Source organism: Nocardia rosealba, from assembly GCF_020216065.1.
In the GTDB taxonomy this organism is placed as follows: domain Bacteria; phylum Actinomycetota; class Actinomycetes; order Mycobacteriales; family Mycobacteriaceae; genus Nocardia; species Nocardia rosealba.
The window spans coordinates 1256134-1313804 of the sequence record NZ_JAIWNA010000001.1; the positions used below are offsets into that span (position 1 = coordinate 1256134).

Annotated in this window: 42 protein-coding genes (2 of these 42 only partly in view); 24 read left to right on the forward strand and 18 right to left on the reverse strand. The window is 68.6% G+C overall.

Features of this window, described 5'->3' with window-relative positions; genetic code table 11:
• Together LDL21_RS05735 and LDL21_RS05740 are read right to left on the reverse strand one after the other, a co-directional pair.
• Positions 1 to 7499, reverse strand: the 5' portion of a protein-coding gene (locus LDL21_RS05735) for a non-ribosomal peptide synthetase (protein WP_225279062.1). It extends 5830 nt beyond the left edge of the window; only the first 7499 of its 13329 coding nucleotides appear in the window; the start codon lies at positions 7497 to 7499; its stop codon lies off the left edge, out of view.
• Positions 7500 to 7600: 101 nt separating this feature from the next.
• The gene (locus LDL21_RS05740; RefSeq protein WP_225279063.1) at positions 7601 to 8011 is read right to left on the reverse strand and encodes an AMP-binding protein; all 411 of its coding nucleotides are present in this window, start codon (positions 8009 to 8011) and stop codon (positions 7601 to 7603) included.
• A 382-nt stretch (positions 8012 to 8393) separates the two neighbouring features.
• On the opposite strand from LDL21_RS05740, the gene ctaD reads away from it, so the two are divergent.
• The 10 genes from ctaD to LDL21_RS05790 all read left to right on the forward strand — a co-directional run bounded on the left by ctaD (position 8394) and on the right by LDL21_RS05790 (position 18715).
• Positions 8394 to 10133, forward strand: a complete 1740-nt coding sequence (gene ctaD, locus LDL21_RS05745; protein WP_181700858.1) for an aa3-type cytochrome oxidase subunit I — start codon at positions 8394 to 8396, stop codon at positions 10131 to 10133.
• An 85-nt stretch (positions 10134 to 10218) separates the two neighbouring features.
• On the forward strand, positions 10219 to 11448 hold the full coding sequence (gene serB, locus LDL21_RS05750; RefSeq protein WP_133733910.1) for a phosphoserine phosphatase SerB: 1230 nt from the start codon (positions 10219 to 10221) through the stop codon (positions 11446 to 11448).
• A gap of 56 nt (positions 11449 to 11504) precedes the next feature.
• The gene (locus LDL21_RS05755; protein ID WP_225279064.1) at positions 11505 to 11930 is read left to right on the forward strand and encodes a protease inhibitor I42 family protein; all 426 of its coding nucleotides are present in this window, start codon (positions 11505 to 11507) and stop codon (positions 11928 to 11930) included.
• 72 nt (positions 11931 to 12002) lie between these two features.
• Entirely contained in the window at positions 12003 to 12761 is a 759-nt protein-coding gene (locus tag LDL21_RS05760) for a peptidyl-tRNA hydrolase (RefSeq protein WP_225279248.1), read from the forward strand.
• A gap of 143 nt (positions 12762 to 12904) precedes the next feature.
• Entirely contained in the window at positions 12905 to 13063 is a 159-nt protein-coding gene (locus LDL21_RS05765; protein ID WP_181700852.1) for a hypothetical protein, read from the forward strand.
• Positions 13064 to 13081: 18 nt separating this feature from the next.
• A complete protein-coding gene (locus LDL21_RS05770; RefSeq protein WP_181700850.1) occupies positions 13082 to 13918 on the forward strand; it encodes an ABC transporter ATP-binding protein in 837 nt (278 codons plus the stop codon).
• An 836-nt stretch (positions 13919 to 14754) separates the two neighbouring features.
• Complete coding sequence (locus tag LDL21_RS05775) at positions 14755 to 15561, forward strand: NUDIX hydrolase (RefSeq protein ID WP_225279065.1); 807 nt, start codon at positions 14755 to 14757, stop codon at positions 15559 to 15561.
• Positions 15562 to 15571: 10 nt separating this feature from the next.
• Entirely contained in the window at positions 15572 to 16348 is a 777-nt protein-coding gene (locus LDL21_RS05780; protein ID WP_181698475.1) for an enoyl-CoA hydratase-related protein, read from the forward strand.
• Positions 16349 to 16435: 87 nt separating this feature from the next.
• The gene (locus LDL21_RS05785) at positions 16436 to 17413 is read left to right on the forward strand and encodes a class I SAM-dependent methyltransferase (RefSeq protein WP_181698476.1); all 978 of its coding nucleotides are present in this window, start codon (positions 16436 to 16438) and stop codon (positions 17411 to 17413) included.
• Entirely contained in the window at positions 17414 to 18715 is a 1302-nt protein-coding gene (locus LDL21_RS05790) for a THUMP-like domain-containing protein (protein ID WP_225279066.1), read from the forward strand.
• A gap of 46 nt (positions 18716 to 18761) precedes the next feature.
• On the opposite strand, the gene LDL21_RS05795 is transcribed toward LDL21_RS05790, so the two are convergent.
• On the reverse strand, positions 18762 to 19301 hold the full coding sequence (locus tag LDL21_RS05795) for a DUF1697 domain-containing protein (RefSeq protein ID WP_225279067.1): 540 nt from the start codon (positions 19299 to 19301) through the stop codon (positions 18762 to 18764).
• A 55-nt stretch (positions 19302 to 19356) separates the two neighbouring features.
• A complete protein-coding gene (locus LDL21_RS05800; RefSeq protein ID WP_181698536.1) occupies positions 19357 to 20094 on the reverse strand; it encodes an acyltransferase in 738 nt (245 codons plus the stop codon).
• Positions 20095 to 20247: 153 nt separating this feature from the next.
• Between LDL21_RS05800 and LDL21_RS05805 the strand changes: the two genes are divergently transcribed.
• Complete coding sequence (locus tag LDL21_RS05805; protein WP_225279068.1) at positions 20248 to 21540, forward strand: outer membrane protein assembly factor BamB family protein; 1293 nt, start codon at positions 20248 to 20250, stop codon at positions 21538 to 21540.
• A 1-nt stretch (position 21541) separates the two neighbouring features.
• Here the strand turns inward: LDL21_RS05805 and LDL21_RS05810 are convergent, their stop codons facing one another.
• A complete protein-coding gene (locus LDL21_RS05810; RefSeq protein ID WP_225279069.1) occupies positions 21542 to 22549 on the reverse strand; it encodes a polysaccharide deacetylase family protein in 1008 nt (335 codons plus the stop codon).
• Positions 22550 to 22665: 116 nt separating this feature from the next.
• Between LDL21_RS05810 and LDL21_RS05815 the strand changes: the two genes are divergently transcribed.
• Positions 22666 to 24003 (forward strand): putative glycoside hydrolase, encoded by a 1338-nt coding sequence (locus LDL21_RS05815; RefSeq protein WP_225279070.1) that lies wholly within the window; start codon positions 22666 to 22668, stop codon positions 24001 to 24003.
• Between the two features lie 22 nt (positions 24004 to 24025).
• Here the strand turns inward: LDL21_RS05815 and LDL21_RS05820 are convergent, their stop codons facing one another.
• The 4 genes from LDL21_RS05820 to LDL21_RS05835 form a co-directional block, all read right to left on the reverse strand.
• Positions 24026 to 25972: a TerD family protein gene (locus LDL21_RS05820; protein ID WP_225279071.1), complete on the reverse strand. Its 1947-nt coding sequence runs from the start codon at positions 25970 to 25972 to the stop codon at positions 24026 to 24028.
• 202 nt (positions 25973 to 26174) lie between these two features.
• Positions 26175 to 27428: a glycosyltransferase family 4 protein gene (locus LDL21_RS05825; RefSeq protein WP_181698482.1), complete on the reverse strand. Its 1254-nt coding sequence runs from the start codon at positions 27426 to 27428 to the stop codon at positions 26175 to 26177.
• Positions 27425 to 28963: a 1,4-alpha-glucan branching protein domain-containing protein gene (locus LDL21_RS05830; protein WP_225279072.1), complete on the reverse strand. Its 1539-nt coding sequence runs from the start codon at positions 28961 to 28963 to the stop codon at positions 27425 to 27427. The genes LDL21_RS05825 and LDL21_RS05830 overlap by 4 nt, the downstream gene beginning before the upstream one ends.
• Entirely contained in the window at positions 28960 to 29748 is a 789-nt protein-coding gene (locus tag LDL21_RS05835) for a class I SAM-dependent methyltransferase (protein ID WP_225279073.1), read from the reverse strand. Before LDL21_RS05835 ends, LDL21_RS05830 begins: the two co-directional genes overlap by 4 nt.
• 181 nt (positions 29749 to 29929) lie before the next feature.
• On the opposite strand from LDL21_RS05835, the gene LDL21_RS05840 reads away from it, so the two are divergent.
• The 3 genes from LDL21_RS05840 to LDL21_RS05850 all read left to right on the forward strand — a co-directional run bounded on the left by LDL21_RS05840 (position 29930) and on the right by LDL21_RS05850 (position 32444).
• Complete coding sequence (locus LDL21_RS05840; RefSeq protein WP_181698485.1) at positions 29930 to 30715, forward strand: electron transfer flavoprotein subunit beta/FixA family protein; 786 nt, start codon at positions 29930 to 29932, stop codon at positions 30713 to 30715.
• Positions 30716 to 30752: 37 nt separating this feature from the next.
• The gene (locus tag LDL21_RS05845; RefSeq protein ID WP_225279074.1) at positions 30753 to 31709 is read left to right on the forward strand and encodes an electron transfer flavoprotein subunit alpha/FixB family protein; all 957 of its coding nucleotides are present in this window, start codon (positions 30753 to 30755) and stop codon (positions 31707 to 31709) included.
• A gap of 279 nt (positions 31710 to 31988) precedes the next feature.
• Complete coding sequence (locus LDL21_RS05850; RefSeq protein ID WP_308017115.1) at positions 31989 to 32444, forward strand: Uma2 family endonuclease; 456 nt, start codon at positions 31989 to 31991, stop codon at positions 32442 to 32444.
• A 2-nt stretch (positions 32445 to 32446) separates the two neighbouring features.
• Here the strand turns inward: LDL21_RS05850 and LDL21_RS05855 are convergent, their stop codons facing one another.
• Complete coding sequence (locus LDL21_RS05855) at positions 32447 to 32890, reverse strand: GNAT family N-acetyltransferase (RefSeq protein ID WP_225279075.1); 444 nt, start codon at positions 32888 to 32890, stop codon at positions 32447 to 32449.
• A gap of 43 nt (positions 32891 to 32933) precedes the next feature.
• Between LDL21_RS05855 and LDL21_RS05860 the strand changes: the two genes are divergently transcribed.
• Positions 32934 to 33971 carry an aminoglycoside phosphotransferase family protein gene (locus tag LDL21_RS05860; protein ID WP_225279076.1) on the forward strand — a complete coding sequence of 346 codons (1038 nt, stop codon included), beginning with the start codon at positions 32934 to 32936 and terminating at the stop codon, positions 33969 to 33971.
• Positions 33972 to 34180: 209 nt separating this feature from the next.
• Here the strand turns inward: LDL21_RS05860 and LDL21_RS05865 are convergent, their stop codons facing one another.
• Entirely contained in the window at positions 34181 to 35032 is an 852-nt protein-coding gene (locus LDL21_RS05865; protein ID WP_181698539.1) for a LysR family transcriptional regulator, read from the reverse strand.
• A gap of 136 nt (positions 35033 to 35168) precedes the next feature.
• Here LDL21_RS05865 and LDL21_RS05870 point away from each other — a divergent pair, with 136 nt between their 5' ends.
• The 4 genes from LDL21_RS05870 (at position 35169) to LDL21_RS05885 (ending at position 44954) form a co-directional block, all read left to right on the forward strand.
• A complete protein-coding gene (locus tag LDL21_RS05870; RefSeq protein WP_225279077.1) occupies positions 35169 to 36455 on the forward strand; it encodes an NAD(P)/FAD-dependent oxidoreductase in 1287 nt (428 codons plus the stop codon).
• Positions 36456 to 36702: 247 nt separating this feature from the next.
• Positions 36703 to 37521 carry a GNAT family N-acetyltransferase gene (locus LDL21_RS05875; protein ID WP_067636974.1) on the forward strand — a complete coding sequence of 273 codons (819 nt, stop codon included), beginning with the start codon at positions 36703 to 36705 and terminating at the stop codon, positions 37519 to 37521.
• A gap of 110 nt (positions 37522 to 37631) precedes the next feature.
• Positions 37632 to 38471 carry a lysophospholipid acyltransferase family protein gene (locus LDL21_RS05880; RefSeq protein ID WP_225279078.1) on the forward strand — a complete coding sequence of 280 codons (840 nt, stop codon included), beginning with the start codon at positions 37632 to 37634 and terminating at the stop codon, positions 38469 to 38471.
• 435 nt (positions 38472 to 38906) lie between these two features.
• Positions 38907 to 44954: a non-ribosomal peptide synthetase gene (locus LDL21_RS05885; RefSeq protein ID WP_225279079.1), complete on the forward strand. Its 6048-nt coding sequence runs from the start codon at positions 38907 to 38909 to the stop codon at positions 44952 to 44954.
• Between the two features lie 37 nt (positions 44955 to 44991).
• On the opposite strand, the gene LDL21_RS05890 is transcribed toward LDL21_RS05885, so the two are convergent.
• The 5 genes from LDL21_RS05890 to LDL21_RS05910 all read right to left on the reverse strand — a co-directional run bounded on the left by LDL21_RS05890 (position 44992) and on the right by LDL21_RS05910 (position 52773).
• Positions 44992 to 45843 carry a 3-hydroxybutyryl-CoA dehydrogenase gene (locus LDL21_RS05890; protein ID WP_225279080.1) on the reverse strand — a complete coding sequence of 284 codons (852 nt, stop codon included), beginning with the start codon at positions 45841 to 45843 and terminating at the stop codon, positions 44992 to 44994.
• 90 nt (positions 45844 to 45933) lie between these two features.
• A complete protein-coding gene (locus LDL21_RS05895; RefSeq protein ID WP_225279081.1) occupies positions 45934 to 47427 on the reverse strand; it encodes an amino acid permease in 1494 nt (497 codons plus the stop codon).
• 29 nt (positions 47428 to 47456) lie between these two features.
• Complete coding sequence (locus tag LDL21_RS05900) at positions 47457 to 48536, reverse strand: Glu/Leu/Phe/Val dehydrogenase dimerization domain-containing protein (RefSeq protein ID WP_225279082.1); 1080 nt, start codon at positions 48534 to 48536, stop codon at positions 47457 to 47459.
• A 117-nt stretch (positions 48537 to 48653) separates the two neighbouring features.
• Complete coding sequence (locus LDL21_RS05905; protein ID WP_225279083.1) at positions 48654 to 52121, reverse strand: indolepyruvate ferredoxin oxidoreductase family protein; 3468 nt, start codon at positions 52119 to 52121, stop codon at positions 48654 to 48656.
• 157 nt (positions 52122 to 52278) lie between these two features.
• A complete protein-coding gene (locus tag LDL21_RS05910) occupies positions 52279 to 52773 on the reverse strand; it encodes an Lrp/AsnC family transcriptional regulator (protein WP_067493199.1) in 495 nt (164 codons plus the stop codon).
• A gap of 37 nt (positions 52774 to 52810) precedes the next feature.
• Here LDL21_RS05910 and LDL21_RS05915 point away from each other — a divergent pair, with 37 nt between their 5' ends.
• A complete protein-coding gene (locus tag LDL21_RS05915; RefSeq protein ID WP_225279084.1) occupies positions 52811 to 53356 on the forward strand; it encodes a DinB family protein in 546 nt (181 codons plus the stop codon).
• Here the strand turns inward: LDL21_RS05915 and LDL21_RS05920 are convergent.
• On the reverse strand, positions 53302 to 53736 hold the full coding sequence (locus tag LDL21_RS05920) for a VOC family protein (protein WP_225279085.1): 435 nt from the start codon (positions 53734 to 53736) through the stop codon (positions 53302 to 53304). The two genes, LDL21_RS05915 and LDL21_RS05920, sit on opposite strands and share 55 nt — an antisense overlap.
• Before the next feature lie 585 nt (positions 53737 to 54321).
• Between LDL21_RS05920 and LDL21_RS05925 the strand changes: the two genes are divergently transcribed.
• Positions 54322 to 55095 carry a DUF5984 family protein gene (locus tag LDL21_RS05925; protein WP_181698496.1) on the forward strand — a complete coding sequence of 258 codons (774 nt, stop codon included), beginning with the start codon at positions 54322 to 54324 and terminating at the stop codon, positions 55093 to 55095.
• 554 nt (positions 55096 to 55649) lie between these two features.
• Positions 55650 to 55859, forward strand: coding sequence for an SDR family oxidoreductase (locus LDL21_RS05930; protein WP_372462140.1), 210 nt, complete (start codon positions 55650 to 55652; stop codon positions 55857 to 55859).
• A 3-nt stretch (positions 55860 to 55862) separates the two neighbouring features.
• Here LDL21_RS05930 and LDL21_RS05935 read toward each other — a convergent pair whose 3' ends face one another.
• Positions 55863 to 56696 carry an SDR family oxidoreductase gene (locus LDL21_RS05935; RefSeq protein WP_225279086.1) on the reverse strand — a complete coding sequence of 278 codons (834 nt, stop codon included), beginning with the start codon at positions 56694 to 56696 and terminating at the stop codon, positions 55863 to 55865.
• A gap of 138 nt (positions 56697 to 56834) precedes the next feature.
• Here LDL21_RS05935 and LDL21_RS05940 point away from each other — a divergent pair, with 138 nt between their 5' ends.
• Positions 56835 to 57671, forward strand: the 5' portion of a protein-coding gene (locus LDL21_RS05940) for a sensor histidine kinase (protein WP_225279249.1). The gene runs 411 nt beyond the window's last position; only the first 837 of its 1248 coding nucleotides appear in the window; it begins with the start codon at positions 56835 to 56837; the stop codon falls past the right edge of the window.

Below are 57671 nucleotides of genomic sequence, written 5' to 3' on the forward strand. Positions count from 1 at the left end.
CTGCCGAGCACCTCGCCGAAGACCTCGGCAACGGATTGTTCGACGGGCGTGCGCGGTGCCAGATACGCCTGCCGGGCCGCCGAGAAGTCCGGTACCGGAAGGGCTTTGCGGTCCAGCTTGCCCACCGGTGTGAGCGGGATGTCGTCGAGCACGACGACATACGCGGGAACCATGTAACCGGGCAGTTCGGCCGCGACCCGCGCCCGCAACCGCTCGGTGTCGAGTTCGACATGGGGGACCGGCAGCACATAGGACACGAGCACGGTCGCGCCCGCCGGTCCTTCGCGCCCGATGGTGACCGCGTAGTCGATCTCCTCGTCGCGCGAGAGCACCGCATCGATCTCACCGAGCTCGATGCGCAGACCGCGGATCTTCACCTGGAAGTCGCTGCGGCCCAGGTACTCCAAGCTGAGCTGGGCGTCCGCGTCGGTCACCCAGCGCACCATGTCGCCGGTCCGGTACATGCGCTCGCCGGGCGCGCCGAACGGATCGGCGACGAAGCGACCGGCGGTCATCTCGAAGCGGTTGAAGTAACCGCGGGCCAGCGCGGGACCCGACAGGTACAGCTCACCGGCGATACCGACCGGGACCGGTCGCAACCAGCTGTCGAGCACCACCACCGCCGCACCGCGAATCGGCCCACCGATGGTGACCGGCGCACCGGCCACGAGTTCGGCGGGACCGGTCGCCCAGATACTGAACTCGGTCGGCCCGTACAGGTTCACCATGCGCCTGCCCGCGGCCCACTTCTCGATGAGCTCGGGGGTGGCCGCCTCGCCCGCCACCGCGAGTACCCGCAGGTCGGTGAGGTCGGTGGGTTCCATCGTGGCCAGAGCCGACGGCGTGATGACCGCGTGGGTGACGCGTTCGGTGCGCAGCAACGTCTCCAGCTCGCTGCCGCCGTACACCTCCGGTGGGGACACCACGAGCCGTCCACCCGCCGCATGTGCGGTGAGCATTTCGAAGACCGACGCGTCGAAGCTGGGGGAGGCCACCTGCAACGCACTCGCCGACGGATCGAGAGCGAGCGTTTCGCGCTGGGCAGCAACGAGATTGGCGAGGCCGCGATGGCTGAGCAGGACCGCTTTCGGTTTGCCGGTCGATCCGGAGGTGTAGATCAGGTAGGCGGTGTGGTCGATGTCGAGGGGTCCGCCGCGTTCGGCATCGGTGATCGGCGCGTCCGACACCAGCATGACCCGGCGCAGAGTGTTCAGGTCGTCCAGCAGCAGCCAGTCGATGGATCCGGGCAGGGTCTCGCCGGTCTCGGTGACGGTGACACCGATCGGCGCCTTGGAATCGGCGAGCATGTGTTCGATCCGCTCCACCGGGTAGCTGGGGTCCAGCGGCACGAACGCCGCGCCCGTCTTGGCCAGCGCCCACACCGCCACCACCGACTCCAGGGATCGGGTCAGGGCGAGCACGACGAACACCTCGGGCCCGATGCCCCGGCCCAGCAGGACCCGCGCGAACCGGTTCGACCAGGCGTCGAGTTCGCCGTAGGTCATGCGCAGGTCGCCCGAACTGACCGCGATCGCGGTGGGGTCGATGCGGGCGCCCGCCGTCAGCACGTCGGGCAGGGTGCGCATCGGCAGCGCAGGGGCACCGTATACCGGTGCCAGCGAGGCCCTTTCGTCGTCGTCGCAATGTTGCAGACGGGCCACCGGAATGTCCGGATTCTCGGCGAGCTCACCGAGGAGCCGGACGAACCGGTCCAGAAGGGACTGTGCCGCAGTGTGTTCGAGCTGATCGGCCATGAATTTGACGGTGATGCGCAAGGTGTCGCCCGCGTCGTCCTCGCCGCGCAGCGGAATCACCATGAGGTTCAGTGGATAGGGCGTGGCGTCGGTGCCCTCCACGTCCAGTACGCGCATCCCGGCGATGTCGAGGGCCTGTGACAGCGCCGCCCGGTCGATCGGATAGGACTCGAAAACGGTGAGTGTGTCGAACAATTCGGCCAGCCCGACAGCGTGATGGATCGCCGCAAGCCCTACATGCTGGTGGTCCATCAGCCGCGCCTGCTCGGCCTGGACCCGGGCCAGCAGGTCGGTGACCCGCTCGCCGGGGTCGAGCGTCACCCGCACGGGCAGCGTGTTGATGAACAGCCCGACCATCTCCTCGACGCCGGGCAGCTCCGGCGGCCGACCCGACACGGTGCTGCCGAACACCACATCGGTGCGGCCGGTGAGCATGGTGAGTACCAGCGCCCAACCCGCCTGCACGAGGGTGTTCACCGTGGCACCGGCGGCGCGGGCGGCGGATTCGAGAGTGGCGACGGTGGTGCGTGGCAGGTCGCGCGAGATCATCGCGGTCTCGGTCGACTCGATCCCGGCCAGGGTGGGGACCGCACGGGTCGGGGTGTCGATCCCGGCCAGCGACCGCGTCCACGCGTCCAGCGATTCCTGGGCGTCCTGCTCCGCGAGCCAGGACAGGAATTCGCGGTAGGACCGAGGCGGCGGCAGCGGTGCGGTGTCGCCCGCGGTGACGTAGAGGGCGAGCAGTTCACGGACCAGCAGGGGCGTCGACCAGCCGTCGAGTACCAGGTGGTGATTGGTCATCACGAGGCGGTACGTGTCGGGCGCCGTCGTGATCAGGGTGAACCGCAGCAGCGGGGGACGGGTGAGGTCGAAGCGGGTGAGCGCGTCCAGTTCGACAACGCGGTCGAGCTCGCGCTCCCGCTGTTTCTCGGCGATATCGGTGAGATCGATCTCGTTCCACTGGATCTCGGCATCGGCGAGGACGAGTTGGCGTGGTCCGTCGGCGGTTTCGACGAACGCCGCCCGCAGGTTCTCGTGCCGGTCGACCACGGCCTGGGCCGCGCGGCGCAGGCGGGCGCTGTCGACGGTGCCCGCCAGGGTGAGCAGGGACTGGACGGTGTAGCCGTCGGCGGTGTCGGAGTCGTAGAGCGCGTGGAACAGCAACCCGTACTGCAGCGGCGAGAGCGGCCACACATCGGCGAGATTCGGATAGGTCGACTCCCAGTTGTCGATCTGGGACTGATCGACCGTGACGAGAGCGAAGTCCGAGGGTGTGCGCCCACCTGCCCTGTCGGTGCGCGCATGGTCGGCCAGTGCGTCGAGTGCCTGTGACCACAGCTCGCTCAGCTCTCGCACGTCGGCTTCGCCGAGCAGCCTGCCCGCGTACGCCCAGGTGACCTCCAGCCCCGCCTCGGTGAGCACGGCGTTGACGTCGACAACGGCGGCCAGGGGCGCGCGGTCGTCGTTGGTCGCGGCGAAGCGGCGCGGCAGCCAGGGGTCCTCGCCGGTGACCGCCCGGCCCAGATAGTTGAAGCTGAGCTGGGGCATCGGCGCGTCCGCCAGGGCCGGTGCCGTCTCGCTGTTCAGGTACCGCAACAGTCCGTAGCTGACGCCCCGATCGGGGACGGCGCGCAACTGCTCCTTGGTCGCCTTGACGACCGAGCCCGCCGAGTCGCCGCCTGCGAACGCGTCGTCCAAGTCGATGCCCGCCAGGTCGATCGCGACGGGGTAGACGGTGGTGAACCAGCCGACGGTGCGGCCGATATCGGCACCGGGCAGCAGGGATTCGCTGCGGCCGTGACCTTCCAGGGTCAGCAGGGTGCCCGTGCGCGCGCGCCAGCGGCACACCGCCATGGTGAGCGCGGCGAGCAGTACATCGTCCGCGCCGCAATGGAATCGCTCGGGAACGGCGGTGAGCACCGCATGCGCGACCGCGGTGGGGACGGTCGATCGCAGCTGCGCCATGGTGGCGACCACATCGCGGGTCGGATCGAAGGTGTCGCGGCCGAACGCCGGGTCGGGGGTGGCCGCGATCCGCTGCCAGACGGGCAGCTCGCCGGCACGCAGCGCCGCCTGTTCCGCCTGACCGTGCGCCCACCGCCGGAACGAAGTCTCGACCGGAGCGGGCGTGCCACCGAAGGCGGCGATCGCCAAGTCGGGCAGCAGGATCCGCCAGGACACACCGTCGGTGACGAGGTGGTGCAGCACGAGCCAGCACAGCGGAGCGGCATCCGTGCGTTCGATCAGCACGCAGCGCACCACGACGCCTGCGGTGGGATCGAGCAGGTCGGCCGCGTCCTGCAACGCGCGGTCGACATCGTCGTCGGAATCCGACCGCATCGCCTCGACGAGACTGTCGGCGTCGATCGAACCGGGCTCGGCGACAACCCATTCCCCGGTGTCGCGCAGCGAGCTGCGCAGCAGATCGTGATGATCGAGCAGCACTCCGAGCGCCGCGGCGAGGGTCTCGCGGCGGGTGCCGTCGGGCAGCCCGATCAGGACGGCCTGACCGTAGCGACCCCACGGCTCACCGTGCTCGATCATGGCGTGCACGATGGGCGTGAGTTCCACCGCGCCGACACCGCCGCCGGGCAACTCGTGCACCACGGTGGCCTCGGCGTCGCCCGCGATCGCGGCCAGCGCGGCCACGGTCTTGCGTTCGAACACGTCGCGCGCGCTGAACGCGATCCCCGCCGTCTTCGCCCGCGAGACCAGCTGAATGGACACGATGCTGTCACCGCCGAGGGCGAAGAAGCTGTCGTCCACCCCCACTGTGTCCACCCCGAGCACCTCGGCGAACAGGGCGGCGAGGGCTTCCTCGCGCGGGTTGGACGGCGCCCTGCTCGCCACGGTTCGGGCACCGAAATCCGGTGCGGGCAGGGCCTTGCGGTCCACCTTGCCGAGCGGAGTGAGTGGAACCCGGTCGAGCACGATCACCGAGGCGGGCACCATGTACGCGGGAAGAGTCTCGCCCACAGCGGCTTTCACCGCCTCGGGATGGATATCGGCAGCCGGCTCGACGGTGATGTAGGAGGCGAGAGCGGTCGCGCCGGACGGTGTCTCGACACCGAGAGTGATGGCGAAGTCGACGGCGGGCAGCCGTTGCAGCGCGGCATCGATCTCGCCGAGTTCGATCCGGTACCCGCGCACCTTCACCTGGAAGTCGCTGCGGCCCTGGTATTCCAGCGTGAACCGGCCGTCGTCGGCGGTCCAGCGCACCAGGTCGCCCGTGCGGTACATGCGCGCTCCCGGCGCGTACGGGTCGGCGACGAAGCGGCTCGCGGTCAGACCGCCGCGCCGGTGGTAACCACGCGCCACCCCGGGGCCCGACAGGTACAGCTCACCCACCGTGCCCGGTGCGACCGGCCGCAACCACGGATCGAGCACCAGCCCGCTCACCCCACGGGCGAGACCACCGATGGTGACCGGGCCGCCCGGAGTCAGCGGTTCGCTCAGCGTTGCGGTGACCGTGGTCTCGGTGGGGCCGTAGCCGTTGAGCAGCCTGCGCCCGGCCCACTTCGACACGAGCTCGGGCGGACAGGCGTCGCCACCGACCACGATGGTGGACAGGTCGGGCAGGGTCGCCGGATCGAGGGAGCCGACGACCGTCGGGGTCACGTTCAGATGGGTCACGCGGTGCGCGCGCAAGACCTGCGCCATGTCCTCGCCCGCGTAGGCCGACGGCGGCACGACAGCGAGGGTGGCCCCGGCCGCAAGCGTCACCAGGATCTCCTCCACGGAGATATCGAAGCTCGGGGAAACGGCGTGCGCCACAACAGAACCCGGCTCGACACCGAAACCCGCACCCGAACCGGCGGCGAGATTCGCCAGTCCGCGATGCGACACGAGCACGCCCTTGGGCAATCCGGTCGAGCCGGAGGTGTAGATGACGTAGGCGATCTGATCGGGGTGGATCGAGGCGGTCCGGTCGGCGTCGGTGATCGGCGTGGCCCGCTGCGCGGCGACGCGGCCGACGGTGGCTTCGTCGTCGAGGCAGAGCCAGTCGACTTTGTCGGACAACGATTTCCGTGCCTGGGTCACCGTCAGGCCGGTGACCACCGCGCTGTCGTCGATCATGTGCTCGATCCGGTCGTCCGGATAGGTCGGATCGATCGGGACGAAGGGCGCACTCGACTTGGCGACCGCGATCGTGGCGAGCACCGATTCGGCCGAGCGCGGAATCGACAGCGCCACAGCGTGTTCCGGGGCCGCACCGGCCGCGATGAGCACGCGAGCCAGCCGATTCGTGTATTCGTCGACCTCACGGTAGGTCATCGTGTCGTCCACGCCCCAGCGCAGGGCCACCGCGTCGGGATCGATCGCGGCGCCCGCGGCGAGGATCTCGGGCAGGGTGCGCTGCGCGACCCCGGCCGCGCCACGCGCGGGCACCGAGACGGCCTGCTCGGCATCGGCGAGCACGTGGACCGACGACAGCGGTGCCTCGGGGCCCGCGGCGAGGAAACGATGCAGGAACCGCAGGAAACGGTCGTGATGCGCGGCCAGCTCCGCCGGACTGTAGAGGTTGCCGTTGCCCTGGAGATCGATATGGGTGCTCTCGCCACCCATCCCCGGATACAGGTTGACGAACAGATCGTCGATCAGGCCGGAGGTGAGCACATGCAGGCGGCCGACGACCGGGCCGAGCGCGATCTTGGTGTCCACCATCATCAGGTTCACCGCCGGCCCGAACGACACCGCCTCGTCCATCGACCAGCCCAGATCGCGGATGATGTCCTCCTGGCGGTACCGCTGCCGTCGCAGCGCCCCCGTGAGCTCGCTCTGCACGGCGAGGATCGCCGCACCCACCGTGGTGGTCGGTTCGAGACGGACCCGCAGCGGGACGACATTGGCCAGCATGCCGCCCGAGCGGCGCAGCGTCGCGGAGGTCCGCGCGGACACCGGCAGGCTCAGCACGACTTCGGGCGCACCGGTCATCGCGGCGAGATAGGCGCCGAAGGCGGCCACCACGGTCGGTGCGACCCCCGAATTGATCTCGGCGGCAACCGAATCCAGCAGTGCGCTCGTCTCGGCGGGCAGCGCGCCTGCTACCCGGGTGGGATGACTGTCGACCTCGGCGGCACGACCGGCGAGGGTGACCGGGTCGGGCAGGTCGGCCAGATGGGTGCGCCAGTACTCACGGTCGGCCGCGAAACGGTCCGAGCTGCGGTAGGCCAGGTCGGCCTCGACGATGCGCTGCAACGGCTCGGCCTTGGCCGGTGGGGGCTCGCGGCCCTCGAAGGCGGCGTTGTACAGCTCGCCGGTGCGCTGGACCAGCGCCAGCGCGCCCATCCCGTCGAGCACGATGTGATGCATCCGCGAGTACCAGAACCAGCGATCCTCGGCGATCCGCAGCATCGCCAGGCGGACCAGACGGTCACGTGTCATGTCCAGTGGTGCGGAGTACTCGGCGCGCATCCAGGCGTGCGCGGTCGCTTCCGGATCGGGTTCGCCGCGCAGATCCAGCTCGGCGATGTCGGCGTCCAGGGTCGGGTCGACGAGTTGATGGGGTTGCCCGTCGATATCGACCAGGCGCACGAATCCGGTGCCGAACTCGCGACCGGTGCGCCGCACGGCCGCGGTCAGCAGTGCGTGGTCGATCGCGCCGCTGAGTTCGACGTACTGGGCGATGGACAGGGGAGTATCGCCCGCGATGTGCTGGGCGAACCAGATGCCCCGCTGGGCGGCGGACAGGGGGAAAGGATCTTCGGGCGCGGTGTCGGACGCTCGCGAAGAAGGCTGGATCATGAGCTGACCTGCGTTTTCATTTCTGGAGCCCGGTGTCCCCGACCGCTTGGTACTGCGCTCAGGCTCCATTCTGGACCTGTGGGGAGCAGACCGGAATGGGTTCAGGAGACCGCGCGCAGATCGATGCCGGACAGCGGGGCGTCCGAGCTCACCAGATAGCGCCGCAGGGTCGACCGATCGTCGAGGACCAGCCAGTCGACGGTGTCGGAGAGTTCGCCGCGCCGAGACCTCGTGGTGATCCCGAAACGGGTGCCGGACTGCTCCTCGGCACTCACCGGGACGGCGCCGATCTTGCGCACCGCGGCCTCGGCGACGACGGCCTCCACCCGGGGATCGATCGCGAGGGCGATCCGGTCGCCCGCGCCCGCGCCACGGCCGAGCAGCAGCCGGGCCAGGCGATTCGCCCAGCGGTCCAGGTCGGCGTCGGCGAGCCGGCCGTCGGCGATCGGTGCGCCCGAGCGGCGCGGCAGCTGGATGACGTTGTCGGCGGGTGCGGTGACCAGGGTGCTCATCGTGTTCCCCTCGAGGGCTTGTCAGCGGTGTTTTCGGTACACCTCTAATCTCGTCGCCCAGGGGCCTCGCCGACAGCGACCCCAGCGGTGGGGCACGCACTCCGAGGGGGACCGAATACCACCCCAAGGTGGGTGAACCGGATCGACCGCGGAGCAGACGCGCCGGAACCCGAAAGGTTGTCCCCGCCAACCGTTGCACCCGCGCGACCTGCGGAGGACGATGGCGATCGGCGTCTACGGCGCGCCGAATACGACACAGAGTAGGACCCGCGCGGAATGCTGCGGCCGCACGGTTTACGATTCACTTCAACGCATGTCTGCTGCCCTTGTACGAGGCGCGGTCGGCTCTGCGAGTGACGTACAGGCATCTTCAGGAGGATCAGTGACTGCGGTAGAGCCCAGGCCAGTCCCTCAGTTGGAAGCGACTCGACCGTATCCGGCTCGGACCGGGCCGAAGGGCTCGTTCCTCTACAAGGCGGTCACCACCACCGACCCCAAGGTGCTCGGCACCATGTACCTGGTGACGGCGATCAGCTTCTTCATGATCGGCGGCCTCATGGCGCTGCTCATGCGTGGCGAGCTCGCCCGTCCGGGTCTGCAGTTCCTGTCGCCGGAGCAGTTCAACCAGCTGTTCACCATGCACGGCACGATCATGCTGCTGTTCTACGCGACCGCGATCGTGTTCGGCTTCGCCAACATCATCCTGCCGCTGCAGATCGGCGCCCCCGACGTCGCCTTCCCGCGTCTGAACGCGTTCAGCTACTGGCTGTACCTGTTCGGCGCCTCGATGGCGACCGCGGGCTTCGTGACCCCCGGTGGCGCCGCGGACTTCGGCTGGACGGCGTACGTGCCGCTCACCGACATCCTGCACTCGCCCGGTGTCGGCACCGACCTGTGGATCCTTGGTCTTGCCGTGTCCGGTCTGGGCACCATCCTCGGTGGCGTCAACATGCTCACCACCGTGGTCTGCCTGCGCGCACCCGGTATGACCATGTTCCGCATGCCGATCTTCACCTGGAACATCGCGGTCACCTCGGTCCTCGTGCTGCTCGCGTTCCCGCTGCTCACCGCGGCCCTGTTCGGCCTGGCCTACGACCGCCACCTGGGCGGCCACATCTACGACCCGGCCACCGGCGGCATCCTGCTCTACCAGCACCTGTTCTGGTTCTTCGGCCACCCCGAGGTGTACATCATCGCGCTGCCGTTCTTCGGCATCGTCTCCGAGATCTTCCCGGTGTTCAGCCGTAAGCCGATCTTCGGTTACACCACGCTGGTCTACGCGACCCTCGGTATCGCCGCGCTGTCCATCGCCGTGTGGGCGCACCACATGTACGCCACCGGCGCCGTGCTGCTGCCGTACTTCTCGTTCATGACCTTCCTCATCGCGGTCCCGACCGGTGTGAAGTTCTTCAACTGGATCGGCACGATGTGGCGCGGTCAGTTGACGTTCGAATCACCGATGCTGTGGTCGATCGGCTTCCTGGTGACCTTCCTCTTCGGTGGTCTGTCGGGTGTCATCCTCGCCTCGCCGCCGCTGGACTTCCACGTCACCGACTCGTACTTCGTCGTCGCGCACTTCCACTACGTGCTCTTCGGCACCATCGTGTTCGCCACCTTCGCCGGTATCTACTTCTGGTTCCCGAAGATGACCGGCCGCATGATGGACGAGCGTCTGGCCAAGTGGCACTTCTGGGCCACCTTCATCGGCTTCCACACCACCTTCCTGGTGCAGCACTGGCTGGGCGCCGAGGGTATGCCGCGTCGCTACGCCGACTACCTGCCCAGCGACGGCTTCACCACGCTGAACACCATCTCCACCATCGGCGCGTTCATCCTCGGCGCCTCGATGCTGCCGTTCGTGTGGAACACCTTCAAGAGCTACCGCTACGGTGAGGTCGTCACCGTGGACGACCCGTGGGGTTACGGCAACTCGCTCGAGTGGGCCACCACCTGCCCGCCGCCGCGCCACAACTTCTACGAGCTGCCGCGCATCCGCTCGGAGCGTCCGGCGTTCGAGCTGCACTACCCGCACATGATCGAGCGCATGAAGCGCGAGGCGCACGTGGGTTGGGGCTCGGGCAAGCACAACGCCCACGCCGACGAACCCGTGCTGACGAAGTAACAAGGAACCACCGAACGACCAGGGTGTGCACCTGCTGGGTGACCAGCGGGTGCACACTCTTTTTGTGGGTAAACGAACGGAGCAGATCGACTTGGCCGACACCACAGTTCTCGTGACCGTCACCGGCCCCGACCGACCCGGCGTCACCTCGGTGCTGCTGGCGGCGTTGTCGCGGCATCAGGTGAGCCTGCTGGACGTGGAGCAGGTGGTCATCCGGGGCAGGCTCACCCTCGGTGTGCTGGTCTCGTGCCCGAACGACCCCGAGGCGCTGCAGGACGAGCTCGAAGAGGCGATGAACACCGTCGGCATGCAGGTCGACGTGTCGGTCGACGCGCAGATCGGCAAGCCGCCGATGTCGACCCACGCCGTGGTCGTGCTCGGCTCGCCGGTCACCGCCCATGCCTTCAGTGCGATCTCGCGGCTGCTCGCCGGGCTCGGCGCCAATATCGACACCATTCGTGGCATCGCCGACTACCCGGTGACCGGCATGGAGCTCATGGTGTCGGCGGCCGACTCCGGTGCCGACACCGACGCCCGACTGCGCACGGCGCTGGCCGATGTCGCCGTCGCCGAACAGGTCGACATCGCTGTGGAACGCGCCGGCCTGGCGCGGCGTGCCAAGCGGCTCATCGTGTTCGATGTGGACTCCACCCTCATCCAGGGTGAGGTCATCGAGATGCTCGCCGCGCACGCGGGCGTCGAGGAGCAGGTCCGCGAGGTCACCGAGGCCGCGATGCGCGGTGAACTCGACTTCGCCGAGTCGCTGCGCCAGCGCGTGGCCACGCTCGAGGGGCTCGACGAATCGGTGATCGAGGAGGTCGCCGACCGCATCGAACTCACCCCGGGCGCGCGCACCACGATCCGCACGCTGCGCAGGCTCGGGTTCCGCTGTGGCGTGGTCTCCGGCGGGTTCCGGCAAGTCATCGAGCCGCTCGCGCACGAGCTGGAACTCGACTTCGTGCAGGCCAACACCCTCGAGATCATCGACGGCAAACTCACCGGACGGGTCACCGGCGAGATCGTCGACCGCGCGTTCAAGGCGACCGCGCTGCGCAAGTTCGCCGCCGACGCGGGCGTGCCGATGGAGCAGACCGTTGCCGTGGGCGACGGCGCCAACGACATCGACATGCTCAACGCGGCCGGGCTCGGTGTGGCGTTCAACGCCAAGCCCGCGCTGCGTGAGGTGGCCGATACGGCGCTGTCGCACCCCTACCTGGACGCGGTGCTGTTCATCCTCGGTGTGACGCGTGACGAGGTGGAGGCGGCCGACGCCCGCGACGGCGGGGTCCGTCGAGTTCCGCTGCTCGGCCGTTAGTTCCGGGCACGGCGGGTAATCCCAGCGCAGAAAGACCTTCGGCGTTGGGAGAGTCCGTGCGCAAATTCCTGCTCGTTCCGCTCGTCGTGGCCGGTCTGCTCGCGGGCTGCGGTGACGACGAACCGATCCCCGACAGCATCGGATCGACGACGCTCACCCTGCCGAGCACCGCTCCGGCGGTCGCGAAACCTGCGGTCACCGTCGACCAGTCGGCCGCCGGTCGCACGGTCACCCTCGACGTGGGTCAGGAACTGCGGGTGCGGCTGCCTCAGTCGGCCGACTCGGACCAGGAATGGGAGCCGGTGAATATCGACGAGGGCATCCTGGTCGCGGAGGAACCCGTGGCCGAGGGCCAGACGACGGTGTGGCCGTTGCGGGCGGTCGCCAAGGGGACGACGACAGTCGAGTTCACCCACGGGCAGCTCGAGGAACCGCCGGTCCGGCCCGAGGGCACCTTCCTGGTGACGGTCGAGGTCTCCTAGCGCGCACGGCTCGCTACGCTGGTTCGCACGTGTGGTGTCGATCGAATCGGGTGTGGTGTGGGTAGCGCGGAACTGAGCGGTGGGGAAACCGAGGTGGAGGTCCGCGACGAAGCGGCCGAATTCGCTGTGCGGCACGCCGAATTGGCGCACGGCTACGGCGGCAACGGCGATCCCGACGACCCGGCCATGGTGCAGGCGATGCAGATGGTGCTGCACATCCCGAAGGCCGAACCACCCGCGCGCAGTGCGCTACTGGCCGCTGCGGCCGCCGCCGCGGTCGCGGTGTGCCTCGACCCGCGTTCCGGGCCCGGCGGCGAATGGGAAGCGCGGTATCTGGCGTGGAAGCGCTCACGGATCAGGAAGGTGGCCCGCCGGGCGCGCGGTGCGCAGTGGGTGGCGGCCAACGACGTCGAGGGGGTGACCGTCGACATCGACGGTGCGCAGGCGCGGGCCTTCGTCCCCGGCCCGGTCGGCGGAATCGACCCGCGCATCCGCAAACTCCAGATCGGCGGAACCGACCTCGAACACGACGAACCGGGCCCGCCCGACCCCGACCTACCGGTGCTGTGGGTGAACAGCGGACTGGAGATGTCGGTGGGCAAGGCGGCCGCGCAGGTGGGGCACGCGAGCATGCTGCTGGCCGGCGCCATGCCGGTCGAAGCGGCCGCCGCCTGGGCCGAACGCGAATTCCGTTGCGCGGTGCGCGATGCCGACGCGCGACAGTGGTCCGAACTCGTCGCGCAGGTATCGGCGGGACGTGCTGTCGCCGTGCGGGACGCAGGCTTCACCGAGGTGGCCCCGGGCTCGATGACGGTGATCGCCGTGCCGTGAGACGGCCGACACGCGCGAGCGAATCGGTCGGCTGTCGTTGCGGTTCCCGCGCGTCGTCGCGATGTCCGGGTGTACCGGCGGCATCGTGTGGGTAAGACCTATCGGATACCCGTCCGCAGCGAGAGACACACGGAGGTTCCGCCATGATGACGACAATCGCCGTGATCCTGATCGTATGGGTCGCACTCGCGGTGCCGGTGTCGTTCCTCGCCGCCCGGATGCTGCGCAGCGACCTCGGCGCGTCGCGCGAAGCGGTGCGGCACCGAACCGACGAATCCCACCCGGGCCGGTCGTTCCGCTGAGGGCTCCCGTGGGCCAAGATGGAGCGCGTGTCGCAACCCGATCCAGATCTGCTCATCGACTTCTCCGACGTCACCATCCGCCGCTCGGGCCGAACGCTCGTCGGCCCGGTCACCTGGCAGGTCGAACTCGACGAACGCTGGGTGGTCCTCGGCCCCAACGGTGCCGGTAAGACCTCACTGCTGAGAATGGCTGCCGCCGAGGTCCATCCGACCTCCGGGACAGCGAACCTGTTGGGCGAGACCCTCGGTCGCGTCGACGTCACCGAATTACGCCCACGCATCGGCCTGTCCTCGGCGGCGGTGGCCAGCCGCATCCCCGTCGACGAGAAGGTCAGCGACCTGGTGGTGTCGGCCGGGTACGCGGTGCTCGGCCGCTGGCGCGAACGCTACGACGACATCGACACCGAACGCGCCGTCGACATGCTGGAAACCCTTGGCGCCGAACACCTTTCCGACCGTACCTACGGCACCCTCTCCGAAGGCGAACGCAAGCGGGTGCTCATCGCGCGTGCCCTGATGACCGACCCGGAACTGCTCCTGCTCGACGAACCGGCCGCGGGTCTGGACCTCGGCGGACGCGAGGAACTCGTCGAACGCCTCGGCGATTTGGCTGCGGATCCCGACGCGCCGGCCATGGTTCTGGTGACCCATCACGTGGAGGAGATCCCGCCGGGGTTCACTCATGCGCTGCTGCTCAAGGAGGGTGAGGTGGTCGGGCAGGGGCTGCTCGAGGATGTGCTCACGGCCGACAATCTGAGCAAGGCGTTCAGCCAGGCCATCGCGCTCGACCGGGTTGACGGGCGGTGGTTCGCTCGGCGGGCGCGTCGGTCGGGTGGGCATCGGCGCCGGAACTGACCGGCTGTCGCGCCAGGATCTTTTGGTATTGCGCCCATAGAGGTACTGGCTGTGTTTGTTGGAGCGCTGGCGCGCTCGAGCGCGGCCCCTGAGGGGTCGCGCGAACAGCGCTCGAGACTCGCGCCTGCGGCGCATGCGCTTCGAGCGCTGTTCGCGCGGCCGGGCCGCTGCGCCGCTTCGCGGCGGACCCTCCTCGAGGTCGGGTCGTGCGGGGTTGGGAATGCAGTCATGGCGGACTTGAGTGGTGCCGTGTGGCTGGGTGTGCGGTAGGTGGCGGACTCGGGTGGTGCCACGTGGTCGGGAGCCCGGTAGGTGGCGGACTTGGGTGGTGCCACGTGGGCCGGGTGTGCGGTAGGTGCGGACTCGGGTCGTGCCGTGTGGTCGGGAGCCCGGTAGGTGGCGGACTTGGGTGGTGCCACGTGGGCCGGGTGTGCGGTAGGTGCGGACTCGAGTGGTGCCGCTTTGGCTGGGAGTGCGGCAGGTGGCGGACTCGGGTGGTGTCTTGTGGGCTGGGAGACCGGTGGGTGGCGGACTCGGGTGGTGCCTTGTGGGCTGGGAAACCGGTGGGTGGCGGACTCGATCGAGTGGTGCCGGGGGCTGCTGAGGAGCCTGGTAGGTGGCGCACCGGGGGGTTTGGGCTGTTGTTGGGGGCGGACCCGGTGGTGAGGGTGGCTTCGTGTCGGTTGCTCGGGGTTGGACCGGTGGGTGGACCGGTCGGTCGCATCACGGACCAAGCAACGGTTAGGGTGCGTAAGGATCGGGGACCGGCCGTGCGGTGTGGTCGGGGTCTGTCGCGTATCGATCGGCAATGGTGCTGGTCGTAGAGAGGAACGGCTATGAGCGAGTCCGTGGTGCGGGCGCGGGATGCGTCGACGGTGATGCTGGTGCGCGACGGCGCGAGCGGCATCGAGGTTTTCCTGCAGCAGCGGGTGACTGGGATGGCGTTCGCCGCGGGGGTCACCGTGTTCCCCGGCGGTGGAGTCGACCCGGCCGACGGGACCGCCGACATCGCCTGGACCGGACCCGAACCCGCCTGGTGGGCGCAGCGTTTCGGCACCGACGAGCAGTCCGCGCAGGCGCTGGTCGCCGCGGCGGTGCGCGAGACGTTCGAGGAGTGCGGTGTGCTGCTCGCCGGCCCGACCGCCGACACCGTGGTGTGCGATTCGACGGTCTACCGGGAGGCGCGCGGCAGGCTGGAGCGGCGCGAGATCTCCCTCGCGGGCTTCCTGGCCGCCGAGGGCCTGGTGCTGCGTGCCGACCTGCTGCGGCCGTGGTCGAACTGGATCACGCCCGAGGCCGAACCGCGCCGCTACGACACCCGGTTCTTCGTCGCGGTGCTGCCGGTGGGGCAGATCGCCGACGGTGCGACCTCCGAGGCTGCGCACGTGCGCTGGCAGACACCGCGTGACGCGCTCGAGAGCTGGCGTGCGGGCGAACACGTGCTGATGCCGCCCACCTGGTCGCAGCTCGACGCCCTGTGCGAATTCGCCGACACCACCGCCGTGCTGGCGGCCGACCGGGCTATCACCCCGATCATGCCCAGGTACGCCCCGGGCGCCGACGGTCGCCCGCTGTCGGACTTCCCCGACAACGAACGGTATTTCGACCAGCTCCCGGACGTGGACGCCCTGCGCGGCCGGTAGGTTTGGCGCCATGGCCGAATTCGTCACCCTCGAGCTGCCCGCCGAGCCCTCCGCTCGCGGCGTCGCGCTGCTGCGCATCGATCGTCCGCCGCTGAACCTCGTCGACGCCCAGCTGGCCCGCGAGGTCGCGGCGGCCGCGCGGACGGTCGCCGACCATCCGGGGGTGGCCGCCCTGATCGTCTACGGCGACGAGCGGGTGTTCAGCGCGGGCGACGAGATGCGTGAGCTCGCCGAGCTCGACTCCGGCCAGGCCGCCGCCATGGCCGCCGACCTGCAGGCCGCCCTCGGCTGCCTCACCCGCGTGCCACAGCCGACCGTGGCCGCCATCGCCGGATACTGCCTCGGTGCGGGACTCGAGCTGGCGCTCGGCGCCGACCACCGCATCGTCGGCGACAACGTGAAGCTGGGTTTCCCTCAGATCAAGGCGGGCCTGATCCCGCTGTCCGGCATCCGCAGGCTCTCGCTGCTGATCGGCCAGAGCCGCGCCAAGGACCTCGTCTACACCGGCCGTTTCGTCGACGCCGAGGAAGCCGCGACTCTGGGCCTGGTCGACGAAGTGGTCCCCCCGGACGACGTCCTCACCGCCGCCCGCCGCTGGGCCGACCAGTTCGTCACCGCCGCCCCCCGCGCCCTCGCCGCCGCCAAAGCCGTCTTCGAAGCGGGCCCGCACGCCCACTCCACGGCCGTCACCGAGTGGTCCGCCCTCTTCGATACCGACGACACCCGAACCGGCACCCGATCCTTCGCCGCCGACGGCCCGAACAGCGCCGTTTTCACCGGACGCTGACTTCAGACCGGTCAGTCGACCAGCAGGAATGGCGCGAAACAAGACCGGCGATTGCGTGCTGAGGGTCTCCTATTACTCTTGCGTGTTATGACGGTTCACCCCGATGATCCGGCGCCGAACCCGCACGCCACCGAGGCCGAGGTCGAAGCAGCGCTGAAGGACACCAAGCTCGCCCAGGTTCTGTACCACGACTGGGAAGCCGAGACCTACGACGACAAGTGGTCGATCTCCTACGACGAGCGCTGTATCGACTATGCCCGCGGCCGGTTCGACCTGGCGGTCGGCCCCGCCCCGCTGCCGTACGAGCGGGCGCTCGAACTCGGCTGTGGCACGGGGTTCTTCCTGCTCAACCTGATGCAGGGTGGGGTGGCCAAGACCGGTTCGGTCACCGACCTCTCGCCGGGCATGGTGAAGGTGGCGCTGCGCAACGCCGAGCACCTCGGCCTCGACGTGGACGGCCGCGTCGCCGACGCCGAGACCATCCCCTACGAGGACGACACCTTCGACCTGGTGTGCGGGCACGCAGTGCTGCACCACATCCCGGATGTGGAGCTGGCGCTGAAGGAATGCCTGCGCGTGCTCAAGCCGGGCGGGCGTTTCGTGTTCGCCGGTGAACCGACCACCGTCGGCAACTTCTACGCCCGCAAGCTCGGCCAGGTGACCTGGAAGGTGACCACCGAGATCACCAAGCTGCCGTTCCTGTCCGGGTGGCGTCGCCCGCAGACCGAGCTGGACGAGTCGTCGCGCGCCGCCGCGCTCGAGGCCGTCGTCGACCTGCACACCTTCGACCCCAGCGACCTGGAGAAGATGGCGAAGTCGGCCGGTGCCGTCGACGTGAAGGCCACCACCGAGGAATTCGCCGCCGCCCTCTGGGGCTGGCCCGTGCGTACCTTCGAGGCGGCCGTCCCCGACGAGAAGCTGACCGTCGGGTACCGCATGGCCCAGTACCGTGCCTGGCTCGGCCTGAGCTGGCTCGACGAGAACGTGCTGCGCAAGGTGGTTCCGCGCGAGTTCTTCTACAACGCGATGATCACCGGCGTGAAGCCGGGCGCGGCGCAGAAGTAGGTGGGATACCGCTTCGGCCGCGACGATGTCGCCTTCCTCGGCAGCGCGGCGGGACGTGCCGCGCTCGCCGAGGTCGACCGGCTGGAGCTGACGGCGGCGACGCACCTGCGCGATATCGAGCAGGTGCGTCGCTCGTTTCCCGAGCACGGTGCGGCCTTGATCGAGACCGTGCGGTTGCGGCGCAAGGCTCTGGCGAAGCTGCCCGCGGCGGGGGAGTGGCTGTTCACCGACGACGCGCTGCAACAAGCCACCCCCGCACTCGTCGCCCGGCATCGGGCCGCGCGGTTGGCCGGTCGTGCCGTGCACGACGTGACGTGCTCGATCGGTGCCGAGCTGGCCGAACTCGCGGCGGTGTGCCCGGCGGTTGTCGGGAGCGATCTCGATGACGTGCGACTGGCGATGGCCGCCCACAATCTCGGTGTCGCGCCGCTGTCGGCCGGGTTCTCCGGCGCGATCACGCCGTCGTGTTCGGGAGCTGCGGCCGGAACGGGTTCCGGTGTGGGAGACGGGCGACAGGCTGTCGGCGGCACTGCGGTGGCCTCTGCGACCCGAAACATCTTGCTGGCCAAGGCCGATGCGCTGACCCCCACCACCCGCGACTCCGTGATCATCGCCGACCCGGCCCGCCGCGCCGACGGCCGCCGAACCTACGACCCCGCCAAACTCCAACCCCCGCTGCCCGACCTGCTCGCCGCCTACGCGGGCCGCGACATCGCCGTGAAGTCGGCGCCCGGTCTGGACTTCGACCGGCTCGGCTGGGACGGCGAGGTCGAGATCGTGTCCCTCGACGGTGCCGTCCGTGAAGCCTGCCTCTGGTCACCCGGCCTCACCGCCCCCGGCATCACCCGCCGCGCCACTGTCCTCGATTCTCGTGGTGGCGCAACAACTCTCACCGACACCGACCCCGACGAAATCCCCGAACGCGCACCCGGCGAGTGGATCATCGACCCCGACGGCGCCGTCGTCCGCGCGGGCCTCGTCCGCCACTACGCCGCGAAACACGGTCTCTGGCAACTGGATCCGCAGATCGCCTACCTGACCGGTGACACGGTACCCACCGGAATGCGCGGCTTCCGCATCGAAGACCGCTTCGACCTACGCGAGAAGACGCTCCGTCAGGAACTGGCCCGCCGCGACTGCGGTGCCCTCGAGATCCTGGTCCGAGGCGTCGACGTCGATCCGGATGCCTTGCGCAAGAAGCTCAAACTGCGCGGCAACCGGCCCTTCACCTTGGTCGTCACCCGAATAGGCCGCAACGCCACAGTTTTCCTCTGCACCGCACAGGCCGCCCAACTTTCCTGACACACCGCACCGCTACGGGGCCACGACTCGGTGCGGTTCGCCCGAATCAGGCTTCCATTTTCTTCACCACGCGCTGCACGGTGAGCCAGGTGCGGGTGGTGATGTCCTTGCCGTAGGTCTTCTCCAGCCGGGCCATGAAATCTGGTGTCTTGCCGGTGCTGTTGTCGATCACGGTGAGGAACGCGCGTGCGGCGGGGTCGTAACCGATGACGCGGGTGAGCGGGTCGTCGGCGAAGGCTGACGTATCGGCTTCGCGCATGGTGTGTTTGAAGAAGGTGACGGTGAGATAGGAACCGCGTTCGTGGGTGAGGCCCTCGAACGGGTCGCGATCGAGCAGCGCACGCAGTTCGGGGTGGCTGCGCACGATGGTGCCGCCGGGGATACCGAGCTCGGTCGCGAGCGCCTGCTGGATGCGGTTCTCGAGATCGTCGCGGGCGTCGTCGGTGCGGAACACCACGTTGCCGCTGCTCAGCACGGTCGCGACGTCCTCGAAACCGAGCCCTTCGAACACCCCGCGCAACTTGTCGTTACGCATGTTCGGGTTGGTCGGCATGATCCCGCGCAGCAGCGCCGCATAACTGTCCACGTCGCGACGGTACCGACCGCCACCGACAGGAACGGGCCTGTCGGCGGAGTGCCGTTCAGGCTTGTGCGCCCGCGTTCTTCTTCCGTTCGATATCGGCCAGCGCGGCCAGGTAGGCCTCTCGTTCGGCGGCGCCGGCGTCCCAGGCGACCTTGCGGTTCTTCACGACCTTGGCGGGCGCCCCGACGGCGATGCTGTAGTCGGGAACGTCGCCGCGCACCACCGCGTGCGCGCCGAGCACACAGCCGCGGCCCACCCGGGTGTCGCGCAGGACGGTCACCTTCGCGGCGATCCAGGTGTCGGGGCCGATCCGCACGGGGCTCTTCACGATGCCCTGGTCCTTGATGGGCAGGGTGATGTCGTCCATCTTGTGGTCGAAGTCGCAGATGTAGCACCAGTCGGCGACCAGCGTCGACTCACCGATCTCGATGTCGAGGTAGGTGTTGACCACGTTGTCCTTGCCGAACACGACCTTGTCGCCGATCCGCAGCGAACCCTCGTGGCAGCGGATGGCGTTGCCGTCGCCGATATGCACCCAGCGCCCGATTTCCATGCGCGCCAATTCAGGGGTGGCGTGGATTTCCACATTCCGCCCGAGAAATACCATTCCGCGCAACACGATGTGCGGATTGGTGAGCCGGAATTTGAGCAGGCGGTAATAACGCACCAGGTACCAGGGGGTGTAGGCGCGATTGGCGAGCACCCAGCGCAACGAATCCCTGGTCAGAAAACGCGCCTGCTGCGGATCGCGGCGGCGTGATCCACGCCAGCGCGCGCTCAGCGGTGCGCCCCACATGCTCGTCACGAACTACTCTCCCTCTTCCGACCTCGACGGCGTCCACCGGGTGAGCCCCGGGGATTCGGTCATCGGGTACACAGAGTACTTTCGCAGGGCACACTTACCGTGCCATACCCCGATCCTCGGCCCGATTACCCAGGAGATCAGCAGGTGCGAACTCGGACTCGCGTCGCCGCCTCGCTCGCTGCCGCCGGTGTGGTGGCGCTGGCCGGTTGCGGCACCGATGTGGACGACATCACCGTCGGCTCCGGAAAGGGTTGGCCCGCAGCCCATCACGACGGCCGCAACAGCGCCGCGAGCCCGGTGAGCGGTGCGTCGGCGATGACCTTGAGCTGGTCGCGGCCGGTGGGTGGGCCGATCGCCCAGCCCGTGACGATCGGCGGCGAGGGTCAGTTGTTCGTCACCACCAACACCGGCAACTGCGCGGTGTTCTCCTATCAGATGCAGACAGGGCGCAAACGCTTCTGCAACCCACTCGGCCCGTCGACGATCGAGGCGCCCACCGTGGTCGACGGCATCAACAACGTCTACGTCGGCGACGACGGCGCGGTGAATTCGTTCAACTACCTCGGTCAGCCGCGCTGGCGCACCCCCGTGGCCGGGGTGCCGGTGGCGATCCAGTTCACCGGTGACGGCCGCGTGCTCACGGTGACCCAGTCCGGCCAGGTCGACGTGCTCAGCCGCCAGACCGGCGAACGCGAGGTGCCCACCCTGCAGCTGCTCGGCGAACCCGACTTCCTGAAGTACCCCGGCCTGACCCGCCCAGCCTCCGGCGACGGCCTCGACGACTGCCAGATCGGCGGCCCGCGCTGCGCGGTCGCCAACACCACCGCCGTCGACCCCGAGACCGGCCGTTTCTTCGTCACCGTCTGGGAACCGGGCAAGCCGATGGCCTCGCTGCGGGCGATGTCCTACGCCGACGGCACCGTGACGCAGCTCTGGAGCGCCGACATGCTCACCGAGGGCAGCGCGACCAGCCCGGCCCTGTCGGCCGACGGCGCCACCGTGTACGTCGGCGACAACAGCGGCCGCCTGATCGCGGTGAACACCGAGGACGGCAGCACCCGCTGGACCCACGCGCTCGGCTGGACCCCGCGCGGCCGCATCGCCCTGGTCGACGACCTGATCCTCCCGTCCGGCGACGACGGCTACCTGGCCGCCATCCGCGATCACGGCGACCGCGCCGACCGCGCCTGGGAACGCAAGGACCTGGCCCAGCGCGGCACCCCGGCCCTGACCTCGGGCGAGATCGGCTACACGGTCGCCGCCATCGGCGCGGGCCTGAACCTCATCACCTTCGACACCGCCACCGGCACCACGATCGACTCCGATCCGCTGCCGAACGCCACCGGGACCACCACCGGCACGTCGATCGGGCCCGAGGGTCAGGTCGTCGTCGCCACCCGTCTCGGCGAGATCTTCACCTTCACCCCGGACGCGTAGCTCAGTACGGGTTCGCCTGCGCGGTGAAGCGGGGGTTCAGCTCGCCCGCGACAGCGCGGGGAAAGGAGACGCGCGTGGGGTCGCCGTCGGCGGTGTAGCGCTGGTCGGGGTGGGCCGCGAGGTGATCGAGCCAATAGGCCGAATCGAAGGGCACCGCACCGCGGCCGGACCGGATGCGTGGCACACCGGCCGGATCGAGCCCGGCGTAGGGCGCCGGGGCCGGATTCGAGCCGACGAGCATCACGGCGTCGAAGGTGTAGGTGGTGCCGTCCCAGCTGCCCGCTGTGGTCAGGGATCGGTTGTCGGGGTGGATGCCGAGAGGTAGCGCCATCGTCCGCACGGTGGTGCCTGGCGCGGCGGCCGTCACCGCGCGCACGTTCTCGGCGAACTCGCGTTGCACGCTGTTGTCGTCCAGCGTCGACAGATTGGGGTGCGTGGCCGTGTGGGCGCCGATCTCGTGGCCGTTGGCCGCCAGCCAGGGCAGGGCGCGCGGATCGCCCTGGAACGGTTCGTTGTTCACGTAGAAGGTGGCGACCGGCCGGAAATCCGGGTAGCGGGCGCCGAATTCGGCGAGGATGCCCGCCGCGCTGTCGGGAGCCACGGCGCCGGAGTCGGTGAAGGCGAGCTGACTGGTGGTCGAGTCGTCGAAGGTGAGGACCACCGGGTGGGTGCCCGCGGGGAGGTCGAGGCGGCCGGACACGTAGTCGGCGGCGGTCACCGGGCGGTAGCCCTCGCGGTAGAGGCGCTCGAGTTCGTCGCGGAATTCGGCTGGGGTCTGGTCGTATTCGCCCGCCGGGTTCGCCGAAATCTGGTGATACATCAACACCGGCACGAGACCGAGCTCGTTGGCGCCGACTTCGGCCGGGTCAGGCGGTGCCGCCGTGGTGCTGTGGGCGGCGGGTGGATCGACCGAGGCCGCCTCGGTGCTCGTGTCCGTACACGCCGCGAGTGCGGTGGTCAGCGCGAGGATCGGCAGAAGTCGCGAAAGAGCAGGAGAACCACCTGTCATCAATGCGATATTACGCGGCGGCCTCGGTTTACAGTTGATCTACCGATACCCGCCACATCCGTGTCGGAACCGCGAAATAGTTGGCGTGTCAACAGTATTGGAAGGCGGTGTTGGCGTTGGGGTTCTCATTCCGTTCGGCCGTCCGGTGGCGGTGGACGAGCACCGTCGCCGGAGTCGGTCTCGCGATTGTCGTCGTCGCTCTCGTGGCCGGATTCGCCTTGAGCAGATCGGCCGTGGTGCCGCTCGCCGACACCACACCACCGACCCTGACCGTGAACCCCGCCGAACCGGTGAAGTCCTACCGGTCGCCGGTGGTGGTGCGAGGCACCGCCGTCGACGCCGTGCGGGTATCCATCGGCGCGGAATCGGTGACACCCGCCGAAGACGGTTCGTTCGAGTTCGCGGTGCCGTGGGCGCCCGCCTTCGAAGTGGTCGCGGCCGACGACGAGGGCAACGCGGCCAGCAGCACCGTCGTCACCGCGCGGACCCTGCCGAGGATGCGGGCGGTGCACGTCACCGCGCACGCCTGGTCGCACGACGGGCTGCGCGAATCGGTTCTCGACCTGGCACGCCAGGGACGCATCGATACCGTGCAGCTCGACATCAAGGACGAGGACGGAGTCGTGGGCTACGACTCGCAGGTGCCGCTCGCCCGTGAGTCCGGTGCCGCCACGACGATCTACGATGCGCCCGCCGCGCTTCGGCAGCTGCACGACATGGGTGTGCAGGTGGTCGGGCGCATCGTCGCCTTCCGTGATCCGACTCTCGCGTCGTGGGCGTGGCACAGCGGACGCCACGACTGGGTGGTCCAGAACCCCTCCGGCCAGCCGTATTCCAGCCATTACGGGCCGATCGCCTTCACCAATTTCGCCCATCCCGAGGTGCGCCGCTACAACATCGACCTGGCCGTGGAAGGCGCGCGGCTCGGGTTCGACGGCATCATGTACGACTACGTCCGCCGCCCCGACGGCAGCCTCACGAGCATGACTTTCACCGGTCTCACCGACACGCCGTCGGTGGCGATCGCGGCCTTCCTCGCCGAGAGCAGGCACCCGGTGAACAGCGCGGGTGCCCACCAGAGCGCCGCCGTCTACGGCATCGCCTCCACCCGCCCGGACCAGATCGCCCAGGACATCCCCCTCATCGCCCGCCACGTCGACTTCGTCGCCCCCATGATCTACCCCTCCCACTGGAACCCCGGCGAATACGGCGTCGCCAACCCCAACGCCCAGCCCTACGACATCGTCTACCGCTCCCTCCAGGACTTCATCACCCAGACCAAGGGCACCAACGCAGGCGTGATCCCGTGGCTCCAGGACTTCTCCCTCGGCGTCACCTACAACGACGCCGAGGTCCAGGCCCAAATCGATGCCACCCGAGCCGCAGGCATAGACGGCTTCTTCCTCTGGAACGCCGCGACCCGCTACCACGGGGGTGGAATACACCCGGCGTGACAGCGGGTTCGACGACGTCGGGTCAAGCCTCGGACTGGCCGATATCGGCTTGCCGTGGCGCGGCGGGAACCCATTCGCGCAGCGGCTGAACCACCGTGCCGTAGAAGGTGTCCGTCGCGGAGGTGACGCTGGAGATGAAGCTCGCCGCGGTTCCGGCGCGTCGGTTGCCCATCGGGAAGCTCTGTTCGAGTGTGAACGACACGATCGAGCCGGTTCGTCCCTCGGTGAGCGACTTCGGGTTCGCCCGCACGACGTCGAGCAGTTCGCAGCTCTCGGTGCCGCGTTCGGAGAACACGGCCTCCACCTGCACCCGGCCCGGTGCCTCGGCGAGCTGCTTGATCAACCAGGACACCCGGCGCGCCGAGGTGCCTTCGTCGGGGGCGGCCATCGCGATGCGGCAGCGCACCTTGTTGGTGCGCACGTCGGCAACCACCGTGAGATCGCCGACGGTGTCGGGGATGCGCAGCACCGCCTCGAAACAGCCGTCGGCGGCCAACCGTTCGGCGACGGCCGCGGCCCGAGCGACCGGATCGGTATGGAACTTGCGCGGCAGAATGTGTTTGACCTCGACCCCGAGTTCGGCGGTGAGCCGCAGCGCGAGATGCCTGCACAGCGAGACCCAGGTATCGGCGACGGTCAGCGCCTTCTGATCGCCCGCGCGCAACGTGCCCGCCATGACCGCGTCCCGCACGACGACCCAGTGCCTGCCCATGTCGACGAATTCCGCCGCACCGGAACGGGGATGGTCGAGGTAACGCAGGAACTCGCCGAGGATCCAGGTCTGCAGCGGGTCGTCGATACTGCCGTGCGAGAGCAACATGCGTGCCTCGTGCGCCACCTCCGCCCACGACAGGTGCCGCAGGGCCACCTTCGTCAGTTTGCGGCGGTCGACTTGGACCGGCAGTTCGCCCGGACCGGCGGGGATGTCGTTGGACAGGCTGACCACGACGTCGTACTTGCGGCGTCGTGCGACATCGAGATAGCTCTCGAGCTGCTCTTTCCTGAGCTTGCCGTTCCCGGTCTTCACCTCGAGCAACCCGGTCCACTGCTTGCTGCCCCGGCTCACCCGCAGCACGGCATCAGGCACCACCGTCGAATCGCCTGCCTCGTACTGCACCTCGATATAGCCCTCGAAGGCACCGACCGGCGCTCCCATCCTCGCGCAGACTGCCCGGGCGAAGGGTCGCACGGCCTGCATCGTCGCGACCAGCGCCGAGGTGGTGCGTCGTTCCTGTTCCTCACCTGCGCCGATACCGAAGACGGAGAACAGCCGGGCGGATTGCCAGGCGTCGGATTCGGCCTGGCGGAACTCGATGGGCTTCGACTTGCGCACCGGTCGCTTGGCAGTGCGGACACCGCGTGCGGGCGCGGCGGTGGGCGCGGGCTCGGTGACAGTGGTCGCGGGCGCGTCGTGAACAGGTTCTGCCGCTGGTTCGCCGTCGTCGATCGACACCCCGAAATCCGTTGCCAGACCGGCAAGTCCGGATTCCCAGCCCTGCCCGACCGCGCGCACCTTCCAGGCGCCTTCCCGGCGGTAGATCTCGCCGAAGACGAAGGCCGACTCGGTGTCGGCATCAGCGGTCACGTATTCGGCGAGGGAGCGGCCCGCCGCGTCGATCACATGCATGGCGAGTTTGCCGAGTGCTCCGAAGGTGCCGGTGCCGACGCTGCCCGCCAGCGCGACGGTGTGGATGCCTGCGGGAAGTGCGGAGAGGTCGATCGAAATCCTGGCCTGCCGACCTTCGTCCGTCACGCTCGTTCCGAGGAATCCGACCGAGCCGTCGGGCGATTCGGGCTGGTTGTAGAAGACGAAATCGGCGTCGGAGGCGACGCGGCGGTCGGCGCCGAGTAAGAGCGCCGAGGCATCGAGCTCGACAGTCGGCTCAGGCCAGCCGATGACGATGTCGACGCGTTCGACATCCGTCGGCAATGCGATGTTCTGGCCCTTGGACAACAGCGGAGACGACACAGCAGCTCACCCTTCGAGGCTCGGCACGACGATCACCGCAAGGCGAATACGGCCGACCGGCCGCCGACCCCCTTGCCGCACACCGCGATTCAGCGGTGGCCGAAGGGTGTCGGCCGCGAACCCCGAACTGTTACACAGCTCACGTTTAGAACATCAACGCATTGAAAACCTGTCGGTGCCACCTGCGTGCCGAAGCGAGGTGTTACTTCGGATCCCGTTCCGGGAGAGGACGTTCGGGAATGGTGGGCCGGCCGAGAGGTGTGCGGACCCGGCGCTTGGCCGTGGTGTAGACCTGGGTGGTTTCGGCGGCAACCACGTCCCAGGCGAAGTCGGCGGTGAGGCGTTCGCGGGCGGTGTAGGCGCGGTCCTGGGCGGTGAGCGGGTCGTCGAGGACGGCGCGGGTGGCGTCGACCAGGCCGTCGATGTCGGCGGGGGCGAAGGAGGCGCCGGTGACGCCGTCGATCACCGCTTCGCCGAGTCCGCCTGCGGTGGAGGCGATCAGGGGCACGCCCGCGGCGGCCGCTTCCAGGGCGACGATGCCGAACGGTTCGTAGCGGCTGGGCAGGACGATCGCGTCGGCGCCGTGCAACCAGCCGAGCAGCTCGGTGTGGCCGAGATTGCCGACGAAGTTCACCGCGCGTGCCACCCGGTGCACCCTCGCACGTTCCCGCAGCCAGTCGAACTGGGTGCCGACACCGGCGACGGTGAGCGTGGTGCCCGGGTGCGCGCGGCGGATGCGCGGCAGCGCGGCGATCGCGTCCTGCACACCCTTCTCGTACTCGAGCCTGCCCACATACAGCAGCCGGGGCGGTCCGGAGCGGGGTGCGCGCGGCCGGAACGTCCACGACGTGACGTCGATTCCGTTGCGGATCACCGTGATCGGGGGAAGTTCGGGTCCGTAGAGCCGCTCCACTTCGTCCTGCATGGATGTCGAACAGGTGATGAGCTGATCGGATTCGTTGGCGAGCCACCACTCCACGGAGTGCACCTGCCGGTTCACCCGCCCCGACACCCAGCCGCTGTGGCGCCCGGCCTCGGTGGCGTGAATGGTCGACACCAGCGGCACGTCGTAGAACTCGGCCAGCGCGATCGCCGGGTGGGCGACGAGCCAGTCGTGGGCGTGCACCACATCGGGTGTCCAGCCGTCACCGACGCCGGGTTTGCCGAGGGCGACGCCGGCGCGCACCATCGCGTGCCCCATGGCCAGCGTCCAGGCGAGCATGTCCTCGCCGAAGTCGAAGCACGGCGGGTCCTCGGCGACCGCGACGACGAGCACACCGTCGGCGATATAGGAGTGGGTCGGATGGGTGAGCGAATCGGTGCCGGTCGGCCTGCGCGCGAGCACGACCACTTCGTGCCCGGCCGCGGCCAGTTCGACGGCAAGGTGATGCACATGCCGACCGAGCCCACCGACCACGACCGGCGGGTACTCCCACGACACCATCAAAATCTTCATGACGATCCTTCGGCGACCGACGGGACGGCGGTCGGCAACCGCCGTGCGTCCAGACCTGGGAAGAGTCCGTCGGCCGCGCTCCATCCTGCCGCGAGACGGGTCGCTTTGGCGAACTGACCGGCACCGATCGCCTCGGCCAGTTCCCGCACTGCGTGTGCGTGTTCGTGGGCGCGGTCGCGCGCGTAGCCCGCGGCGGAGTCCTTGCTGACCATGAACGCCCAGTCGCTGGACACCGTGAGGATGGCTTCGCGCAGCAATTGATCGGCCACCGGATCGCGCAGCGCACCGTCGCGGCGCACCTTGTCGAGGGTGTCCAGGGCCAGCCGAACCACGTCGGCATTGAGCTCTACGAGGTCGGCCACCTGATCGCCCGCCCACACCCGCCAGTCCTTGCCGGAACCCCACGACGAGTCGTTGAGCTGCACGGGTTCACCGACGAACCCGTTCGCCCGGGCATCGGCGAGCGTGCCGACGGTGACCCCGGCTTCGGGCAGCGCGCGCAGCACCTGCTCTAGCCACTGCGGTCCCTCGTGCCACCAGTGGCCGAACAGTTCGGTGTCGAAAGCGGCGACCACGAGCGCGGGCCTGCCGATCCGATCGGACTCCTCGATCAGCCGCGCGCGCACGGTCTCGACGAAGTCGGCGACATCGCGGGTGACGGCTTCGGCGGCGAGTTCGGGATCGTAAGGGGCCTTGTCAGGACCGGCCACCGTTTTGCCGGTGACCCGCGACGGCTTGAGTCCCGTCGCGTGGTCGTAGTGGTGGAAATCGCGATACGCGCTCTGCCCCGGATAACCCTGTTTGGGCGACCACACGCGGTAACTCACCTGCAGATCACGACCGAAGGCGACCACGTCGGCGTCGCGCACCGGCCTGCCGAGGCTGGTGTCGCCGCGCAGCGACGGGCCGTCGACCATGAAATGCGTCACGCCGGCGGCGTCGTAACCGAGTTCCATGCCCGGCGTGTAACCGCACTCCGGCGCCCAGATCCCGGTGGGGGTGGTGCCCCAGCGCAACCGCGCGTCGGCCAGTCCCTCGGTGAGCTGGTACTGACGCAGGCGCGGGTCGAGCAGCGGCTGGAAGGGGTGCGCGAGCGGACCGCCGAGCAGTTCGATGGCGTCGGCGTCGATCAGCGAACGCCAGACCGGCGCGCTGCCGTGGCGCCAGTCCTGCTCGAAGTCGGCGAGAGCGGTTGCGGCGAGCCGATGTTCGTGCCTACCGAGCGCCACATTGCCCGCCATGGATGCTTCGTCGGCACGCAACTGCCAGTTGCCGAGCCAGTGATGCATGCCCGCCAGGCAGTGCGGGTCGTCGAGCTGGGCGGCGAGCACCGGGGTGATCCCCAGGCTCAGCAGGTGTGAACGTCCTTCGGCGGCAAGGTTCTTCAGCACCCGGACCAGGGGAAGGTAGGACGCGGCCCAGGACTGGTACAGCCATTCCTCACCCACCGGCCAGCGCCCGTGATGGGCCAGCCAGGGTAGGTGTGAGTGCAGGACGAGCGTGAACTGGCCCGGCACGGAGCGAGAGTCGGTCAACGCCTTGCCTTCTCGGCGATCGCGACCAGGTCGAGGCTGGCATCGATATCGCCTTCACGCAGGTCGAAATCGTCGATGGTGACGGCCGCGACGTCGGCGGTGAGGTCGGCGGGCCACGGCTCACCGGCGAGGGCACGCTCGATCTGGGCGTCGATGAACGACCCACCGTGCTTGGCGTCCAACGCCTTCAGGGCGTCGCCGTGGTGCACGCCGAGCATCGCCGACACCGTGAAACCGGCCTCGACCAGCAGTTCGGTGAGCTCGGCCGCATTGAGTTCGCGCGTGTGGAACGGGTTGAGCGGGGTGTCGCGACCGGGGGAGAAGGTGATGCGGTTCGGGGTGCTGATCAGCAGCCGACCGCCCGGACGCAGCACGCGCAGGCATTCGCGCAGGAACTGCGCCTGGTCCCACAGATGCTCGATGACCTGGAAGTTCACCACCACATCGACCGATTCGTCGTCGAGCGGGAGGTCGGCGAGATTGCCCTGGATCATCTCCACGCGCGGGTAGCGCGCGCGTACGTGCGCGACGGCGCCCTCGTCGTAGTCCACGCCGATCACCCGCTGGGCGACCCCGGCGATCATGTCCGCGCCGTAGCCCTCGCCCGAGCCCGCCTCGAGCACGGTTTTGCCGGTGCAGTGCGCCAGCAGCCGGGCGTAGGCGATCTCGTGCCGACGGAACCAGTAGTTCTCCTCGGCGATGCCCGGCACCGTCCGCTCACCGGTCAGCGGCAGTGGTTCATGTGTTGCGTCCACCGGTGCGGCAGGGATCACAGCCTCGCTCATGGCCTCGACGTTACTGGTACCGATGGTCCGCTCCGGAGCCAGGGACCTGTTGCGCAAGTAGGTTACCCACCGGTAACTTAGCGTAGGGTACTGTTCCCCTCTGAGCACCCACACGGACGTACGGCCCAGCTCGTGCGGCCCACCACTCACGTGTAACCCAGAAGGAGGTCGACGAAGACCGATGCCGAACATCGTCGTACTCATCAAGCAGGTCCCCGACACCTGGTCCGAGCGCAAGCTGACCGATGGTGACTACACCCTCGACCGTGAGGCCGCCGACGCCGTCCTCGACGAGATCAACGAGCGCGCCGTCGAGGAAGCGCTGCTGATCAAGGAGGCCCAGGGCGGCGAGGTCACCGTGCTGGCCGCCGGTCCGGATCGCGCCACCGAGGCCATCCGCAAGGCGCTGTCCATGGGTGCCGACAAGGCCATCCACATCAACGACCCGGCCATCCACGGCTCCGACGCGGTGCAGACCGCCTGGGTGCTCGCCGGTGCGCTCGGCCAGGTCGAGGGCGTCGAGCTGGTCATCGCGGGCAACGAGTCCACCGACGGCCGCGCGGGTGCGGTCCCGGCGATCATCGCCGAGTACCTCGGCATCCCGCAGCTCACCCACCTGCGCAAGCTCACCGTCGACGGCGACAAGATCACCGGCGAGCGCGAGACCGACGAGGGTGTGTTCAAGCTCGAGGCCACCCTGCCCGCGATCGTCTCGGTGAACGAGAAGATCAACGAGCCGCGCTTCCCGTCCTTCAAGGGCATCATGGCCGCGAAGAAGAAGGAAGTTCAGGTCTTCACCCTCGCCGACCTGGGCATCGACCCGTCGACCGTCGGTGTTGCCAACGCGGGCACCGCGGTCACCGCCGCCACCCCGAAGCCCGCTCGCACCGCGGGCGAGAAGATCGCGGACGAGGGCGAGGGCGGCAAGCAGATCGCCACCTACCTCATCGGCCAGAAGATCATCTGATCCGGACCGTCCGAGAACTTCCCTAGGAGAAAGAACAATGGCTGAAGTACTTGTGCTCGTCGAGCACGCCGACGGTGCCGTCAAGAAGGTCAGCACCGAACTGCTCACCGCCGCACGCGCCCTGGGCACCCCGGCCGCCGTCGTGACCGGTGCCCCCGGCACCGCCGACAAGCTGGCCGCCGCCCTGGCCGCCGCGGGCGCCGAGAAGATCTACGTCGCCGAGTCCGACGAGATCGAGAGCTTCCTGGTCACCCCGAAGGTCGACGTGCTCGCCTCGCTGGTCGAGTCCGCCGCCCCCGCCGCCGTGATCGTCGCCGCCACCGCCGAGGGCAAGGAGGTGTCGGGCCGCCTCGCCGCGCGCATCGGCTCCGGTCTGCTCGTCGACGTCATCGGCGTCAACGATGACGGTTCGGCCGTGCACTCCATCTTCGGTGGCGCGTTCACCGTCGACGCCAAGGCCACCGGCGACGTGCCGGTGATCTCGGTGCGCCCCGGCTCCATCGAGGCCGCCCCGCAGGCCGGCGCCGGTGAGCAGGTCGCCGTGGCCGTGCCCGCCCAGGAAGAGGGTGTCGTCAAGGTCGTCTCCCGTGAGCCGGTCGTCGCCGGTGACCGTCCGGAGCTCACCGAGGCGAGCATCGTCGTCTCCGGTGGTCGCGGTGTCGGTTCCGCCGACAACTTCTCGGTCGTCGAGGCGCTGGCCGACTCGCTCGGTGCCGCCGTCGGTGCCTCGCGTGCCGCCGTCGACTCGGGCTACTACCCGGGCCAGTTCCAGGTGGGTCAGACCGGTAAGACGGTCTCCCCGCAGCTCTACATCGCCCTCGGCATCTCCGGTGCCATCCAGCACCGCGCGGGCATGCAGACCTCGAAGACCATCGTCGCGGTCAACAAGGACGAAGAGGCTCCCATCTTCGAGATCGCCGACTACGGCATCGTGGGCGACCTGTTCAACGTCGCCCCGCAGCTGACCGACGCCGTCAAGTCCCACAAGGGCTGATGCGCTTCGCGTCGTAACCGAACGGCCCGGCTTCTTCTCGAGGAGAAGCCGGGCCGTTCGGCGTTCAGCGCTACTATTTCGACATGTCCTTTGCCGAACGCAGCGCCCCGACCTGCCTGAACGCATGACATGGGAGGAGCTGGCCGAGCTACCCGATGAGGTTGCCGGTGAGATCGAGCTGTGGGAAGGGCGTGTGGTGTGGGTGCGCCGCGGGCCGGGCGAGCATCAAGTCTCATGCGGCGCTTGGCCAATGAGCTCGAGCGGTGTGCGCGCACCGACATGGCCGCCGACACAGAGCGCTGCTGGGTCGTCGACATCGAGACGAATGTCTTTCTCGGTGAGTCCGGGAAGTCCGACTATGTGACGCCCGATTTCTGGGTGCACCGCTGTCTCGGTGGTGCATATCGTGATGTGCGAGCGTCTGACACCGCCCTGGTCGGAGAAGTGCTGTCTCCCTCGAATACGCCCGCCCTACAACGGGCGAAGCGGGCGAAGTATGCGAAGGCTGGTATCCCCTGGTATTGGGAAGTCACCTTGGAGCCGGAGGTGGGTGAGATCGCGGTCGTCGCTGCGTATGGGCTCGATACCGGACATTCTCATCTGCCGGACGGGGTGCGCCCGTTGTGTCCGGTCGACTACCGGCTGGTCGGGCAGTGGGTGAACGGTGGCACCGAACCGATCTCGATGTCGTATCCCTTTCCGATCGAGATCCCTTGGTCCGCGCTGCAATTCTGACCTCACTGGGCGCCGAGGGCCATCCAGTGCTCCGGGTTGCTCAATGGCTCGAAGCCGAGTTTCTCGTACACGCCGTGGGCGTCGTGGGTGGCGAGCATGATGCGGCGCAGGCCGTAGGGGGCGAGGTGGTCGCGGACGGCGGTCGCCAGGGCGGTGCCGAGGCCCTTGCCCCGCACCGAGCGGTCGACGTACACGTCGCAGAGCCAGGCGAAGGTGGCGCGGTCGGTGACGACTCGGGCGTAGGCCACCTGCTCGCCCGAAACGTTGTCGTAGACACCGAAATTGAGAGAACCGGCCATCGCGCTGTCCTGCTTCTCCCGCGTTCTGCCTTTCGCCCAGTACGAGTCGGTGGACAGCCAGGCGTGGACGCGTGCTGCGTCGATGCGGGCGGAGTCGGTGGAGACTTCGTAGCCGGATGGGAAGTCGGGCGTGAGCGGATCCGTCATATTCGGAAGGCTGTCAGGTTCGGCGGTGGTCTGTCGAGGGTGGATGAATTCGATTGACGGCCGGAGTGCGCGTCGGCAGGGTGGGCTGATGGTGCCGGGTGGATTGTCTGTGGAGTTGCCGTCGGCGGTCGAGGAGACGGTCCGTGCGGTGTTCGGTGCGGCGGGTGCGCGGTGGATCGACGAGTTGCCGGATGTCGTGGCCGGGTTGGCCGCGAGGTGGGGGCTCAGTGAGTTCACCGCACCGTTCGGCGGCGGAACGCACGCCTACGTGGCCGGAGTCCGACGTGAGGACGGACGGCGGGCCGTACTGAAGGTGCCGATGGTCGACGAGGAGAACGTCGCCGAAGCGACCGCTTTGTACGCCTACGACGGTGACGGTGCGGTCCGGCTGCTCGAATTCGACCCCGGCAGCGGTGCGATGTTACTCGAATGGGCCTTCCCTGGAACAGAATTGCTCACCCAACCCGGCTTCCCGAGCCTCGAAGGACGACCGGAGAACGCGCCGAAGGTGAAGACCGCATGCGAGCTGTATCGCAGGCTGCGACGACCAGCGCCCGCCGTCCCCGATGGCTTTCCGGTCTTCCCCGCCGCGACCGACCTCATAGACGGCCTCCGCACCCGGCTCACCGACCCGGCTGTGGCGCAACACATCTCACCGTCTCTACGGACGCTGGCGGCGCGCTGGTGCGACACACTGAGCGAGCCGGACGGTCCACTGTTGATCGTCAACCGCGACACCCACCTCGGCAATATCGTTGCCGCCGAACGTGAACCGTGGCTCCTGATCGACCCGAAACCGTGCGTGGGCGAAGCGTCCTTCGACGCGGGCTTCCTGCTGATGATCCAGGTCCAGTCCAACCCGACCTCCGAGCATGCCGACACGGTAATAGCGGCCACAGCAGCGGCACTGGACGTGGACCCCGAACGCGCCCGCGGGTGGGCCCTGGTCCGCACCGTGGAGGAACTCACCTGGGCTGTCGAGGACGACGACCCGGAAATGCGCGATCTACACACCTCGGTCGCCCACGCCTTGGCGGAACTCACGCCCAGACGAACACCCGGTCGCGGGACAGTCTGCTGACCTCTCGGCCACTGGATCCGCTACCGCAAGGAGCCGCTGGATCCCCTAGCGCAAGGATGCTTACCAATCAGTGGTAATTGCGGCCCAACACGTGCTGCGCGGACGTCGGCTCCCCGATGGCAACGGAGGCGCGACGCCGCCGCGACAAGACCGACCGCCCAGGCGTATCCGGCGAGACTGATCGACTACCCGGTACGTCACCTACCCCCTCAGTGGTGCAACGCATCCAGCAGCGTCTTGACGATCGGATTCTCGCGGGCATCCTCCCGCAGCACAGCCGACACCGGAATGCGCAGCCGATGGTCGGTGAGGTCGAGGGTGAGCAGGCCCTTGGTGGGTCCTTCGTAGAGGATCGTCCAGGACTCGGGCCGGTTGAGTAGCTCCATGGTCGCTGTGTGGTCGGGAGGGATCGGAGGGCCGAAGGTGGGCCCGGTGGGGAGGTCGGCGAAGGCCGAGCGGATGAGTGTGTGCAACAACACCTGCTCCTGTTCCGGGGGGAGCAGCAGGGGGTAGGGGCTGAGTTCGGCGAGGGTGACGGCACCGCGCTCGGCGAGCGGGTGACTGCTCGAGATGGCGATCACGAGGTCCTCCACCCACAGCTGTTCCACGGCCAGACCGGGCTGCTCCACGCTCCCGCGGATCAACGCCAGATCACAGTCACCGTCGGCGACGGCGGTGATCCGCTGACGGAACGGTTTGATGACGTATTCGATCTCGGCGTCGGGGTGCGCGGCCCGCGCGGTGGCGATCGCGGACAGCGACGGCGCCGCGAAAGACATGTTGGCGGCCAACCGAATTCGCGGCCCGGTGGTGCGCACGGCCGCCCGGATCGCCGACTCGAGACTCAGCATCTGCTTGGCCAGCGGGAGCAGCCGCAGCGTCGCTTCCGTGGGCACCACGGCCCGGGTCGTCCGTTCGAAAAGCTGGGCGCCGAGGTCGCGTTCCAGGCGCGCGATCTGGTGGCTGATGGCCGACTGGGAGATGAAGCAGCGGCTGGCCGCGCGGCTGAAACTGAGCTCCTCGCACACCGCCACGAAGTACGAAAGTTGACGTAGTTCCACCTGCTGACCTCCCATATATTAGTTATGCAGATAAGAGTCATCTTCATTATGCGCCCACGCGGGGGAAACGTTTGCGTTCCGCATCGCGTTTACTCATAGGAAAGGATTCATTACCGATCTTGGAGAGCGCGCGATCATGGAACACACCGATGTCGTCATCGTCGGCTCGGGCTTCGGCGGACTTGCCGCAGCCAAGCAGCTGGCCAAGTCGCGAATCAACTTCGTGTTGATCTCGAGCACCCCGGAGCACCTGTTCCAGCCGCTGCTGTACCAGGTGGCGACCGGCGTACTCGACTCCGACGAGATCGCCCCGCCGATCAAGAACGTACTGCGCCGCCACCCCGAGGCCGACGTCCGCCTGGGCAAGGTCACCGGCATCGACGCCGACGCCGCCGTGCTCACCTACGAGACCGCTGAGGGCACCCGCCAGATCCGCTACGGCTCCCTGATCGCGGCCACCGGCGCCAGCCAGAGCTACTTCGGCCGCGACGACTTCGCCGACAAGACCTTCTCGCTCAAGACCATCGACGACGCCGAACGGCTGCGCGACCAGATCGCCACCGTCTTCGCCAAGGCCGAGCACGCCGACGAGGCGACCAAGCGCAAGCTGCTCAGCTTCGTGGTGGTCGGTGCGGGCGCGACCGGCGTCGAGGTGGCGGGCCAGATCAAGGAACTCGCGAAAAGGCACTTCCACCAGAAGGTTTCGGTCACCCTGGTGGAGGGCGCCGACGCGGTGCTCCCGCCGTTCGGCGGCGGCCTCTCGGAGTACGCCAAGCGTTCGCTCGAGGATAGCGGCGTGCAGGTGCTGCTCGGCACCTTCGTCACCGACATCGCCGAGGGCAAGGTGACCGTCCGTGACAAGGAGGGCATCGAGCGCGGTATCGCCGCCGAGACCGTCGTGTGGTCGGCGGGTGTGCAGGCCGGCGGCTTCGCGACGCTGCTGGCCGAGGCCACCGGCGCCGAGACCGACCGTGCGGGCCGCATCCTGATCAACCCCGACCTGACCGTCGGTGGGCACGCCGACATCTACGCCATCGGCGACATGACCTCGCTCAACGGCTACCCCGGCCAGTCGCCGGTGGCCATGCAGGAGGGTCGTCACGCCGCCGACATCATTCGGGGCAAGAAGGACGCGGGCACCCCCTTCGTCTACTGGGACAAGGGCAGCATGGCGGTGATCAGCCGGTTCAGCGCCGTGGTGAAGCTCAACGAGCGCATCACCTTCCGCGGCACCATCGCCTGGGCGATGTGGCTGGCCGTGCACCTGATGTATCTGGTCGGCTTCCGCAACCGCTTCGCCGCGGTGGCGTCCTGGCTGGTCGCCTTCGCCGGTACGGCCCGCCCCGGTTTCGCCGAGGCCGAGGTGCGTGAGCTCCCCGCGCCCGCCTCCGGTGAGGACAAGAAGGATCGCGTCGCGGCCTGATCCGACCGCCGAACGGCCCGCCGGGAAACCGGCGGGCCGTTCGCGTTCCGCAAGCCACGTACTGCGTGCCCGCATTCCGGATCTCACGCGAAATCCACCGTGTTCGGCCAGAAACCCGCAGGTGGGCGAACGATGGGCAGCGGGTCGGTGAACGCCCGGTGTGACGGGTGTCTCGTTCACCGAACGGGCATCGACACGACACTGACGCGTCGCCCCGATGCCAAGTCGGGCTGGCTTCATCAAGTGCATGACAATTTCGTCCGTGTTGACCGCGCCGGCGCCGGACTCCGGGGTGGGGAAGTCTCGCTACTCGCTCGTCGTCGCCTCCGACGCCGAGCATCGGGAAGCCGCGCAGCGCCTGCGCTTCCAGGTCTTCGCCGCCGAACCCGGTTTCCAGATGCCCGACAACGGTACAGGTCTGGACGCCGACCGGTTCGACGAGCACTGCGACCACCTGCTCGTGCGTGACGAGTTCACCGAACAGTTCGTCGGCTGCTACCGGATGTTGCCGCCGGACAAGGTGATCGCGGCGGGCGGGTACTACACCGCCACCGAATTCGATCTCACCCGCCTCGATCCCGAGGGCCACCGCATCGTGGAGATGGGCCGGGCGTGCGTGGTGCCCGACCACCGCAACGGCTCGGTGCTCACCCTCATGTGGGCGGGCATCCTGCACTACATCCAGCTCACCGGTTACGACTGGGTGATGGGCTGTGTGTCGGTGCCGATGCAGGACAGCCCACAGGACCCCGCCGGGGTGAACGTGCGCGGCGTGCGCGACATGCTGCTGGGCCGCCACTCCTGCGACCCGGAACGCTATGTGGAGCCCTACAACCCGGTCGTCGTCGACGGATTGTCCCTCGACCAGCTGACCCCGCCGAGCCGCCCGAAGCTACCGCCGCTGTTACGCGGCTACCTGCGCCTGGGTGCCGAGATCTGCGGCGAACCGGCGCACGACCCCGATTTCGCGGTCGCCGACTTCGTCGCGCTGCTCGGTATGGAAACCATCAACACCCGGTACCTGGAGCGGCTGCAGAGCGCGGCCGCCAATTTCGACGGGAAGTAACCGCCATGGTGTTCGACGCGCCGCCTGCCCCCCACTCGCACTCGTGGATGCCGTCGAGCCCCTGTGGTTCCGGCTGTATCGAACCGATCGACGAGGTCGGTACCGCCAGAATGCTGACCAGATTGGCCGGGGTGGCCGGGCTGGTGCTCGGTTTCCCGGTCCTCACGATCGCCACCCCGAAGGCGCGCCGCGAGGACATGCAACGCCGGTACGCCCGAGCGGCGTTGCGTTGCTTGGGGATGCGGCTGCGCGTCATCGACAACCGCGGAGCCGACGCCTCGGCGGCCGGGTTCGCCGATCCGGGCACGCCGATGATGGTGGTGGCCGGGCACATCGGCTGGGCCGACGTGGTCGCGCTGGCCGCTGTCCAGCCGGTGAGTTTCGTGGCACGTGCCGACATGGTCGAGTGGCCGCTGCTCGGCAAGCTGGCCCAGCTCACCCGCGTGATCCCGATCGAGCGCGCCCGGTTGCGCGAATTGCCGGGTGTGGTCGGGCAAGTCGCGCAACGGCTGAGTGCGGGCAACCGGATCGTGGTGTTCCCCGAGGGCACCACGTGGTGCGGCCGGGCCTACGGTTCGCTGCGCCCGGCCATGTTCCAGGCCGCCGTCGACACCGCCACCCCCGTGCAGCCGGTGCGGTTGCGCTACCTCGACCGCGACGGAATGCCGTGCACTGTCCCGGGTTTCGTCGGTGACGACACCTTCGCCGACTCGGCGAAGCGGGTGCTGCGCAGTAAAGGCATGACCGTCGAGATCGTGCTGGAACCGCGTGAGCACGCCGGTACCGACCGGCGTGATCTGGCGCGCCGGTGTGAGCGCGCCATTCGCGGCGCCGACCGCTCGCGCCACGGTGTGCTCGACACGGAATGGATCGAATCGGGCAATACGCGCGTGCAGGATCCCTCGGTGACACAGCAGGAGCCGGTGTCCACCGGAGCTACTGCCTGGTAACCCTCCCGGTCTTGTTCCGGTAGCGGAGGTCGCGATCGCGGCCTCCGCTACCGGTATTCGTCCTGCCGCCGAGTAGGTGCTGCCCGCAAATGTGAAAAGGGCGCTACCGCAGCGTGCGCGTGCCATGCTGCCCTGACCGCCGCGTGACCTGCGCAGCTGACCGAAGAGTCCCCTTTACCCACTTCGCCGTGAAGTGAAACCTGTGAATTGGCTATGCCATGAACTAAATGAGATATTTGCGGTACCGTCACGCAGGATTTTCCCGATACGCCGGGTGTAGACGTCGCCCGGCGGCGTGCGAGCAGTGCGAACGCATGGGTTGATCCATGGTGAAGGGAAGCGTTTCCGGTGACCGAGCAAGTTTCTGGCGTTCGTCGACCCCGCCCCGTTCGACGTGGACGAGTATCGACGTCCACCACCCTGCCCCGGCTGCTCATGGCAGCTGTCGAGCGTGCCCCCGAGGCCACCGCGCTGCGGTTCGCCGGGCGCTCGCTCACCTACACCGAGCTGGACCAGTGGTCCTCCCGGCTGGCCCGTCTACTCATCGCCCGTGGGCTCGGCCCCGGCGACCGCATCGTCCTCGCGCTGACCCGCTCGATCGAATCGGTGGTCGCGGTGTGGGCGGCGGCCAAGTGTGGCGTCACCTTCGTGCCGGTCGACCCGCGCTACCCGGCCGAACGCGTCGCCCACATGCTCGGCGACTCCGGCGCAGGCTTCGGCCTTGCCATGGCCGCCGATGCCGCCCGGCTCGACACCGGAATCCGCTGGCTCACCATCGACTCCACGGCCTACCAGGCCGAACTCGCCGCCGCGTCGGACGAACCCGTGTGCGCGGGGGAGCGCACCGCCAAGCTGCGTCCCGACGAGCTGGCCTACATCATCTACACCTCCGGTTCCACCGGCGTGCCCAAGGGTGTCTCGGTCACCCACACCGGTCTCGCCGGTCTGTGCGCCGAGCAGATTCGTCGTTTCGGCATCGATACCGATTCGCGCACAGTGCATTTCGCCTCGCCCAGCTTCGATGCGAGCATGCTCGAGCTGCTGCTCGCGGTGGGTGCGAGCGCCACGATGGTCATCGCGCCGCCGGATGTGTACGGCGGCGACGAACTCACCGAACTGCTACGTACCGAACGGGTGACCCACGCCTTCATCACGCCCGCCGCGCTGGCGGGCCTCGATGCGACCGTGCTGCCCGAGCTGCGTGCGCTCGCCGTCGGCGGTGAGGCGTACCCGCCGGAGCTGATCGCGCAGTGGGCGCCGGGTCGCTCCTTCTTCAACGTCTACGGCCCGACCGAAACCACCATCGTGTGCGCCATGAGCGACCGGCTCGACCCGGGCGATGTGGTGACGATCGGCGACACCATCCCCGGCATGAAAGCGGTGGTCCTCGACGCCCGGCTGCACCCCGTGCCCGATCGCGTCCCCGGCGAGCTGTACCTGGCGGGTGCCGGGCTGGCCCGCTGCTACCACGACCGCGCCGGGCTCACCGCGAGCCGCTTCGTCGCCGACCCGGTGACCGGCGACAGGCTGTACCGCACCGGTGACCTGGTGCAATGGGTGCCGGTGCCCGGGGGGATGGGCCTGAAGTTCCTCGGCCGCACCGACGCGCAGGTGAAGCTGCGGGGTTTCCGCATCGAACTGGGTGAGATCGACGCCGTGCTCTCGGCCGACGACTCGGTGCACTTCGCCGCCACGCTGATCAGGACGCTGCCCAGCGGGGTCGACGCCCTCGTCGCCTATGTGGTGCCCGCGCCCGGCGCGACCGTCGATCCGGCGGCACTGACCAGGCTCGCCGAGCAGCGGTTGCCGCAGCACGCGGTGCCGTCGGCCGTCGTGGTGCTCGACGAACTGCCACTGACTCCGGTCGGCAAACTCGACCACCGCGCCCTGCCCGACCCCGAACTGACCACACGCGAATTCGCCGAGCCGCGAACCGACGCCGAACGCACCGTCGCCGAGGTCTTCGCCGAGCTGCTCGGTGTCGACCGGGTCGGCCGCGACGACGACTTCTTCGCCCTCGGCGGCAACTCCCTGCTCGCCACCCGCCTGGCCGGGCGCCTGGGCGCGCTCACCGGCGTCAGGGTGCCCGCGCGCACCGTGTTCGAGCACGCGAGCGTCGCCGCGTTGGCGACCGCGCTGGCCGGTCTGGTTGCCGAGACCCGCGTGCCGTTGACCCGCCGCGAACGCGGTGCGCGGATTCCGCTGTCGCTGGCCCAGCAGCGCATGTGGTTCATGGCCCGCCTCGACGCCGACGCGAGCACCTACAACATTCCGGTCGCGCTTCGCCTGTCCGGTCCGCTCGACACCGCCGCCCTCACCGCCGCCCTCGACGATGTGCTCGAACGGCACGAGGTGCTGCGCACCGTGTACCCCGAACACGACGGCCAGGGCTACCAGCAGGTCCTCCCGGTGGCTGCGGCCGGTCTCGAGGTGGCGGTGACTGCGATCGAGGAGCCCGACCTGCGCGGCGAGCTCGCCAGGCTCACCTTTGGCGGGTTCGACGTGTGCGCGCGGGTTCCCGTGCGCGCCACTGTCTTCCAGCTCTCGGCGACCGAGCATGTCCTCGCCGTGGTGGTACACCACATCGCCACGGACGGTTTCTCCCTCGGCCCGCTCACCCGCGACCTGATGGCGGCCTATATCGCCCGCACCGAGGGGCACGCCCCCGCCTGGTCGCCGCTGCCGGTGCAGTACGCCGACTACACCCTGTGGCAGCACGAACTGCTCGGCGCCGCAGACGATCCCGCCTCGTTGCTGGCCCGCCAGCTCGACTTCTGGCGCACCGCGCTGGCGGGCGCGCCCGCCCTGCTCGAGCTGCCGACCGACCGTCCGCGCCCACCGGTCGCGAGCACCAGGGGAGCCGCGCACCACTTCGCCCTCGACGCGGGCCTGCATCGGGCGCTGGAAGCCCTTGCCCGCGAACACAATGCCTCGCTGTTCATGGTGGTGCGCACGGCGCTGGCGGTACTGCTGGCCCGAATGGCGGGCACCGACGACGTCACCCTCGGCGCCCCGGTCGCCGGTCGTGGTGAGCCCGAACTCGACGATCTTGTCGGCATGTTCGTCAACACCGTCGTGCTGCGCACCCGGATCGCGGCGGGGGAACCCTTCGCCGCCCTGCTCGACCGGGTCCGGGAGAGCGACCTCGCGGCCTTCGGGCACGCCGACGTGCCGTTCGAACGTCTTGTCGCCGAACTGGATCCGCCGCGCACCCAGGCGCATCATCCGCTGTACCAGGTGGCGTTGTCGTTCCAGAACTTCGGCGCCGCGCGCCTGGAACTGCCCGAGTTGAGTGTGGCGGCAGTCGATCTGGGCGACGAGGTGGCCCCGGTCGACCTTCAGCTGACGGTGGTTCCCCAGGAGGACGTGGACGGCCCCGCCGGGTTGCGGTGTTCCTGGCGTTACGCCACCGCGCTGTTCGACGAGTCGACCATGGCAGCACTCGGCGCCCGCCTCGGCACGCTGCTCGCGGCAGCTGTCGCACACCCGGACCGCGCCGTGGGTGATCTGCCCTTGCTCACCGAGTTCGAGCGGACCGAACCGGCCGGTGAGCTGCGGCTGGTTCCCGACACGACGCTGCTGGACGAGTTCCGCACGCAGGCGTCGCGCAGGCCGGAGGCGCCCGCGGTGACCTTCGCCGACCGCACCTTGACCTACCGGGAGCTCGCGAGCCGGGTCAACCGGCTGGCCCGGTTGCTCGTGGCCACCGGCGTCGGGCCGGGCAGCACCGTCGGGGTGGCGATCCGGCCGTCGCTCGATCTGGTGGTGGCCATGTACGCGGTCTTCGCGGCGGGCGGGGCGTATGTGCCGATCGACCCGGAGTCGCCCGCTGAACGCCGCGCCGACATCCTGGCCGCCGCGCACCCGGTCTGCGTGCTCACTACGGTCGCCGACACCGTCGAGGTCGATGCCCTGCCCGTGATCTCGCTCGATCTGGTCGCGAATTCCGGCGCGCTGAACGCCTTCTCGGACGGCTGGCTCACCGACGCCGACCGGCTGCGTCCGCTGCGGACCCTCGACCTGGCCTACGTGATCTTCACCTCGGGCTCCACCGGCAAACCCAAGGGTGTCGGGGTACCGCATTCGGCGATCATGAACCAGGCCGCGTTCATGGTCGGTGAGTACGCGGTCGGCGCCGACGATGTTGTGCTGCAGTCGATTCCGTTCACCTTCGACGCTTCGATGATCGGTTTCGCGACCCCGCTGCGCGCCGGGGCGCACCTGGTCGTCGCCGCCGCGCACGGACTCACCGACCCCGCCTACCTGGCGGATATCATCGCGCGCCACGGTGTCACCGGCACGACCATCGTGCCGTCGGTGCTGCAGATGCTCCTCGATGCCGCGCCCGCGGGCGCACTGCGGTCGCTGCGTGCGGTCTGGGTGGGCGGTGAGGCGCTGCCGAACGCGACCATCGCCCGTTTCGCGGCCCTCACCTCCGGCCGGTTGCACAACCTGTACGGGCCGACCGAGGCGACCGTGTCGATCACCGCCGCCGACGTCACCGAGGTGGGTGACGGCATCGTCCCGATCGGGTTGCCGCACTGGAATTCTCGCGCCTATGTGCTCGACGCCCGGCTGCGGCCGGTGCCCCTCGGCACGCCCGGAGAGCTGTACCTGGCCGGTGCGCAGCTGGCACGCGGATACCTGGGGAGCCCCGGTCGCACGATGGAGCGGTTCGTCGCCGACCCCTACGGTCCCGTCGGCGAACGCATGTACCGCACCGGTGACCTGGTGCGACGCCTGCCCACCGGCGAACTGACCTACCTCGGCCGCACCGACGTACAGCTCAAACTGCACGGCCTGCGCATCGAACCCGGCGAGATCGAGGCGGCACTGCGCGCGCATCCGTCGGTGGCCGGTGCGGCGGTGACGGTGCACCACGAACAGCTCGTCGGTTACGTCACGCCGTCCGGTGTCGATGTCGCCGAGGTGCTGGCCACCGCGCGAACCCTGTTGCCGCCGTACATGATCCCGCACCGGGTGCTCGCGCTCGACGAGTTCCCGCTCGGCGCGACCGGCAAGCTCGATCGCAAGGCGCTGCCCGCCCCCGCCCGCGAGATCCGCGAATACCAGGCGCCGGTCACCGACGACGAACGAGTCGTCGCCGAGGTGTTCGCGAGCGTGCTCGAGCTGGAGCGGGTGGGCCGCGACGACGACTTCTTCGTCCTCGGCGGCACCTCGCTGTCGGCGATCCGGGTGCGCGCGAGCTTGGCCGAACGGCTCGGCATCGAGGTCGCGTTGCGACTGCTGTTCAGCTATCCGCTGGTCAGCGACCTGGCGCTGGCCCTGCGCGACGAGAAGGCGGCCTCCTCTACCGGCCCCGACCCGGCGCTCGACCGGGTGCTCGATCCGTCGATCACGCTCGACGGGTGCGCCCCACCGCGCTCGGGCGAACCGGCGAACATCCTGCTCACCGGTGCCACCGGGTTCCTCGGCAGCTTCCTGCTGCGCGAACTGCTCGAGCACACCACCGCGACCGTTCACTGCCTGGTGCGCGCCGCCGACGCCGACACAGCACTCGACCGGGTGGTCGCCACGGCGGCCGGTTACGGCATCGAGGTGGACCGGTCCCGATTGGCCGGTGTCCCAGGCGATCTCGCCCGGCCGCAGCTCGGCATCGACCCACGCCGCTTCGCCGAACTGGCCGACCGAATCGACGTGATCTACCACAACGGCGCCCTGGTGAATCATCTCGAGCCGTACGGGCGGATGCGCGAGGCCAATGTCGGTGGCACCACCGAGGTACTGCGCCTGGCCACCACCACCCGCCTCAAAGCGGTGCACTACGTGTCGACGACGTCGGTGCTCGCGGGCATTCCGCAGGCCGACGGCGTGCCCGCCGGACTTCCGGGATACGCGCTCACCAAGTGGGTCGCCGAACAGCTGATGCACACGGCGGCCGAGCGCGGTGTGCCGATCGCGGTCTACCGGCCCGGCCTCATCACCGGTGATTCCCGCACCGGCGTCGCACCGGCCGAGGACGCCTGGTGGACGATGCTTCGCTCGATGCTCGTGCTCGGCACGGCCGTCGACGTGCGCTCGGTCGCGATCGGGATGGCACCGGTCGACTACGTCGCGGCGGGCATCGTGCGGCGGTCACGTGACGATTCGGCGCTGGGCCGGGTATTCCGGGCGGCGGGTCCGGAGGTGCCGCTCGGCATCGTCTACGACGAGATCGTGCGTCGCGGTTACCGTTTCGACTTCATCGATCCGATGGAGTTCGGGCAGATCCTCACCACGGCCGCCGAACAGCCGGGGGTCGACCCGATCCTGGCGCGCGCGTCGGCGCTGAGCGGCAACTATGTGGCGGCGGTCGCGGCGGCGGGGGCGAGTTCGGTGCTCGGGGCGGTCGAGTCGAGCAGCGTCGAGTCGGCCGAAACTCTGCCCATCGATATTCCGGCGGTCGACGCGGCCGTCATCGCCCGCTATTTCGACCACTACATCGAGACCGGGTTCTTCCCGGCCCCGGCGGGCGTCGCCTGAGACGGTCCCGCGCCCGGGCGGGCGCGGGACCGGGTTCTCACTTGGCGTAGTCGTAGAAACCGCGACCGGTCTTGCGGCCGAGGCGGCCTGCGTCGACCATGCGGCGCAGCAGGGCAGGCGGGGCGTAGTGCGGCTCGGCGAACTCGGCGTACAGCGACTGGGCTGCGGCGAGTGCGATGTCGAGGCCGACGGTGTCGAGCAGCGTCAGCGGGCCCATCGGGTAACCGCAGCCGCCCTTCATCGCGGTGTCGATGTCCTCGGCGGTGGCGTAACCCGACTCGAGCATCCGGATCGCGGAGCACAGGTACGGGATGAGCAGCGCGTTGACGATGAATCCGGAACGGTCACCGGCCTGCACGGTGAGCTTGCCGAGGGTGTTCTTGGCGTAATCGGTGACGGCCTCGGCTGCTTCCGGTGCTGTGACCAGGGTGGAGATGATCTCGACCAGCGGCATCACCGGCACCGGGTTGAAGAAGTGCACGCCGACCACACGCTCGGGGCGCTCGGTGGCACCGGCCACCTTGATCACCGGGATCGAGGAGGTGTTGGTGGCCAGGATGCCCTCGGGCTTGACGATCTTGTCCAGCTTGCCGAAGATTTCGTACTTCAGCGACTCGATCTCGGGGGCGGCCTCGATCACCAGGTCGCGATCGGCGAACTCGTCCATGTCCAGCGTAACCCGCACGCGGGCGATGGCCGCGTCGGCGTCTTCCTGGGAGATCTTGCCGCGCGCCACACCCTTGCCGATGGAAGTGGCGATGCGCTGCTGCGCGGCATCGGCGAACTCCTGCTTGGTCTCGAGCACGAGCACCGAGCTGCCCGCCTTGGCACACACCTCGGCGATACCCGCACCCATCGTGCCGCCACCGATTACACCGATCAACTCCACTGCAGAACTCCCAACGTCGCGTTTCCCTGGCTGTCGCGTCGATTATTTCATCCGTACTGGCACTCAGTGCCACAGGCGTCGGAACGTGGCCTATCCCACTGGCGTCAGTTCCGGCGTGTCCGGATCCGGCCGTCGGCGACCGAGCACGGAATGTCTGCGGCCGTAGGCGAAATAGACGACGACACCGAGTGCCATCCAGATGACGAACCGCAGCCAGGTCTCGATGGACAGGTTGACCATCAGCCACAGGCAGGCCAGCGCGCCGAGAACGGGAACGACCGGGACGAACGGCACGCGGAACCCGCGCGGCAGGTCGGGGCGGGTGCGGCGCAGCACCAGCACACCCACCGCCACCAGCACGAAGGCGACCAGCGTGCCGATATTGACCATTTCCTCGAGTGTGCCGAAGTCGACGAAACCTGCCAGCAGGGCGCAGACCACGCCGACGATGACGGTCAACCGGACGGGTGTTCCCTTCTTGCCGGTCTGTGCGAGGCTGCGGGGGAGCAGTCCGTCGCGAGCCATGGCGAACAGCACGCGGGTCTGCCCGAGGAACATCACCATGACCACCGTCGACAACCCGGCCAGGGCGCCGATGGCGATGATGTTCTTCACCCAGGTGGCGCCGTGGATGGCGAAAGCTGTTGCGAGGGTCGCATTCCCGTCGGCGAGTTGGGTGTAGGAGACCATGCCGGTGAGGATCAGCGACACCGCGATGTAGAGCACGGTCACGATGGCCAGCGAACCCAGGATGCCGCGCGGGATGTCGCGCTGCGGGTTGCGGGTCTCCTCGGCGGTGGTGGCGACGACATCGAAGCCGATGAAGGCGAAGAACACCAGGCTGGCGGCGGCGAGCAGGCCGTACCAGCCGTAGCTGGTGCCGCCGGACCCGGTGACGAAGGCGAACAGCGACTGCCGCAGCCCCTCGGCCTTCTCCGACGGCTCGGCCGGCGGAATGTAGGGCGACAGGTTCGACGGCTTGAAGTAGGTCGCGCCGACCACCAGCACCAGCGCGATCACGCCGAGCTTGATGGCGACGGCGATGGCCGAGACCCGCGACGACAGCTTCGTCCCGGTCGCCAGCAGCACGCCGACCACCGCGATGATCACCACCGCACCCCAGTCGAAACTCACCGACCCGATGTGCACCACCGGCGCCGACGACCCGAGCACCTCACCGAGATATTGCGACCAGCCCTTGGCGACCACGGAGACCGCGAGCGCGAATTCCAGGATCAGATCCCAGCCGATGATCCAGGCGATCACCTCACCGAAGGTCGCGTAGGCGAAGGTGTACGCGCTGCCCGCCACCGGAACGGTCGAGGCGAACTCGGCGTAGCAGAGGGCGGTGAGCCCGCACGCGATCGCCGCGAAGACGAACGCGAGCGAGACCGCGGGCCCGGCCACCGTGCCCGCGGTGCGTGCGGTGAGGGTGAAGATGCCCGCACCGATCACCACCGCGACACCGAAGATCGTGAGGTCCTTCGCCGTCAGATCTTTGCGCAGCTTGGCATCGGGATCGTCGGTGTCCCGGATCGATTGCTCGACAGATTTCGTGCGGAACAACCCGCTCGTGATCGCCACTGTGTCTCCTCCTCGAAACTCGGGCGCGCTCAGAGCGAGCGGGGGATGGCGTCGAGACGGCGTTCGGCGAACCGATTGGCAGCGGCACCGGTGGCGATACCGTCGGCTTTCGCCGCGGCGATGATCTCGCGGCAGCGCGGGAAGATGTCGGTGACCTCGGCTTCCACCTCGGCGGGTGGGGCGGCGCGCAATTCGCCTGCCACCTGGATGAGTCCGCCGCTGTTGGCGACGAAGTCGGGGACCCAGGTGATACCGCGTTCGGTGAGTGTCTGCTCCACATCGGGGGTGGCGAGCTGGTTGTTGGCCGCGCCGCAGACGAGTTTGGCCTCGATCGTCGCGGCGGTCGACGCGGTGAGGGTGGCGCCGAGCGCGCAGGGGGCGTATACGTCGACCGGTGCGGTCGAGACCGTGGACAGCAGCCGGACCTCGGGGTGCTCAGAGGCGATGCGGCGCAGCGCCGCTTCGTTCACATCCGTCACGCACACCTCGGCGCCGTCGGCGAGCAGCAAGGCGGTGAGCTCGCGGCCGACCTTGCCGACGCCTTCCACGCCGACGGTGCGTCCAGCCAGTGTCGGTGCGCCCCACACGGATTCGGCGCCCGCGCGCATGGCCTGGAACACGCCGAGCGCGGTGAGCCGGGCGCTGTCACCGCTGCCACCGGCGGCGACGCTGCGGCCGGTGACGTAGCGGGTGTGCCTGCCGATGATGTCCAGGTCGTCGGTGGTGGTGCCCACGTCGCCCGCGGTGATGTAGCGGCCGCCGAGGGTGTCGACGAAGCGCGCGTAGGCGGCGAGCAGTTCCTCGCTCTTCATCGTCGCCGGGTCACCGATGATGACGGCCTTGCCGCCGCCGAGGTCGACACCAGCGGCGGCGGCCTTGTAGGTCATGCCCCAGGACAGTCGCAGCACGTCCTGCAACGCCGCGGATTCGTCGGCGTAGGGGTAGAAGCGGGTGCCGCCGAGGGCGGGGCCGAGCGCTGTCGAGTGGATGGCGATGATCGCCTTCAGCCCGGACCTGTCGTCCTCGCAGAACACCACCTGTTCGTGGGCGCGGGCACTCAACTCGTGCGATCGTCCGAAAACTCCTGCTTCGGGGTGTGCGACGGTCACTGTCGATCCTTTCCGGTTGCGTCCACCACGGGTCGTGTCCGGGTGGTTCGTTCGTGCCGCGGGTCTGCGGCCTGATGTTGTGCTGTTGGGCGCCGATGGATTCGGCGCCGTGATCACTCAGAAGTCGATGCCGAGATCGCGCAGCCCGGCGCGGTACAGCTCGACATTGGCGAGTTTGATGTCCTCGTAGCCGCGCACGACGTCGGCGAGAGCAGCTGCCGCGGTGGCTGTCTCGTAGTTCTCCTCGGTCAGTTCGGCGGCGAGCCGCGTCACCATGGCGGTGTAGTGGGCCAGCAGTTCGCGTTCGACCTTGCGCACGTGGGCGTAACCGAAGGGGTCGAGCTTCGTGCCGCGCAGGAACTTGCCCATGGCGAGGGCCTTCAGCGCCACATGGGATTTCGGTGCGAGACCGATCTTCTTCTTCCGGCCCATGGCGCGCAGGACGGGCGGGTGCAGCTTGTAGGTGAGTTTCTCGCCACCCGGCACCTGGGCCTGTACCTCGGCGAGGAACGCCGGGTCGACCAGCAGCCGCGCTACTTCGTACTCGTCCTTGTAGGCGGTGAACTTGTACAGCCCACGTGCCACCGCCTCGCTGAACTCGGTGCGCTCGGTAACGGAACGTTCTGCCGCCCAGACGCTTTCGACCGTGTCGATGTAGCGTCGTGCCACCGTCGTGTTCTGGTAGCCGATCAGCTCACCGGCACGCCGTTCCACGATCCGCCGCACCTCACCCTCGAAGCCGGTGTGCGCCAGCAGTTCCGCCGGTACGGTCGGCGGCACCCGCCGCGGCTGCCCCTCGTCGACAGCCGCAGCGAAGGCCGCCGGATCCGCGACGGCGACACGGCCCCAGCGGAATGCGGCCAGGGTGGCCGACACGGCGACCCCGTTGATCCCGATCGCTTCCTCGATCGCCGCCACCGGCAACCGCAACCCGCCCGCCTGCACCGCAGCGCCGACGATGAGGAAATTGGCGGCCGCGGTATTGCCGAACAGGGTTTCCGCGGCCGCGAGTGCGTCGAAGTGGTCGATCGAATGCGTCACCGCCGCAAGGCGATCCAGCAGTGCGCCGGTCTCGGGGTAGGACGTCGACTTGTCGTACACCATGTCGCCGGTCGGTGTCTTACTCGTCGACGCCACGGCCACCGTGCTCGCCGCATTGCCGTAGCGCAGGTATCGGGGATCGGTGGCGGTCAGCAGGTCGACGGCGAGCAGGCAGTCCGCGCTACCCGGGGTGAGCCGGTTCGCCGGTTCCAGCTCCGAACCCGAGAACCGCAGGTGCGACACGACGGGCCCGGCCTTCTGGCTCAGTCCGATCTGATCGAGCGTCTCCACCTCGTACCCGGCGCGCAGGGCGGCGGTGGCCAGCACCTGGTTCACCGTGACGATGCCGGTGCCGCCGATGCCGGCGATCAGCACGTTCTGGGTGCGTTGCGGCACGCCAGGCGCCGGATCCGGAACGGCGGGCGGCTCCAGGGTTTCGCGGCCGGCACGCTTGTCCGGTGACACCTCGACCGTCACGAACGACGGGCAGTCGCCGTCCAGGCAGCTGTAGTCGGTATTGCAGGAGGTCTGATCGATGCGGGTCTTGCGCCCGAACTCGGTGTCGACGGGCTGCACGGACAGGCAGTTCGACTTGGTGCCGCAATCACCGCAGCCCTCGCAGACGGCCTCGTTGATCACCACGCGGGTGTTGCGCACCGGCAGTGTGCCGCGTTTGCGCTGCCTGCGGGCGTCCGCGGCGCAGTGCTGGTCGTAGATCAGCACGGTGACGCCCTCGATCTCGCGCAGCATCCGCTGGGCTTCGTCGAGCCGGTCGCGATGCCACAGCAGCGTCCCCTCGGCCAGCGCCCGCTTGCTGTGCCGCTTCGGCTCGTCGGCACAGACGATGATCTGCTTCACGCCCTCCACGGTGAGTTTGTGGGTGAGCTGCGCGACGGTGAGCATGCCGCCCACCTCCTGCGCTCCGGTCATCGCGACGACCTCGTTGTAGAGCAGCTTGTAGGTGATGTTCACGCCCGCCGCCACGCACGCCTGCACGGCCAGCTGCCCGGAGTGGAAGAACGTTCCGTCGCCGATGTTCTGGAACAGATGCGGCACATCGGTGAACGGCGCCTGCCCGATCCACTGACTGCCCTCGCCACCCATCTGCGTCAGTCCGGTGACGGCGCTGTCGGCGCGGCCCGACATGGTGACCAGCGTGTGACAGCCGATGCCGCCGCCGCCGATCGAGCCCTCCGGCAGGGCGGTTGACCGGTTGTGCGGGCAGCCGCTGCAGAAGTACGGCGTGCGCTTGGTGCTGAGCACCTCCAGCGGAAGCGCGGGCGGCGCAGCCCTTTTCAGCTCGACGCGCTCGCGCAGCACCCGGCGCAGCGGGGCGAGCAGCCGTCCGGCGTCGAGTTCACCGTCGACCGGCATCAGCCGGGCACCGCGCTGGTCGTGCTTGCCGAGGATGCGTGGCGTGTGCTCGGTGCCGTAGAGGATCTCGCGGATCTGGGTCTCGACGAAGGCGGTCTTGTCCTCGACCACGATCAGTTCCTCGAGCCCGCGGGCGAACTCGGCGACCTTCGCCGGGCCGATCGGATAGGGCATCCCGATGCGCAGCAACCGGATTCCGGCCCGGTGCATCGCGGCCTCGTCGACGCCGAGCTCGAGCAGTGCTTGGCGCACGGCGTCGAATGTTGTTCCGGTGGCGGCGATGCCGACCTTCGCCTCCGGCGGGTCGACCTCGATGCTGTCGATGGCATTGGCCGCGCCGTAGGCGTGCACCATCGCCCAGCGCGGGCCGTACAGGTCCGCCTCGGCGAGCAGACTGTCGGTCGGGGCGGCCATCGGACGCTGCCGATACGTGAAAGGCCTTCCCTCCCACTGCACCTCGGGCACCGTCACGGCGAGGTCGGCCACGTCGGCGTCGACCGTCCACGCGCCGTCGGCGACATCGGCGACGATCTTCAACGCCACCACACACCCCGAGGCCCGCGACAGCGCGATGCCCTGCATGCCGAGGGTGATGATCTCCTCGGCATTGCGCGGGAACAACACCGGCACACCCATCGCGGCCAGCGAACGTTCGCTCACGGCGGGCACGGTCGACGACTTCGACGACGGATCGTCACCCACCAGCAGCAACACCCCGCCGCGCGGATTCACCCCGTACATGTTGGCGTGGCGGATGGCGTCGGTCGCCCGGTCCACACCGGGACCCTTGCCGTACCAGACCCCCACCACGCCGTCGTGGGTCGGGCGTCCGGCGGGCAGGTCGGCCTGGCTGCCCCACACCGAGGTGGCGGCAAGTTCCTCGTTGAGCCCCGGGACGAAGGTGATGTCGTGTTCGGTGAGCACCTCCGGCATGCCCAGCAGCATCTTGTCGACGCCACCCAGCGGGCTGCCCTGGTACCCCGAGACGAAGGTCGCGACCCGGCGCCCGGCGCGGATGTCACGCACATGCTGTTCCACCAGCAGCCGGGCGATGGCCTGGACGCCGGTGAGCAGGACCGGGCCCGCGCCGGACCGATACCGGTCGGCCAGATCGTAGGACCCGGCCGGTTCGGCCAGCGGTCGGGCGTTGGAACAGACGACGCTGGTCATGAACACCTCACTGCACGAAGGAAAACTGCTACCCGTGCTGCGAAATGTGCCGTGAAGGGGTGAACTGTGTCAACAGTCACACAAAAAGTTGATCAGACTGCTCAAAAGTGATCTAGGACACTGATGCGGATGAGTCAATCTGCTCGAGCCGAGAGACCTAGCTCACATCGTCGTCGGATCGACGTGCGGTCAGATCCTCGACCAGCGGCAGGCTCCGATACCCGATCGGTGTAGCCAGCGCGAGCATCGTCTCGGTATGGTTGACCCCATCGATGGCGTGCACCCGCTGAATGATCTCCAGCAGATCCTGCTGTGAGCGCGCGGCCACCCGGACCAGCAGATCGGCGCGACCGGTCGTCGCGTGCACCTCGAGCACATGCGGGAAGTCGCGCAACCGCTCGATGATCGGGTCCATCTTGTTCTGATCGAGCTCGATTCCGAGAAACGCGTGCACCGCGAACCCGATCGCCGCCACATCGATATCCGGCGGATACCCCCGCACCGCCCCCGAGGACTCGAGCCGCTTCATCCGCGCCTGCACCGTGTTCCGCGCGATCCCGAGCCGCTGCGCCAGCTCGAGAATCGGCGCCCGGGGATCCCGCGCCAGCTCGGCGAGCAACGCGGCGTCGACAGCATCGAACTTGATGGCCATCCGCGCATTCTGGCACAACGGAAATGGAGTGAAAGAGATGAAGACCGAACGAATTACCAGTGGTGGGGAGCGGATGCTTCTCGAGAATATGCTCGACCGCAACCGCGAAGTGCTCATCGATACCGCGCGCGGGTTGTCGGAAACCGACGCGCGCAGACGTCTCGTCCCATCGCTCACCACACCGATCTCGCTCCTCAAACACGCCGCGGGTGCGGAACGGATTTGGTTTCAGCGGTTCTGGGCCGGGCTCGCGGAATCGGAATGCGACGGATACTCGCGCCGCGACGAAGGTACGTTCGCCGTGTCCGATGACGAATCGCTGGCCGATGTCATCGCCGAGTTCGAACGCGCGAGTCGCCGCTCCCGCGAAATCGCCGCCCGCTTCGACCTCGACGACACCCTCGACATCCCCGGCGAGGGGAAGGTCAGCATGCGCTGGACACTGCTCGCCATGATCGAGGAGTTCGCCAGACACGCAGGTCACGGCGATATTCTGCGCGAGCAGATCCAGCGGAACTCAGCGCACGCCTACCCCAATTCTTCGGCCAGCCCGATCAGCAACCCCTCGGGGCCGCGCACGTAGCAGAGCCGATAGACATCTTCGTACCGCACCACCTCGTCGACCACCCGCGCGTCGTGCTTGCGCAAGCGTTCGAGTGTGTCGTCGAGGTCGTCCACCTGGAACATGACCCGCAGATACCCCAGCGCGTTCACCGGAGCCGTGCGGTGATCGGCGACCACCTCGGGCTCGAGAAACCGCGAGAGTTCGAGCCGACTGTGCCCATCCGGCGTGCGCATCATGGCGATCTCGACCCGCTGGTCCCCGAGCCCGGTCACCCGCCCGGCCCACTCGCCCGCCACCACGGCCCGCCCCTCGAGCTCCAAACCGAGCTCCTGGAAGAAGTCGATCGCCACCCCGAGATCCTCGACGACGATCCCGACATTGCTCATGGTGACTGTCATGCGGTTCATCGTAGGGGGCATCGCCGCACCGAATCCGCGATCGCGCGGTGCATTCCATCGTCACCATGAGTTAAGCCACGCTGTCCACCGAAGCACGGGTCAGACGGAGCGCCGAGATGAAGGAATTCTTGTGGTCTCGGCGTGCCAGGGAGACCCTTGAGGATACCGGTTTGGCCGTGGGCGACACTCGGATCCGACGCACTCCTGGCTTGCGTCGCGAAAAGGTCGCGGTGCTCGCCGGGGTGAGATATTGCGATGTCACCTCTCCCTACAGCAGCCCCATGATTCGGCGCGGCACGAGCGCGGATCGTGGTTGATCGGTTAGGCGGTGGTGGAACCGCCACCACCGGTCCGCGGACCCGGGACACGGGGTTCGGCGCGGACGGGCTTCCCCAGATCGCTCTTGGACCACATTGCTACAACCAGACCGGTAGAAGCATCCTGAAATGCCGATTACATCGCGTCGTGTTTGACCTCCACGCAGTGCAAGTGGTCGATGAACGCCCAGTACGTCCGCAGGGCGATCTACCCGCCGACCCACGAATGTGGTCGACAGCGCGCGGGGTGATCAGTTGAATCGGGGGCATGATGCGTGTTCGGTTCGAGCTGGCGCCCCTCGAGAAGGTTGTTCCGTGGGGGGAGCATCGCCGTCTGCATTGGTTCGGGCTCACCCAGGGGTGGTACTGCCTGGAGGTTGGTGGTGTCGAGCTGCTGAGATATGCCGAGCGGACCACGAACATGATCGGCGATGGCGGCGCTGCCGTAACGTCGTGGGTGGACTATTACGTGGTGCGGCTGTGGGAGGACCTGCTCGCCGTTCTGCCCTCGGCCCTCGAGCCGGTGCCGGATGATTTGGCGAAGTTCTTCGCCGCTGGCGCCGAGGAGTGGGTCGACGCCGGCGATCCGGATCTCCTCGACAATCCAGCGGTCGAGGCCGCCTCCGAGGCGTACAGCCTGCGATGGACTGACACCTCGTATCTGCGATTCGGGCCCGCGTTTCGGTGGTGGCGCACCCTCGGCCCCGAGGACACGGTCACTGTGGCGTGGCAGTTCACACCCGATCCCGATGGTGAGATCACGTTCTCCGCGCCGCTGTCGGGCCTGAGGACGGTCAGCACGGAGGAATTCGTGTCTGCTGTAATCGATTTCGACCACCGATTACTGCAAGCCATGCAGGAGCGTGTGGACCACCTGGCTGTGGCCGGTGTCGTCCCGGGGATCGAGCTCGATATCCCTGCGCTGATTCGGGAACAGGTGCAGCGCCGGACGTGGTTGCCGCAGGCGCTGGTCCGGCAGGACGAAACCGACTGGGCCGCCGTACGTGCAGGCGCGGCGATCCTGGCTCCGCATCTGGCGTGAACGCACGGAAATGCCGCTGATCGCGCAGGCTGCTCCGGGCCTTGGGAGCGCAGAGTCGGCCCAACTCACCGGGGTGAGATGTCGGTTACCCACTCCTGCCTTGAGGGAATCGAGGCATCTAGGACGTGGCGTTCGACGCCGACACGTCAGCGTTCGAACAACTCGTTGAGTTGCATGATCGCGGTGAACCGGTCCTGTCAGAGGCAGCCTCGCGAGGGACTTGGTGTAGGTAGCCGCCCTCCCGGGCGGTTTTGTGCTCTTTCCACGCGGCGGCACGGATTTTCGCGAAGTCCCCGTAGAGATTCCCCACCGATGGTGCGGTGCCGCAGCCGAACTCGATGCGGGCCAACGGGTGCTGACCGTTCGCGCCGACGTGGCGAACCCGACGACCTCGATGCCCTGATGCACTCCACCCAGCGCTGGCGTGGCCACCTCGACGCCGTCCGGGATATTCAAACCCGCCTCGGAACTCACCGAGGCCGACGTCGACCAGTCTGTCGACATCAACTTCAAAGGCGTGTTCTTCACGGTTCCGCGGTCGTCCTCAACGCCTCGTGGACGCTGTACCGCGGCCTACCGGCGACGCCACCACCGACCCCGAGGCCGACGCACGCAACGCCGCACAGGTACCGCTGGGCGCCGTCGGTCACGGCGCGGAAGTCGCTGCGGCGGTGGCTTTTCTGGCTTCCGACGACGCCTCCTACATCACCGGGCAGGACCTCGTCATCGACGGCGGACTCGTCGGTTCGTTCCCCAACCGGTGACCATCACCGGAAGGAGTCGATGTTCTCCTCGGCCCACTGCTCGAAGGTCCTGGCCGTCGACCCCGTCACCCGCGTGACGGTGTCACGCACCCGCAGCAGCGCGTCGTTGACATCGCCACCCGTTACATCCAGGACGGCATCGGCGGCGTCCTCCCCGAAGACCGCGACCATCCTTGCCCGGGCTTGCTCGCGGGTGATCTCGGTGACCTCGACGTCGCGGTGCAGCAGCCCGGCGATGGTCGTCACCTGCTGACGCGCGCTCACCGGTGCGGGGCCGGTGAGCGCATACCGTTGCCCTCGGTGCCCGGGTTCGGTCAGCGCGATCCGGACCACCGAGGCGATATCGGCGGGATGAATCGTGGGGAGCCCGACGTCGGCGTAGGGCAGCTGGACGGGCTGCCCCGCCTGGATGGTCGGCGCCCACATGAGCGCATTGGACGCGAACTGCGTCGGCCGCAGAATCGTCCAATCCATTCCACTGGCCTCGAGAATCTTCTCCACCGACGCCTTGTCGACTGCGGGACCGAGGTGAGGGTGGGTCTCCACGGTGATCGACGACACCAGAACCACATGCTCGACACCGGCTCGACGGGCGCGATCGATGATCTCGGCGTCCGGCCCGATCCCCGGCACGAGGAACATCGATCGCACCCCCTCCAGCGCCGTCGCCACCGAGGAGGGGTCGGCCAGGTCGCCCTCGACCGCCTCGATCCCCGCCGGGAAGGCAGCGCCGGCGAGATCACGGGTGAGTGCCCTGATCGGCTCGGAGCTGAACGCCCGCAACTCTTTCAGCAACGGGCCGCCGATATTTCCGGTGGCCCCGGTAACCAGAATCATGAGCATGTCCTCTCGCGTGGTGATCGACGAACGCCACGCTAAGACCTCAACTCGACTTGGGGTCAAGGGTTCGGAGTCGGTGCCGACGGCGCACCGGCCGGACACGGTCGCGTCCCGTTCTGACAGCATGGCGAGGTGATGAAGGCCCTGCGCTCGGCGCGAGACAAAGCACGGCGGTTGCCGGGCGCTGTCTGGTACCTGGCGGTCGGTGGCGTCACCGCTCTGCTCGCGCTGTTCGCGGTGGTCGGCCTGCTGATCGTCGGCGCTTTCTGTCTGATCGGGGTCGGCATACCGGCACTGCCCGAGGCTGTTCGGCTGGTCCGGCCGTTGGTGTCGTTCGATCGCCGCCGGGCGGCACGGTACCTCGGTGAGCCTGCGGTGCAGGCCTATCAGCCGTTCACCGGTGGACTGCGGCAGCGGGTCGCGACGGTGTTCACCGATCCGGCGAACCGCCGAGACTTCGGCTGGTTGGCAGCCCACGCGCTGACCGGCCTCTACCTCGCGGTATTCGCTCTCGCGCTCCCGCTCAGCACCCTCATTCAGTTGACGATCCCCGCATTCTGGCAGCTGATGCCGCCGGGGGAGGAGTTCGCCAGTTTCGGCTTCACGGTCGACTCCTGGCCGAGGGCGATTCTGAGCTTCGTTCTCGCAGTACCGGTGGCCCTGGTGACCCTGCAACTTCCGGTCGCCGCGCGCTGGCAGGCGATGGCCACCCGTGCCCTGCTGAAACCACCGGAGGGCGCCCTGCTGGCCGACCGGGTCGCGGCCCTCACCGCCACCCGGGCGGCCGCGCTCGACGCGCACGGCGCCGAGCTGCGCCGCATCGAGCGCGACCTGCACGACGGGGCGCAGGCCCGGCTCGCGGCGGTGATCATGCAGCTCGGGCTGGCCGACCAGCTGCGCGACCAGGACCCGGAAACCGCCCGCGAGCTCGTGCGCAAGGCGCAGGACACCGCGACGGCCGCGCTGGCCGAG

Coding starts and splice junctions, on each gene's coding strand:
- LDL21_RS05740 (WP_225279063.1), bottom strand. CDS start 8,011: ATGAGCACCCTGGTCACCGCACCCGCCGACAACGTCATCCAGCTGCCG.
- LDL21_RS05765 (WP_181700852.1), top strand. CDS start 12,905: ATGATGACGACAATCGCCGTGATCCTGATCGTATGGGTCGCACTCGCG.
- LDL21_RS05770 (WP_181700850.1), top strand. CDS start 13,082: ATGGAGCGCGTGTCGCAACCCGATCCAGATCTGCTCATCGACTTCTCC.
- LDL21_RS05775 (WP_225279065.1), top strand. CDS start 14,755: ATGAGCGAGTCCGTGGTGCGGGCGCGGGATGCGTCGACGGTGATGCTG.
- LDL21_RS05780 (WP_181698475.1), top strand. CDS start 15,572: ATGGCCGAATTCGTCACCCTCGAGCTGCCCGCCGAGCCCTCCGCTCGC.
- LDL21_RS05785 (WP_181698476.1), top strand. CDS start 16,436: ATGACGGTTCACCCCGATGATCCGGCGCCGAACCCGCACGCCACCGAG.
- LDL21_RS05800 (WP_181698536.1), bottom strand. CDS start 20,094: ATGTGGGGCGCACCGCTGAGCGCGCGCTGGCGTGGATCACGCCGCCGC.
- LDL21_RS05810 (WP_225279069.1), bottom strand. CDS start 22,549: ATGACAGGTGGTTCTCCTGCTCTTTCGCGACTTCTGCCGATCCTCGCG.
- LDL21_RS05825 (WP_181698482.1), bottom strand. CDS start 27,428: ATGAAGATTTTGATGGTGTCGTGGGAGTACCCGCCGGTCGTGGTCGGT.
- LDL21_RS05835 (WP_225279073.1), bottom strand. CDS start 29,748: ATGAGCGAGGCTGTGATCCCTGCCGCACCGGTGGACGCAACACATGAA.
- LDL21_RS05840 (WP_181698485.1), top strand. CDS start 29,930: ATGCCGAACATCGTCGTACTCATCAAGCAGGTCCCCGACACCTGGTCC.
- LDL21_RS05845 (WP_225279074.1), top strand. CDS start 30,753: ATGGCTGAAGTACTTGTGCTCGTCGAGCACGCCGACGGTGCCGTCAAG.
- LDL21_RS05850 (WP_308017115.1), top strand. CDS start 31,989: ATGGCCGCCGACACAGAGCGCTGCTGGGTCGTCGACATCGAGACGAAT.
- LDL21_RS05855 (WP_225279075.1), bottom strand. CDS start 32,890: ATGACGGATCCGCTCACGCCCGACTTCCCATCCGGCTACGAAGTCTCC.
- LDL21_RS05860 (WP_225279076.1), top strand. CDS start 32,934: ATGAATTCGATTGACGGCCGGAGTGCGCGTCGGCAGGGTGGGCTGATG.
- LDL21_RS05870 (WP_225279077.1), top strand. CDS start 35,169: ATGGAACACACCGATGTCGTCATCGTCGGCTCGGGCTTCGGCGGACTT.
- LDL21_RS05875 (WP_067636974.1), top strand. CDS start 36,703: ATGACAATTTCGTCCGTGTTGACCGCGCCGGCGCCGGACTCCGGGGTG.
- LDL21_RS05880 (WP_225279078.1), top strand. CDS start 37,632: ATGCTGACCAGATTGGCCGGGGTGGCCGGGCTGGTGCTCGGTTTCCCG.
- LDL21_RS05885 (WP_225279079.1), top strand. CDS start 38,907: ATGGCAGCTGTCGAGCGTGCCCCCGAGGCCACCGCGCTGCGGTTCGCC.
- LDL21_RS05905 (WP_225279083.1), bottom strand. CDS start 52,121: ATGACCAGCGTCGTCTGTTCCAACGCCCGACCGCTGGCCGAACCGGCC.
- LDL21_RS05910 (WP_067493199.1), bottom strand. CDS start 52,773: ATGGCCATCAAGTTCGATGCTGTCGACGCCGCGTTGCTCGCCGAGCTG.
- LDL21_RS05915 (WP_225279084.1), top strand. CDS start 52,811: ATGAAGACCGAACGAATTACCAGTGGTGGGGAGCGGATGCTTCTCGAG.
- LDL21_RS05920 (WP_225279085.1), bottom strand. CDS start 53,736: ATGACAGTCACCATGAGCAATGTCGGGATCGTCGTCGAGGATCTCGGG.
- LDL21_RS05925 (WP_181698496.1), top strand. CDS start 54,322: ATGATGCGTGTTCGGTTCGAGCTGGCGCCCCTCGAGAAGGTTGTTCCG.
- LDL21_RS05935 (WP_225279086.1), bottom strand. CDS start 56,696: ATGATTCTGGTTACCGGGGCCACCGGAAATATCGGCGGCCCGTTGCTG.